56 protein-coding genes (2 of these 56 running past the window's edge) are annotated in these 57149 nt (G+C 42.1%); 32 read left to right on the top strand and 24 right to left on the bottom strand.

What is annotated here, in order from left to right:
- Positions 1-49 carry the end of a hypothetical protein gene (locus tag ACLOAU_RS26040; RefSeq protein ID WP_427864843.1) on the top strand. 119 nt of this gene lie to the left of the window's left edge, so the window shows 49 of its 168 coding nt (coding positions 120-168); its start codon lies beyond the left edge, outside the window; the stop codon is at positions 47-49.
- Between the two features lie 86 nt (positions 50-135).
- Entirely contained in the window at positions 136-939 is an 804-nt protein-coding gene (locus ACLOAU_RS26035; RefSeq protein WP_427864842.1) for a M48 family metallopeptidase, read from the top strand.
- Positions 940-1004: 65 nt separating this feature from the next.
- On the opposite strand, the gene ACLOAU_RS26030 is transcribed toward ACLOAU_RS26035, so the two are convergent.
- On the bottom strand, positions 1005-1352 hold the full coding sequence (locus ACLOAU_RS26030) for a hypothetical protein (protein WP_427864841.1): 348 nt from the start codon (positions 1350-1352) through the stop codon (positions 1005-1007).
- A 188-nt stretch (positions 1353-1540) separates the two neighbouring features.
- Here ACLOAU_RS26030 and ACLOAU_RS26025 point away from each other — a divergent pair, with 188 nt between their 5' ends.
- Entirely contained in the window at positions 1541-2839 is a 1299-nt protein-coding gene (locus ACLOAU_RS26025) for an HAD-IB family phosphatase (RefSeq protein ID WP_427864840.1), read from the top strand.
- Between the two features lie 28 nt (positions 2840-2867).
- Here the strand turns inward: ACLOAU_RS26025 and ACLOAU_RS26020 are convergent, their stop codons facing one another.
- Positions 2868-3524 (bottom strand): metal-dependent transcriptional regulator, encoded by a 657-nt coding sequence (locus tag ACLOAU_RS26020; RefSeq protein ID WP_427864839.1) that lies wholly within the window; start codon positions 3522-3524, stop codon positions 2868-2870.
- Between the two features lie 105 nt (positions 3525-3629).
- Between ACLOAU_RS26020 and ACLOAU_RS26015 the strand changes: the two genes are divergently transcribed.
- Complete coding sequence (locus ACLOAU_RS26015) at positions 3630-5918, top strand: TonB-dependent receptor (RefSeq protein WP_427864838.1); 2289 nt, start codon at positions 3630-3632, stop codon at positions 5916-5918.
- On the top strand, positions 5919-6395 hold the full coding sequence (locus tag ACLOAU_RS26010; RefSeq protein WP_427864837.1) for a thioredoxin family protein: 477 nt from the start codon (positions 5919-5921) through the stop codon (positions 6393-6395).
- A 21-nt stretch (positions 6396-6416) separates the two neighbouring features.
- On the opposite strand, the gene ACLOAU_RS26005 is transcribed toward ACLOAU_RS26010, so the two are convergent.
- The 5 genes from ACLOAU_RS26005 to ACLOAU_RS25985 form a co-directional block, all read right to left on the bottom strand.
- Positions 6417-9071 carry a glycoside hydrolase family 3 N-terminal domain-containing protein gene (locus ACLOAU_RS26005; protein WP_427864836.1) on the bottom strand — a complete coding sequence of 885 codons (2655 nt, stop codon included), beginning with the start codon at positions 9069-9071 and terminating at the stop codon, positions 6417-6419.
- A 108-nt stretch (positions 9072-9179) separates the two neighbouring features.
- Positions 9180-11624, bottom strand: coding sequence for a TonB-dependent siderophore receptor (locus ACLOAU_RS26000; protein WP_427864835.1), 2445 nt, complete (start codon positions 11622-11624; stop codon positions 9180-9182).
- Positions 11625-11797: 173 nt separating this feature from the next.
- Positions 11798-14200: an endopeptidase La gene (gene lon / locus ACLOAU_RS25995; RefSeq protein WP_427864834.1), complete on the bottom strand. Its 2403-nt coding sequence runs from the start codon at positions 14198-14200 to the stop codon at positions 11798-11800.
- A 190-nt stretch (positions 14201-14390) separates the two neighbouring features.
- Positions 14391-14975, bottom strand: coding sequence for a porin family protein (locus ACLOAU_RS25990; protein WP_427864833.1), 585 nt, complete (start codon positions 14973-14975; stop codon positions 14391-14393).
- A 58-nt stretch (positions 14976-15033) separates the two neighbouring features.
- Positions 15034-16290, bottom strand: coding sequence for a metallophosphoesterase (locus ACLOAU_RS25985; protein WP_427864832.1), 1257 nt, complete (start codon positions 16288-16290; stop codon positions 15034-15036).
- 293 nt (positions 16291-16583) lie between these two features.
- Between ACLOAU_RS25985 and ACLOAU_RS25980 the strand changes: the two genes are divergently transcribed.
- The 5 genes from ACLOAU_RS25980 (at position 16584) to ACLOAU_RS25960 (ending at position 20617) form a co-directional block, all read left to right on the top strand.
- Positions 16584-17384: a ParA family protein gene (locus ACLOAU_RS25980; protein WP_114791680.1), complete on the top strand. Its 801-nt coding sequence runs from the start codon at positions 16584-16586 to the stop codon at positions 17382-17384.
- Between the two features lie 78 nt (positions 17385-17462).
- Positions 17463-18380 (top strand): ParB/RepB/Spo0J family partition protein, encoded by a 918-nt coding sequence (locus tag ACLOAU_RS25975; protein ID WP_427864831.1) that lies wholly within the window; start codon positions 17463-17465, stop codon positions 18378-18380.
- Positions 18381-18421: 41 nt separating this feature from the next.
- Positions 18422-19117 (top strand): DUF5683 domain-containing protein, encoded by a 696-nt coding sequence (locus ACLOAU_RS25970; protein ID WP_427864830.1) that lies wholly within the window; start codon positions 18422-18424, stop codon positions 19115-19117.
- Between the two features lie 27 nt (positions 19118-19144).
- Positions 19145-19861, top strand: coding sequence for a 4-hydroxy-tetrahydrodipicolinate reductase (gene dapB, locus ACLOAU_RS25965; protein ID WP_427864829.1), 717 nt, complete (start codon positions 19145-19147; stop codon positions 19859-19861).
- A gap of 168 nt (positions 19862-20029) precedes the next feature.
- Positions 20030-20617: a DUF5683 domain-containing protein gene (locus tag ACLOAU_RS25960; RefSeq protein ID WP_427864828.1), complete on the top strand. Its 588-nt coding sequence runs from the start codon at positions 20030-20032 to the stop codon at positions 20615-20617.
- A 50-nt stretch (positions 20618-20667) separates the two neighbouring features.
- Here ACLOAU_RS25960 and ACLOAU_RS25955 read toward each other — a convergent pair whose 3' ends face one another.
- The 3 genes from ACLOAU_RS25955 to ACLOAU_RS25945 all read right to left on the bottom strand — a co-directional run bounded on the left by ACLOAU_RS25955 (position 20668) and on the right by ACLOAU_RS25945 (position 22342).
- The gene (locus tag ACLOAU_RS25955; protein WP_427864827.1) at positions 20668-20964 is read right to left on the bottom strand and encodes a type II toxin-antitoxin system RelE/ParE family toxin; all 297 of its coding nucleotides are present in this window, start codon (positions 20962-20964) and stop codon (positions 20668-20670) included.
- Positions 20954-21190 (bottom strand): hypothetical protein, encoded by a 237-nt coding sequence (locus ACLOAU_RS25950; RefSeq protein WP_427864826.1) that lies wholly within the window; start codon positions 21188-21190, stop codon positions 20954-20956. The genes ACLOAU_RS25955 and ACLOAU_RS25950 overlap by 11 nt, the downstream gene beginning before the upstream one ends.
- Before the next feature lie 99 nt (positions 21191-21289).
- Complete coding sequence (locus ACLOAU_RS25945; protein ID WP_427864825.1) at positions 21290-22342, bottom strand: Mrp/NBP35 family ATP-binding protein; 1053 nt, start codon at positions 22340-22342, stop codon at positions 21290-21292.
- Positions 22343-22443: 101 nt separating this feature from the next.
- On the opposite strand from ACLOAU_RS25945, the gene ACLOAU_RS25940 reads away from it, so the two are divergent.
- Positions 22444-23076, top strand: a complete 633-nt coding sequence (locus ACLOAU_RS25940; protein ID WP_427864824.1) for a carboxypeptidase-like regulatory domain-containing protein — start codon at positions 22444-22446, stop codon at positions 23074-23076.
- A gap of 129 nt (positions 23077-23205) precedes the next feature.
- Here the strand turns inward: ACLOAU_RS25940 and ruvA are convergent, their stop codons facing one another.
- Positions 23206-23793, bottom strand: a complete 588-nt coding sequence (ruvA, locus tag ACLOAU_RS25935; protein ID WP_427864823.1) for a Holliday junction branch migration protein RuvA — start codon at positions 23791-23793, stop codon at positions 23206-23208.
- Positions 23794-24013: 220 nt separating this feature from the next.
- On the opposite strand from ruvA, the gene ACLOAU_RS25930 reads away from it, so the two are divergent.
- Together ACLOAU_RS25930 and ACLOAU_RS25925 are read left to right on the top strand one after the other, a co-directional pair.
- Entirely contained in the window at positions 24014-25006 is a 993-nt protein-coding gene (locus ACLOAU_RS25930) for a beta-ketoacyl-ACP synthase III (protein ID WP_427864822.1), read from the top strand.
- Between the two features lie 81 nt (positions 25007-25087).
- A complete protein-coding gene (locus ACLOAU_RS25925; RefSeq protein ID WP_427864821.1) occupies positions 25088-25543 on the top strand; it encodes a GNAT family N-acetyltransferase in 456 nt (151 codons plus the stop codon).
- A gap of 57 nt (positions 25544-25600) precedes the next feature.
- Here the strand turns inward: ACLOAU_RS25925 and ACLOAU_RS25920 are convergent, their stop codons facing one another.
- Positions 25601-26680, bottom strand: a complete 1080-nt coding sequence (locus tag ACLOAU_RS25920; protein WP_427864820.1) for an outer membrane beta-barrel protein — start codon at positions 26678-26680, stop codon at positions 25601-25603.
- 320 nt (positions 26681-27000) lie between these two features.
- On the opposite strand from ACLOAU_RS25920, the gene efp reads away from it, so the two are divergent.
- From efp to accC, 4 genes are all read left to right on the top strand, one after another.
- The gene (gene efp, locus ACLOAU_RS25915) at positions 27001-27567 is read left to right on the top strand and encodes an elongation factor P (protein ID WP_427864819.1); all 567 of its coding nucleotides are present in this window, start codon (positions 27001-27003) and stop codon (positions 27565-27567) included.
- Positions 27568-27755: 188 nt separating this feature from the next.
- Positions 27756-28247 carry an acetyl-CoA carboxylase biotin carboxyl carrier protein gene (gene accB / locus ACLOAU_RS25910; RefSeq protein ID WP_427864818.1) on the top strand — a complete coding sequence of 164 codons (492 nt, stop codon included), beginning with the start codon at positions 27756-27758 and terminating at the stop codon, positions 28245-28247.
- A gap of 50 nt (positions 28248-28297) precedes the next feature.
- Entirely contained in the window at positions 28298-28687 is a 390-nt protein-coding gene (locus ACLOAU_RS25905) for a four helix bundle protein (RefSeq protein ID WP_427864817.1), read from the top strand.
- A gap of 60 nt (positions 28688-28747) precedes the next feature.
- A complete protein-coding gene (gene accC / locus ACLOAU_RS25900) occupies positions 28748-30088 on the top strand; it encodes an acetyl-CoA carboxylase biotin carboxylase subunit (protein WP_427864816.1) in 1341 nt (446 codons plus the stop codon).
- Between the two features lie 89 nt (positions 30089-30177).
- On the opposite strand, the gene ACLOAU_RS25895 is transcribed toward accC, so the two are convergent.
- From ACLOAU_RS25895 to ACLOAU_RS25875, 5 genes are all read right to left on the bottom strand, one after another.
- Positions 30178-31062, bottom strand: a complete 885-nt coding sequence (locus tag ACLOAU_RS25895) for a DUF6263 family protein (protein WP_427864815.1) — start codon at positions 31060-31062, stop codon at positions 30178-30180.
- A 7-nt stretch (positions 31063-31069) separates the two neighbouring features.
- Positions 31070-31900, bottom strand: coding sequence for a DUF2911 domain-containing protein (locus tag ACLOAU_RS25890; RefSeq protein ID WP_427864814.1), 831 nt, complete (start codon positions 31898-31900; stop codon positions 31070-31072).
- A gap of 107 nt (positions 31901-32007) precedes the next feature.
- Positions 32008-32907 (bottom strand): site-specific tyrosine recombinase XerD, encoded by a 900-nt coding sequence (xerD, locus tag ACLOAU_RS25885; protein ID WP_427864813.1) that lies wholly within the window; start codon positions 32905-32907, stop codon positions 32008-32010.
- Positions 32908-33576, bottom strand: a complete 669-nt coding sequence (locus tag ACLOAU_RS25880; RefSeq protein WP_427864812.1) for a hypothetical protein — start codon at positions 33574-33576, stop codon at positions 32908-32910. It abuts the gene before it with no gap.
- A gap of 102 nt (positions 33577-33678) precedes the next feature.
- Positions 33679-34035, bottom strand: coding sequence for a YraN family protein (locus ACLOAU_RS25875; RefSeq protein WP_427864811.1), 357 nt, complete (start codon positions 34033-34035; stop codon positions 33679-33681).
- Between the two features lie 34 nt (positions 34036-34069).
- Between ACLOAU_RS25875 and manA the strand changes: the two genes are divergently transcribed.
- The gene (gene manA, locus ACLOAU_RS25870) at positions 34070-35275 is read left to right on the top strand and encodes a mannose-6-phosphate isomerase, class I (RefSeq protein ID WP_427864810.1); all 1206 of its coding nucleotides are present in this window, start codon (positions 34070-34072) and stop codon (positions 35273-35275) included.
- 1 nt (position 35276) lies between these two features.
- Here the strand turns inward: manA and ACLOAU_RS25865 are convergent, their stop codons facing one another.
- Positions 35277-35612 (bottom strand): hypothetical protein, encoded by a 336-nt coding sequence (locus tag ACLOAU_RS25865; protein WP_427864809.1) that lies wholly within the window; start codon positions 35610-35612, stop codon positions 35277-35279.
- A 107-nt stretch (positions 35613-35719) separates the two neighbouring features.
- Between ACLOAU_RS25865 and nth the strand changes: the two genes are divergently transcribed.
- The 4 genes from nth (at position 35720) to ACLOAU_RS25845 (ending at position 40071) form a co-directional block, all read left to right on the top strand.
- Positions 35720-36373, top strand: a complete 654-nt coding sequence (nth, locus tag ACLOAU_RS25860; RefSeq protein WP_427864808.1) for an endonuclease III — start codon at positions 35720-35722, stop codon at positions 36371-36373.
- 71 nt (positions 36374-36444) lie between these two features.
- The gene (locus ACLOAU_RS25855; protein WP_427864807.1) at positions 36445-37230 is read left to right on the top strand and encodes an N-formylglutamate amidohydrolase; all 786 of its coding nucleotides are present in this window, start codon (positions 36445-36447) and stop codon (positions 37228-37230) included.
- The gene (locus ACLOAU_RS25850; RefSeq protein ID WP_427864806.1) at positions 37227-39074 is read left to right on the top strand and encodes a peptidase MATCAP family protein; all 1848 of its coding nucleotides are present in this window, start codon (positions 37227-37229) and stop codon (positions 39072-39074) included. Before ACLOAU_RS25855 ends, ACLOAU_RS25850 begins: the two co-directional genes overlap by 4 nt.
- A 10-nt stretch (positions 39075-39084) precedes the next feature.
- A complete protein-coding gene (locus tag ACLOAU_RS25845) occupies positions 39085-40071 on the top strand; it encodes an ATP-grasp domain-containing protein (RefSeq protein WP_427864805.1) in 987 nt (328 codons plus the stop codon).
- On the opposite strand, the gene ACLOAU_RS25840 is transcribed toward ACLOAU_RS25845, so the two are convergent.
- The 3 genes from ACLOAU_RS25840 to ACLOAU_RS25830 all read right to left on the bottom strand — a co-directional run bounded on the left by ACLOAU_RS25840 (position 40068) and on the right by ACLOAU_RS25830 (position 42514).
- Positions 40068-40976, bottom strand: a complete 909-nt coding sequence (locus ACLOAU_RS25840; protein WP_427864804.1) for a ferredoxin family protein — start codon at positions 40974-40976, stop codon at positions 40068-40070. The two genes, ACLOAU_RS25845 and ACLOAU_RS25840, sit on opposite strands and share 4 nt — an antisense overlap.
- An 11-nt stretch (positions 40977-40987) precedes the next feature.
- Positions 40988-42172, bottom strand: a complete 1185-nt coding sequence (locus tag ACLOAU_RS25835; protein ID WP_427864803.1) for a cupin domain-containing protein — start codon at positions 42170-42172, stop codon at positions 40988-40990.
- 108 nt (positions 42173-42280) lie between these two features.
- Entirely contained in the window at positions 42281-42514 is a 234-nt protein-coding gene (locus tag ACLOAU_RS25830; RefSeq protein ID WP_427864802.1) for a hypothetical protein, read from the bottom strand.
- A gap of 150 nt (positions 42515-42664) precedes the next feature.
- On the opposite strand from ACLOAU_RS25830, the gene ACLOAU_RS25825 reads away from it, so the two are divergent.
- Positions 42665-45658, top strand: a complete 2994-nt coding sequence (locus tag ACLOAU_RS25825; RefSeq protein WP_427864801.1) for a glycoside hydrolase domain-containing protein — start codon at positions 42665-42667, stop codon at positions 45656-45658.
- A gap of 142 nt (positions 45659-45800) precedes the next feature.
- Positions 45801-46721: a sugar phosphate isomerase/epimerase family protein gene (locus ACLOAU_RS25820; RefSeq protein ID WP_427864800.1), complete on the top strand. Its 921-nt coding sequence runs from the start codon at positions 45801-45803 to the stop codon at positions 46719-46721.
- A gap of 71 nt (positions 46722-46792) precedes the next feature.
- On the opposite strand, the gene ACLOAU_RS25815 is transcribed toward ACLOAU_RS25820, so the two are convergent.
- Together ACLOAU_RS25815 and ACLOAU_RS25810 are read right to left on the bottom strand one after the other, a co-directional pair.
- The gene (locus ACLOAU_RS25815) at positions 46793-47254 is read right to left on the bottom strand and encodes a DUF983 domain-containing protein (RefSeq protein ID WP_427864799.1); all 462 of its coding nucleotides are present in this window, start codon (positions 47252-47254) and stop codon (positions 46793-46795) included.
- 7 nt (positions 47255-47261) lie between these two features.
- Positions 47262-48554, bottom strand: coding sequence for a UDP-N-acetylmuramoyl-tripeptide--D-alanyl-D-alanine ligase (locus ACLOAU_RS25810; protein WP_427864798.1), 1293 nt, complete (start codon positions 48552-48554; stop codon positions 47262-47264).
- 86 nt (positions 48555-48640) lie between these two features.
- On the opposite strand from ACLOAU_RS25810, the gene ispF reads away from it, so the two are divergent.
- The 7 genes from ispF to ACLOAU_RS25775 all read left to right on the top strand — a co-directional run bounded on the left by ispF (position 48641) and on the right by ACLOAU_RS25775 (position 56186).
- Complete coding sequence (gene ispF, locus ACLOAU_RS25805) at positions 48641-49120, top strand: 2-C-methyl-D-erythritol 2,4-cyclodiphosphate synthase (protein ID WP_427864797.1); 480 nt, start codon at positions 48641-48643, stop codon at positions 49118-49120.
- 38 nt (positions 49121-49158) lie between these two features.
- A complete protein-coding gene (locus ACLOAU_RS25800) occupies positions 49159-49596 on the top strand; it encodes a RidA family protein (RefSeq protein ID WP_427864796.1) in 438 nt (145 codons plus the stop codon).
- Between the two features lie 195 nt (positions 49597-49791).
- On the top strand, positions 49792-50235 hold the full coding sequence (gene dut, locus ACLOAU_RS25795) for a dUTP diphosphatase (RefSeq protein WP_427864795.1): 444 nt from the start codon (positions 49792-49794) through the stop codon (positions 50233-50235).
- Positions 50236-50268: 33 nt separating this feature from the next.
- The gene (gene lolB1 / locus ACLOAU_RS25790; RefSeq protein ID WP_427864794.1) at positions 50269-51057 is read left to right on the top strand and encodes a lipoprotein insertase outer membrane protein LolB1; all 789 of its coding nucleotides are present in this window, start codon (positions 50269-50271) and stop codon (positions 51055-51057) included.
- A 68-nt stretch (positions 51058-51125) separates the two neighbouring features.
- Entirely contained in the window at positions 51126-52682 is a 1557-nt protein-coding gene (locus ACLOAU_RS25785; protein ID WP_427864903.1) for a murein hydrolase activator EnvC family protein, read from the top strand.
- Positions 52683-52747: 65 nt separating this feature from the next.
- Positions 52748-53785, top strand: coding sequence for a flavin reductase family protein (locus ACLOAU_RS25780; protein WP_427864793.1), 1038 nt, complete (start codon positions 52748-52750; stop codon positions 53783-53785).
- Between the two features lie 154 nt (positions 53786-53939).
- Positions 53940-56186, top strand: coding sequence for a Tex family protein (locus ACLOAU_RS25775; protein ID WP_427864792.1), 2247 nt, complete (start codon positions 53940-53942; stop codon positions 56184-56186).
- Between the two features lie 45 nt (positions 56187-56231).
- Here the strand turns inward: ACLOAU_RS25775 and ACLOAU_RS25770 are convergent, their stop codons facing one another.
- The gene (locus tag ACLOAU_RS25770) at positions 56232-56795 is read right to left on the bottom strand and encodes a transposase (protein ID WP_427864791.1); all 564 of its coding nucleotides are present in this window, start codon (positions 56793-56795) and stop codon (positions 56232-56234) included.
- Between the two features lie 192 nt (positions 56796-56987).
- Here ACLOAU_RS25770 and ACLOAU_RS25765 point away from each other — a divergent pair, with 192 nt between their 5' ends.
- Positions 56988-57149: the 5' portion of a HesB/IscA family protein gene (locus tag ACLOAU_RS25765; RefSeq protein ID WP_427864790.1), read on the top strand. 186 nt of this gene lie beyond the right edge of the window; 162 of the gene's 348 nt are visible here — the first part of the coding sequence; it begins with the start codon at positions 56988-56990; its stop codon lies off the right edge, out of view.

Here is a 57149-nt window from a genome sequence, read left to right as displayed (position 1 = left end):
GGAAGATTTAAAAAAGCAGGATCCCGCTGATAAATCGCATAAAAAATAATATAAATGTAATTGGGATTGAAGTAGGCAAATCTTTAATTTCGTAGCCAATATTTAAATCTTTAATCCTAAAATGCATTTTTACTTATGAAAAGAATTGGACTTTCTTTAATGGCCATTGCTATGTTGGTGGGAGCCGCTAACGCTCAGCTAAGAGTGAATACAAAAGCTATTGGAGCTGTAGGAAAGGGCGTAAAAGCTGCTACCTATAGTGATGCTGACGCTGCCCGTGATGCGGCTGCCGGAGTGAAATGGATGGACGAGCATAACCCCGTAGCTGAAGCAAATGACCCTTATACGGTTCGCCTGAATAAAATTTTTGGTAAACATAAAACTGAAGATGGGCTGCAACTGAATTATAAGGTTTATAAAGTGGTTGATATTAATGCCTTTGCCTGTGCAGATGGTAGTGTGAGGGTGTTTTCTTCTTTGATGGACATCATGAGCGATGATGAGTTGCTGGCTGTAATCGGTCATGAAATCGGGCACGTTAGAAATCATGACTCTAAAGATGCGATGAAAGCAGCCTTAACAAGATCTGCCGTTGCTGATGCTGCCGGCTCTCAATCGGGTGTAGCATCTGCATTAACAGAAAGCCAGTTGGGCGCTTTAGCTGAAGCTATGATGGATAGCAAACATAGCCGTAAACAGGAAACCGATGCGGATACGTACAGTTACGACTTTATGAAAAAGCATGGTTATAATGTAATGGGCGCTTATAATGCATTTATGACGTTGGCCAGCCTGAGCGATGGCAGTGGAGCGCAGGCTTCTAAATTCCAGAAGATGTTAAGCTCTCACCCAGACAGCAAGCAACGTGCTGAGGAAGTGAAAAAAAGAGCGCAAAAAGACGGCCTTTGGAAAGAGGCGGATATCAAGAAAATAAAATAATCGATATCGTGAGGATATCTAAAAAGCCAACGTTTTAAACCGTTGGCTTTTTAGATTGTGTTTATTTATACAAATAACTCCTGGTCTTTCCTGTCTTCAGTCGGGATCTTTTTGATGAAATCGTCAAATTCCGGGCCCTCATGATCGCTATAAGCACCATAGGCATCCAGTATGTAACTGATCTTACCTTGCGTATCTTCAACTATATAAAGCACTGAATTATCCCCGGGGTCGGAGTCTCCTTCAAACCTGAATGTTTGAAATAAGAGCAAATCCTCCGGCTGGTAGGTCTTGCCTAATTTTTCGGACGCCATTTGTTTATCTGCATTTAATTTGATTTCGCTTTCGACACCCTTTTGTCTTAATTTTTCCAGTACCTGGCTCAATGTGGTCATTTCGGTTGGCTGTTGCATATGGATTAATTTTTAGAGAGTTATAAAGTATTGTGTTGCACATAGTGCATAAATTAAGCCAAACTGGCGGCTTCCTGTCACACCAAAATCCTTGTAGATGAGTTCTTAATTCTGCTTACTTTTGCGCTTCTTTCGAAGAAACCTTAGAATACAGATCATTTCATACAAACTGAACTATAGCGCTCTTTATGAAGCAAAAGAATTATTACATTATAGATTTCGACAGCACATTTACACAGGTAGAAGCATTAGACGAATTAGTAAGAATTTCCCTGAAGGATAATCCTGATAAAGAAAAGATCTTCAAAAAAATAGAAGAGTATACCAACCTGGCCATGGAGGGAAAATTATCCTTTTCGGAAAGTCTTGCAGAAAGGGTAAAATTGCTGGGCGCTAATAAAGAGCATCTTAAAAAACTGGTGACCCATTTGAAAAAGAAAGTGTCTAAATCATTTTCAAGAAATGCACCTTTCTTTAAAAAACATGCAGATGATGTGTTGATCGTTTCCGGCGGGTTTAAAGAGTTCATTACTCCGGTAGTAAAAAAATTCTATATAAAAAAGGAAAATATCTACGCTAATACCTTCTTGTTCGATAACGAGGGTACCATTATTGGCTACGATACGGCGAATCCGCTAAGCCAGGAAGGGGGTAAGGTAAAGCTGATGAAAGAATTAAAGCTGGAAGGCAATCTTTATGGTATCGGCGACGGCTATTCCGACTTTCAGTTGAAAGAAAGCGGGCATGTAAAAAAATTCTTTGCCTATACAGAGAACATTTCCCGTAATAGTGTTACTTCGAAGGCTGATCATATCACACCGAGTTTCGATGAGTTTTTATACCTCAACAAATTACCAGGCTCTATCTCTTATCCTAAAAACAGGATCGTAGCTATCGTTGCCGGCAATGTTCCTGAAGAAAGTATTGAACTATTGAGGCAGGAAGGTTTTACTGTGGTGGCCGAACAGGATGCAGACGAGAAAACAATTCAGAAAGCCGGCATCCTCTTAGTAGCAGACGGAACAGTATTAGAGAGCAAGCGAATCAAAAAAGCTACACGTTTAAAAACAATTGGTTATTGTGGTAATTCGCAAACTGCATTACCGGTAGCGTTTTGTACCGAAAAGGGGATTGTTATTTTTGATGCATCTAAGCCATCCACCAAAGGCGTTATTGCTATCTCGCAACGGATTATAGATTTTATCAACAGGGGATCTGTTCAGCATAGTATTAATTTTCCTTCTCTTCAATTGGCTGCAGTAACAAAAACGCATCGTATTATTCACATTCATAAAAATGTACCGGGTGTTATGGCGCATATCAATACGGTATTGGCCGAGCATGCTATAAATATCGACGCCCAATATTTAATGACCAATCCGACTATCGGGTACGTTATTATTGATATCAATAAAGAATACGATAAGCAACTGCTGAAAGAACTGAAAGCCATTGAGCATACGATCCAGTTCAGGGTATTGTATTAATGTCGCGCAAATCGTTGATGCCGGTAGTTTAGATAACAATGATGTTGTCGGAAAATTTCTGGCTTACAGATTTGATTGCTCCGTTGATTTCGATGGTCATCATGCCGTCGAACTCTTCCCTGGCAATAACTTTGATCTTATTGTTGATGCCCAGGCCCAGGCTTACCACATATTGAAGGAAGGAAGTTGAATTGTCTTTTACCGCAACCATTTTGCACGACGTGCCTGGCTCAGCTTTGGAAAGGGTTTTCTTGGATTGTTTCTGAAAGACACCTTTCTCGTTAGGAATAGGATCTCCATGCGGATCATACTCCGGGTACTGAAGAAACTGGTCCAGCCTGTTGATCAGTTTTTTAGAACGGATATGCTCCAGCTCTTCTGCTACCTCATGTACTTCGTCCCAGCTGAACTCCAGCTTTTCATATAAAAAAGTTTCCCATAACCGGTGCTTCCTGATCACATCAATGGCCAGTTCACGGCCCGCTTTGGTTAGTTGGATCTTCCCGTATTTTTCATAGTTCACCAGCTTTTTGCCCTTCAGCTTTTTCAGCATTTCAGTTACAGACGCGGGTTTTACCGACAGGGCGGCCGCCAGTTCGTTAGTGCCCACTTCTTCTGTGCTGTTGTCTAACCCGATCTTGAAAATTGTCTTTAAATAATTTTCTTCTGTATATGAAAAATCCATCCTGTTATTTTTAGGTACGGCACCAAAGATAAAAGAATATCTTAAAATAAATTTGTTAGGTATGCCTAACTATTATAGTTTTGTGTGGTAAACTTGATCATTGAAATGAAAAAGGGATTTATTTTAATTGCGTTGCTATGCTGCTGGTGTGCGCAGTTGATGGCGCAATCAGCATCCATAAAAGGAAAAGTGCTTAACAATGGTAATGGCGAGTCCTGGGTAAATGTACTCCTGGAGAATACCAATCATGCAACAGCAACAGATAGTTTGGGCAATTTTAAGTTGGATAGTATTAACCCGGGACAATATAAACTGGTTACAAGCCATCTCAATTTTGAGCCCTATACCAAAGAAATTACAGTAGCCGCAGGCCAGTCCCTCACCATCAATATCGATCTCAGCGCAATGGCTAAATCGGGTACTTTAAAAGATGTGGTGATCTCGGGAACGATGAAAGCAGTGAGCCGGCTCGAAAGTCCTGTACCCGTAGAAGTATACACACCGGCTTTTTTTAAAAAGAATCCAACACCCAGCATATTTGATGCGCTGCAAAATGTCAATGGTGTGAGGCCGCAACTCAATTGTAATATTTGCAATACAGGCGATATTCATATCAATGGCTTAGAAGGCCCTTACACGATGGTGTTAATTGATGGCATGCCGATCGTAAGCTCTCTGGGATCAGTATATGGTCTTTCAGGCATTCCCAATTCCCTCGTAGAAAGGATTGAGATTGTTAAAGGCCCGGCTTCGTCTTTATACGGTAGTGAGGCCGTTGGCGGGTTGATCAATATCATCACACAAAAAACCCAAAATGCACCGCGGCTCAGCGCAGACCTGATGTCTACCACCTGGGGAGAGTATAATGCAGACCTTGGATTTTCATTAAAAGCAGGTAAGAGGGCAAATGTGCTTACCGGCATTAATTATTTCAATTTTCAAAACAGGGTAGACCGTAATCACGACTATTTTACCGATGTTACCTTGCAGCACCGCATTTCTGTTTTTCAAAAATGGAATTTTGACAGGAAAGAGAGCCGCCTGTTTAGCCTTGCAGGAAGATATATGTATGAGGATCGTTGGGGTGGCGATATGCGGTGGAGTAAGCGCTACCGGGGAGGGAATGAGATTTATGGAGAAAGTATTTATACCAACCGCGCCGAACTGCTGGGTAATTACCAGCTTCCTGTAAACGAGAAACTATTCTTTTCTTTTTCGATTATTAACCACGACCAGGATAGCCGCTACGGGACCACCTCTTATATCGCCAATCAAAAAATTGCTTTTGGTCAGTTGGTGTGGGATAAACAAATGGGGGTACACGACTGGCTGGCGGGTACGGCCCTCCGGTATACCTATTACGATGATAATACACCTGGTACGGCCAATGCAAATGATATGAACCAGCCGGAAAAGACCTGGCTACCGGGCATTTTTTTACAGGATGAAATAACGCTGGCTTCAAAACATAAGCTGCTCCTTGGTTTTCGTTATGATCATAATAATATTCATGGAAGTATTTACACACCAAGGATAGCTTATAAATGGTCTGTTAACGATAATAATATAATTAGGCTGAATGCCGGAACGGGCTTTAGGGTAGTGAATTTATTTACCGAAGATCATGCAGCGCTTACCGGCGCAAGGGACGTGATCGTGGAAGATGATTTAAAGCCTGAAAGGTCCTATAACGCCAATCTTAATTTTATAAAGAAGATGCATTTCAATTCGGGTACTTTCATAGGGTTGGATGCAACCGCTTTTTATACCTGGTTTACCAATCGGATTGTACCGGATTATGAGTCTAATGTTGAGCAGATTATTTATAGCAATCTGAATGGTCATGCAGTTAGCAAGGGAATCAGCCTGAATACAGATATCAATTTTATGAATGGGCTGAAGTTTATTGTAGGTGGAACTTTGATGGAAAATACGCTGACAGAGAACGGTAAAACAGTACAGCAGATACTTACTGAAAAGTTCACAGGCACCTGGGCTGTTTCTTATAAGATACGTCCTTTACATCTAGCTATTGATTACACGGGAAATTTATATAGTCCCATGCGCTTGCCCCTGTTGGGGGATTTAGATCCCAGAAATCCCCGGTCTCCCTGGTGGAGCATTCAGAATATTCAATTCACGTATGATGGGTTTAAGAAGCTGGAATTGTATGCGGGTGTAAAGAACCTGCTGAATTGGACGCCGGCTAAAAGCACCCCCTTTTTAATAGCCAGGTCGAACGACCCTTTTGATAAGAACGTGATGTTTAATGATAAGGGGCAGGTGGTGGCTACGCCCGATAACCCTTATGCTTTAACTTTTGATCCTTCTTATGTGTATGCGCCTAACCAGGGGATCAGGGGCTTTTTAGGAATAAGGTTTAAATTGAATTAAATGAAATGGCTAAAACAAATATTCATTACCCTTTCCGCTTTGCTGCTGTTGTCATACATCGGTGCAGCGCAGTTAAAAGCTTGCTCATTTGAACAGGCCGATGCGCTTCAAAAAAAACAAAAGCGGAATATTGCAGTGTTCATTTACACGGACTGGTGCCAATACTGCCAGGTAATGAAAAGAGTTACTTTTAGCCATGACCAGGTTGTAAGAAAACTAAATGAGCAGTTCTACTTTGTTGCATTGAATGGCGAAGAAAAAAGGGATATCCGATTCAATAGCAACCTGTTTAAGTATAAGCCCAATGGAACGAATACAGGTGCTCATGAATTAGCTGAAGTGCTGGGCACTATCGATGGGAAATTAGCCTATCCCGGATTGATAATATTAAACAGCAGGTACGAAATTATTTTCCAGTATAGCGGCTTTTTAAATGCAAAGGCATTACACGCTGTACTGGACAATACGCCGGGATAATTACGACTATTACAAAATCGACTACCTTACTTCGAATACTCCTCTTAGCCTGATATCTTTCGAGGAGGCGCCGATCATAATTCTGAACAAACCCGGCTCAACAACGGGTTTTAAATCCTTATCAAGCATGGATAGTTGTTCAGGCCCCATCACAAATGATAGCTGTTGACTTTGGCCGGCTTTTAAATGTACCCGCTGAAATCCTTTTAGTTCCATAACCGGTCGGGCCACGGAAGCTAATTCATCACGCAGGTATAGTTGCACCACTTCATCGCCATCGCGCGCACCGGTATTTTTAACAGTGAGTTGGATATGGACACTGTCAGAAGACCTGATCTGCTTTTGATCCAATACAAGATTGCTGTATTCAAATTGAGTATAGCTTAGTCCAAACCCAAAAGGGAACAACGGCTGTCCCGAAAGATTATTGTAATCGTCGCCCCGGCCTGTTGGCTTGTGGTTATATACCAACGGTAATTGCGCCTCATGCACGGGGAAGGTAATAGGTAGTCGTCCGGCCGGATTATAATCTCCAAAGAGCACATCGGCTACGCCTCTTCCTCCTTCTTCACCGGCATACCAGGTATGGCCAATGGCCTTTACTTTATCTGCCCAGTTTTGCATGGTAATAGCGCTGCCGCCTACCAATAGCACTACAACCGGTTTACCTGTGGCTGCCACCGCCTGTATCAATGCTTCCTGTTTGCCCGGCAAGCTAAGCATCGCCCTGTCCAGGAACTCGCCTTCAGTAATACCTGCTGCAATAATGGCTACATCTGCCTTTCGGGCCGCCGCTACCGCGTCTTTTATTTTTTGTGCGGTATTATCTGGTTTTCCTTCGTTCCACACCAACCTGATTGTTCCATTGCCATTGGTTTCATAAAATTCCACTTTGATGCGATATTTTTTCCCGGCTTCAAAGCTGTAGTTTTTTAAGGTAGTATGGTAAGACAATTTTTGCCACTGATCTACGATTAATTGATCATTAATATAAAGCCTGTAGCCGTCATTGCCTTCAATGCCTATTTTATAATTGCCGGTTTGGGGAGCTGTTAACGTACCGGTCCATCGTGCAGCGTAAAAGTCGCTACTTAATTGAGCATCAGGTGCATAAAGCGTCCATAAAAAATCAATAGTAGCATCGGTTCTTACCAGGTCTGGTTTTCCCGACATATCTCTCCCCGAAAAATATGCGGCTTCCAGGCCTGGTTTACCATTATTTGACAGGAAACGCCCGGATATAATTTTGTAACTACTGTCCTGTCGGCCCACGCCTTCAGTGTAATACACCTGCGTCTTACTACCCAGTTTTTCTCTAATGGCATCCAGCATATTAATTTTTTGATATCCTTCTCCGGCATAGCCACCCAGCCGGGCTTCAGCTGCATCCGGCCCTATAACAGCCAGTGATTTTATGCTTTTAGATAGCGGCAGTATGCGCTGCTCATTCTTAAGTAATACAAAAGACTTGCGGGCAGCTTCCAGTGCAGTTGCCTTCCCTTGTTTAAGGAGCTGTACATTATTGAATGTTTCCGGTATATAGGGATCTTCAAAAAGTCCCAGTTCAAACTTGGCGCGTAATACCCGTGATACCGCATCGTCTATCCTGGCCTGGTTAATCTTGCCATTTAAAAAAGCAGGCATAAATAATTTATGATGCTCATAATCGGTTTGAAAGATCACATCCAGTCCTCCGTTAATAGCATGTGCGCCACTTTCTTCATAGTCTTTAGCCGTATAATGTAATACTGCTTCACCGCCTACCGCGTTGGCATCTGAAATGACAAATCCTTTAAAACCCCATTCCTTTTTCAGCTTATCGATCAATAGCCAGTGATTAGATGAAGCTGCAGTGCCATCAAGGGAGTTGTAGGCTGTCATTATGGAGCGGGCACCCGCCTTTTTTATAGCGTCAATAAAAGGAGGGAAGTGAATTTCGCTTAGCAAACGCTCATTGAAATGGATGGGATAGCTGTCCCTGCCTCCATCGCCCACATTCGCCACAAAATGTTTGGGAGTGGTAATAATACCTCTCCGCTCAAAAGCGCTCATAAAAGCTACGCCCATCGCGCTGGTGAGAAAAGGGTCTTCACCGCAGGTTTCTTCTGTGCGTCCCCAGCGAACATCGGAGGCTATGTTTACTACAGGAGACAATATTTGCCTGATGCCTCTTTCTTTTACCTGGCTGGCAATATCAGATGCCACACGGTGTACCATTGCTGTATCCCAGGTTGCTGCAAGCCCTATTGCCTGGGGAAAGGCTGTGGACTGACTTCTTACCAAACCATGCAGCGCTTCATCAAACGCAATAATGGGAATGCCCAGCCGGGTTTGCTCAACGAAATATTTTTGAATACTATTGATTTTCCGGATCACCTTAGTGGCATCTTCCTGTGTATTATAACTAAGCAACTGGCCTGCTGCATCGCCTTTGGCTTTCGCGCTTACCTGGAACCCGAACAGGCCATTTTTGTATTGATCCGGTCCGGCATCGTCAAGATCTCCGGGAATCATAAACAATTGCCAGAATTTTTCTTCCGGCGTCATGCGTTTCAAAAGGTCGGCCACCCTTTTTTCAACAGGCTGAGAAGCATCCTTGTATAATGGTGGTTGGGCATAAGCACCCAAATGCATGATAATAATGGGGAGTAAAAGAAAATGTTTAAACGAAGACATATTGCAATGTATAAACTATCTTTTAAACCGGGTCTTTTGCCGTCATCATTTAAAAAGTTTATAAAAAAAGCCGCCCCTGGGGACGGCTTCATCAATAGCTTATGTATTCTAAAATTTATAGCCTGCAGTAACCACAAAGTTACGTGGAGGGATGGGGTTGATACTGTAGTTTTCGTGGATATAATAATTAAAGGTATTGCCAATATTTGCCAGCTTTGCTATTAGCGAAAGCTTTTTGTAAGTATAACCGGCAGAAATGTCAACTGTAGTAAATCCTTTTACCTTGAACAGGCGATCGTTAAGATACTGTTCTTTGGTTTGATTATCTAATGCATATTGGGTATTCCATCCTGCGTTACGTTCGCCTACGTAGTATACGCCGGCACCCAGTTTCAAACCTTTAATGATGCCCTTTTCGAAGGTGTAAAAAGTAGTTGCATTAGCGGTGTGCGCCGGATTGTTGACCAGGCGTTCACCTTCAAGAAAACTGCCGGTATTGCCTGCTGTTTTAGTGTAGCGCATATAGTTGTAGCTATACCCGGCCAGTATATCCCAGCCTTTTAACGGATGACTTTTGAAGTCCAGCTCAACGCCATCGCTGGTGGTTTGCCCCGTAAGCTCCCTGTAATTAGTATTGCTGTTAACATTGCCGTTCCTGTCAAGCAGTGCCATTTGCGAGAGATTGTTATTAATGATACGGTAAATGGTAAGATTGGCACTTAACAGCCCTTCAAAAAAGTCGTTTTTAACACCCACCTCATATTGATCGATAATCGACGGCTTTAAAGGATTTTCATAGATATCACGTCCCGAATTGGGGGAGAAGGAATTGGAGTAACTTGCAAACACTGTAGTACGGCTGGTAGGCTGGTATACCAGGCCGACTCTTGGAGAAAATGCTTTATCAATTTGAATAGTTCCATACCCGAGTGAGTCATTCTTTTGAAGGTATATGGTTTGTACCGGATTTGCTTGTTGAAATGACCAGCGCACACCAGCCAGTAATTTTATCTGATCGGTGATGCTGATCAGGTCCTGAATATAGGAGCCCAGGCGGGTAACAGGGCTTTTCGCTGAAGTATTCCATTTCCAGTTGGAGGGAATGTCTGTGCGCGCGGTATATGCTGATGGATCCAGCAGGTTGATCGTGTCGTAAGTAATGTTTGGAGAAAAGCTTGCAGCCAGGTTGACTGTTTTGTCATTTTCGTAATCTATTCCAACCAATAGTTTATGACTAATGGCACCGGTATTAAAATTACCATTTAAAAATAGTTGGCCTGTAAAATAATCCTGTTTGTTATTGGTTTTCCCTAAGGGTCTTGCGAATTTGCCTTTGATGTTGCCCTGTATACGCTCTGTAGAAAAATAATCTCTTTCATAATCCTGGTAGCCTCCCAGTGCATTGATCTGCCAGTTATCATTAAACTGGTGGTTCAGTTCAAAGGAAGCCGTAGCCTGTTTTGTTTTGGCGTATTGCCAGGGCGCGCCAAAAAAAGTGTTTCTCGATACCGGCGTTACCCTTTTGCCACCAACTGTGCTGGCTGGTAACGATGTGTCTGCATTCATGGTGCCAATACCAAAGTCGGGTGTAAATTCATGTTGCAGGTAGTCGCCCTGTACTGTTAATTTTGTTTTTTCACGTATTTTAAAAAGTATCGAAGGGTTTACATAGAAACGTTCTGAGTGTACATGATCGCGAAAACTGTTTGCTTTTTCATAAGTACCATTCACGCGGTAAGCGATCGATTTATTGATAGGGCCATAAATATCAATAGCCGGTTTGTACAAATCAAAGCTCCCTATACGCATATTCACTTCTCCACCGAAAACAAATTTTGGTTTTTTGGTAACCATATTGATAATTCCACCTGGCGTCACATTACCATACAGTAAAGCTGCTCCACCTTTCAATACCTCCACGCTTTCAATAGCGCTCATCTCGGGCATAGCGCCACTATTTGCCCTGAAGCCATTTTTAAAAGTGTTGGTATTGCCGAGACTGTAGCCCCGGGCATAGAAGGTTTCCTGTGTGCTGGCGCGGGCGCCTCCAAGATATACGCCGTTTACATTTTTAACTACATCGCTTAAACGCTGGGCCTGCTGATTCTCTATGGTAGACTGACCTATAATGGTAACTGCCTGGGGTAGGTCCATTATGGGAATGCCAGACTTGCCGATAGAGGCGGTTCCCTGGTTGATGCTACCTCCGATACGAACAATAACCTCTTTTAATTCCCTGCCGTTGAGTGCCAGATTATAGCTGGCAGCATCATTTTTTTCAGGAGGTACAGTAACCGGTATTTCCTGGCTTACCTCGTTTTCAAATGAGTATACCAATATGTATTTTCCAAAGGGAATGTCTGTAAAGGCAAACTTTCCTTTTTCGTCGGTTATAACATGTTTTTTGAGCCCTTTTATACTAACATTCACATTGGCTACGGCTTTCCCGTCAGGGGTTGTAATAAAGCCTTCAATTGATCCTGTGCCTGTTGATTGCGCTATTACAGTTAAGGCTGTAAAGAGCGTTGCTAAAATCATCACTATCCGTTTCATGCTTATCCTGGTTTATAAATTCGGCGCGAAGGAACGTAGATATAAGAAAGTTCATTTACGAGATGCGGAAAAAATATATCGCAATCCGGAATTTTTTACGGGCTGAAATAGAAAATAAAAAAAGCCGGACTGTTAAAAGCCCGGCTTGCCGTCAATGCATTTATAATTTAAATTTATTTGGTAAGTGCAATGGCCAGCACTTCCTCCATCTTATCTACATAATGAAATTTAAGTCCTTTAATGAAGGATGATTCCACCTCAGCTACATCTTTTTCGTTCTGGGCGCAAAGAATAATTTCTTTGAGTCCGGCGCGTTTAGCTGCCAGGATTTTTTCCTTAATACCACCCACCGGCAATACCTGTCCGCGTAAGGTTATTTCTCCGGTCATCGCCAGGAAGGGCTTTACTTTTTTGCCTGTCAGTGCCGATGCAATAGCGGTCATCATTGTAATACCCGCGCTGGGGCCGTCTTTAGGAGTAGCTCCTTCGGGAACATGTATATGTATACTTTTTTTACCGAAAATAGCAGGGTCAATATTGTATTGAGCGGCATGCGACTTCAGGTAACTTAAGGCAGTAGTGGCGCTTTCTTTCATCACATTGCCGAGGTTGCCCGTTAAGCTAAGGTCTCCCTTGCCATCGCTAAGGCTGGCCTCAATAAACAGGATATCACCACCTACATAGGTCCATGCCAGTCCCACGGCTACGCCGGCTGAGTTCACAGCTTTGTACAGGTCGCTGCTATATTTCGGCTTGCCGAGTATTTGCTGCAATTCTTCAACTGACAGGGATGTGCTGAGCACCTCGTCCATCGCTATTTTCCTGGCACGGTTACGCATGATACTTGCAATCACCCTGTCCAATTCACGTACACCACTTTCCCGTGTATAGTCAGCAATCAGGCGTTCTAACACCTTATCGCCAATTTTAAAGCTGCTTTTGGGTATACCATGCATTTCTTTTTGCTTGGGAACCAGGTGACGCTTGGCGATTTCTATTTTTTCTTCGATAGCATAGCCGCTCAGGTTGATGATCTCTAACCTGTCTCTTAAAGCCGGCTGTATATTTTGCAGGTTATTAGCGGTGGCAATAAACAGCACTTTGCTTAGGTCATATTCCAGTTCCAGGTAATTATCATAAAAAGTATTATTCTGTTCAGGATCTAAAACCTCCAGTAATGCGCTGCTGGGGTCGCCTCTGAAATCGTTACCCACTTTGTCAATTTCATCCAATACGATTACCGGGTTACTGCTTTTCGCCTTACGCAAAGATTGCAAAATACGGCCCGGCATGGCGCCGATATAGGTTTTGCGGTGCCCGCGTATTTCGCTTTCATCATGCAACCCACCCAGGCTTAAACGGATGTATTTACGGCCCAATGCACTGGCGATACTCTTGCCCAACGATGTTTTACCAATGCCGGGAGGACCAAAAAAGCAAAGTATGGGGCTCTTCATGTCTCCTTTTAATTTCAACACAGCGAGGTATTCCAATATCCGCTCTTTGATCTTAGCCATACCATAATGATCATTGTCCAGCGTCTTCTGGGCATTTTTCAGATCATACTGGTCATCGGTATATTCATTCCAGGGCAGGTCCAGCATCAGGTCTAAGTGATTGTACACCACCGAATAGTCTGGTGTGCTGGGATGCATTCTTTCCAGTTTCTCAATGCCTTTTTTAAAAGCTTCTTTTGCAGTGGCAGGCCAGCTCTTCAATTCAGCCTTTTTCTGCATCTCTTTTATTTCCTGTGAATTTGAATCGCCGCCTAATTCTTCTTTGATGCTTTTTAATTGCTGCTGAAGAAAATATTCGCGCTGTTGCTTATCAAGCTCTGTTCGGGTTTTGTTGGTTACCTTATTCTTCAGTTCTACAAACTGCAATTCTTTTTGTAACAGCTCCATCAGGTTTACAGCACGCTGCTTGATATCTGTTAATTCCAGTAGCTTTTGCTTCTCCTGAATGGATGTATTGAGGTTGCTGCTTACGAAGTGAATGAGGAAAACAGGACTTTCAATATTTTTAAGGATCAGGGTTGCCTCAGATGGTAAATTGGGCGACTGCTGAATAATGTTGGTAGCTATATCTTTTATATTAGATATGTAAGCTTCAAAATCACCATCTGTAGGAACTTCATTTTCTGCCAATCTGCTGGTTCTTGCTTTGAAGTAGGGATCTTCGGTAGTAATCTCGTCGATTGAGAACTTACTGCGGCCCTGGATAATAACGGTAGTACCGCCATCGGGCATTTTGATCAATTTAATAATCTTGGCTATAGAGCCAATCTTTTCCAGGTCGTCAATCCCCGGCTCCTCAACATTCGAATCTTTCTGGGCCACCACACCTACCAGCTTATCGCCTTTATAGGCATCATTTACTGCCTGGATGCTTTTGTCGCGCCCTACAGTAATGGGTAACACTACTCCCGGAAATAAAACAGTATTTCTAAGGGGAAGTATGGCTATTTCATCAGGAATAACATCCTGGCTATCGTCAGTTTCATTTTCATTAAGCGGAAGTATCGGCATAAAATCCATATCATCTTCAGGCTTCAAAAACACTTTGCTAAAATCCATAATATTTATTTTTGAGACAAACTGTCATATAACAGCTTTATAACCATACCGGTTAAGCTAATATATGAGAGGGTATATTAAGCGGCAATATTAATGCCATGCCGCTTAATACCGAAAACTTGTCGCAGAAAATAATATATGGGCAAAATCATCTCACCTGCCTTGCCAAAAGATAATAGATCGAGGGGCCTTAAAAAGCTACTCCCACGCTAAGCTGCAGGGCCTGGTTTTTCCATTGATCTTGTTCAACTACCTGGCTTACGTCATTCAGGCCAATTACGTAGCGGGCTGTCACTCTAAAAGCGCTCACATGAAGACTGGCGCCACCAACCATTGAAAAGTCTCCTTTTTTAAAAGCTTCCTTGCCGTTGTCAAGCAGCTTCTTGTCCTTGTTCATTAATATACCGAACTGGGGACCCGCTTCAATGTGCAGGGGGCCAAACAGGCGCATGTTCACCAAAATAGGAATAGACAGGTAATTTAGCTTGGCTTTTAACTGGTCATTTTTAAAGTTAGGAAGTGTGTTCGTAAATGATGTGTCAGTAGTGGCCGTTGTTTGCGAAAACAGCACCTCAGGATTAATACTGAATTTATCGCCCAGGCCAATTTCTGCAAAGCCGCCAAGAAGATAACTATAGTTAAACTCTTCTTTAAAGCTTTTACCGGTAATTTTTCCTGCATTAACACCGGCTTTTACACCAATATGAAACTGTGCATTAACAGATAGGGTAGAAAACAAAGCTATTGCAGCAATGATAAAAATGCGGTTAATCATTCTTTTTAGTTTAGAGGATGAAGGTTTAAAAAACAAATGTAGGTTTTTTAATGCTTGTCTACGCCAGTTCTATCAGGGTAATTTCAGGCAGAATACCCACCCTGCCAGGGTATCCTATGAATCCGAATCCGCGGTTTACATAGAGTTTTTGGTGCTGTTGCTCATATAAGCCCGCCCAATGCTTATATACATATTGTACCGGGCTCCACTTGAAACCTGGTATTTCCACGCCAAACTGCATGCCGTGGGTATGGCCACTTAAGGTGAGATCGACATCTGTGAATTTGGTACTTACTTCTGTATCCCAATGCGACGGATCGTGGCTCATCAATATTTTAAACGGATAATTGGCAGCTCCCTGCATAGCTTTAGCAAGGCTGCCATAGCTATGAAAGCTACCTCTGCCACTGATATTTTGTACGCCAACCAGGCCAATGGTGGCATTGTCCTTTTCCAGGGGCAGGTGTTCATCCAGCAACAGCCGCCAACCCATATCCGCATGTATCTTTTTCAGGGCGTCCAGGTTTTGGGCTTTCTCAGCCGGTGTTTTCCATTGTACATAGTCGCCATAATCATGATTACCCAATACCGAGTAAACGCCCATTGGCGCTTTAAGACGACTGAATATTTTTTGGTATTCGCCTACTTCATTGCTTTTGTTATTCACCAGGTCTCCTGTAAAAAGTATGAGATCGGGGTTCTGACTCAGAATAAGATCGATGCCTTTGTTTACGGCCTTGTAATTGGTGAAGCTGCCTGTATGAATGTCGGAAATGTGCACAATCTTTAAACCCTTAAAAGCTGCTGGCAGGTTGGCAAATGGGATTTTTACATTCTTTACCTGGTAATTATACTTATTGCTCAACCCATAAATGAAGGATGAAAACATAGTGCCGCCGGAAATGATACCCAGCCAGGTCAGGAATGATGACCTGGATATACGGTCACCTGTAGTGCCGGCAATCTCACTGATCTCATTGTTAGGGGAGAAGATTTTACCGGCAATCCATTGTACGGCGCGACGCAGATCGTCAACAAAGAAAAACAATGCACCTATTAATTTACCCAGGAATAAAGCAAATACCAGCACAAAAAGGATACTTCTCAATGCCTTATGCTGCTCGCTGGCCTGGAAATAAGGTAAAACGAATATCAATAAAACCAGCGCAATTGCTGAAAAAGCCCAATAAGCTATGGTGAAAATGGCTCTGCCTTTGGTGCCTGAAACAAAAAGTGACCGAACGGAGAAAAATACGTACAGGTCGATCAATATCATTGCTACGATAAGTATCCACCAGAAAGGCCCACTGCGCATATTATATTATTTTGTTATCAAACGTACATCAAATTTTTTATTCAGGAATTACACAAAAAAGTGAACAAAAAACAGACGGCAGTTCCCTCCTGGGCAATAAGCTTTCAGGAGAAAACCGGGGAATTATATATGGGTAGACGTTTTAAGACAGAATTCCCTTTAAATATTAACGAAGAAGTACAACCGGGAGGATACAATCTAATTAACAGTTGACCCAAAAAGTTTACATTTGCGTTTCGCCGCGATCGATGAGTTTTTTCATCTTATTAATCTTTATTCGTGGGTAAAAAATTATGGCAAAAATAATTGGAGTTGCAAACCAAAAAGGTGGTGTAGGTAAAACCACAACGGCTATAAACCTGGCTGCCAGTTTTGCAGTGCTGGAATATAGAACGTTGCTGGTAGATGCTGATCCACAGGCAAATAGCACCACGGGGGTAGGCTTTGATCTGCAAAATATAACGCAGAGCCTGTACGACTGTATGGCCAATCAAACCCCTGCTCAAAATGTTATCCTGAAAAGCGATATTCCCAACCTGGATCTGATCCCTTCGCATATAGACCTGGTGGGTGCTGAAATAGAAATGATTAATTATCCCAACAGGGAAACGGTGCTGAAAGAAATACTGGCAGCAGTACAGGATAATTATGATTTTATCGTGATCGATTGCTCTCCCTCCCTTGGTTTAATAACCGTAAATGCATTGACTGCCGCCCAATCGGTAGTAGTGCCTGTGCAGTGCGAGTTTTTTGCGTTAGAAGGGTTAGGGAAGTTGTTGAATACTATTAAGATTGTACAAAGTCGCCTCAATATGGATCTGAAAATCGAAGGGATCCTGATGACCATGTATGATGCCCGCCTGCGCTTGTGCAACCAGGTGGTTAATGAAGTACGCAGGCATTTTGATGAGTTGGTATTCAGCACGATCATCCATCGTAATTCCAAGCTGAGCGAAGCCCCCAGTTTTGGTAAGCCGGTAATACTGTACGATGGTAATAGTAAGGGGTCTGTTAATTACCTGAACCTGGCCAAAGAAATATTACAAAAGAATAACCTGACAAAAATTCCAAACGAGGAGAAAATATTGGAATAAGTTAACAAGTTAGAAGGTTGATAAGTTGAAAAGGATGAACCCTGTCAACTTTTAAACCTGTCAACATACCAACTAAAAATGGCTACACAAAAATCAAATAAAGACGCATTAGGAAAAGGTATTCGTTCGCTGCTGGGTAGTATTGATGCCGAGTTGAAAAGTGGCACCGGTGACTTAAAGAAAACGGTAGTAGAAGCGGCAACTAATATTTCGAAGATCCCTGTTGCGGAAATCGAAACCAATCCTAAACAGCCCCGTACCGATTTTGACGAACAGGCTTTGCAGGAACTGGCTCAGTCGATCAAGATCCATGACATTATTCAGCCACTTACCGTTTCTAAAATGGCAAACGGTAAATACAGGCTGATTGCGGGGGAACGCCGTTTACGCGCTTCCAGGATAGCAGGACTGAAGGAAGTGCCGGCTTATATAAGGCAGGCTAATGATGCCGAATTGCTGGAGCTGGCTTTACTGGAGAATTTACAGCGGGAAGACCTGAATGCGGTTGAAGTTGCTTTAAGCTATAAACGTATGATGGACGAGCTGGAGTATACACAGGACCAGGTGGCTGAAAGAATGGGTAAGGACCGGAGCACCGTGGCCAACTTTATCAGGTTGCTGAAACTACCGCCGGATATTCAGCTGGCTGTGAGAAGCAGCGTCATTTCTATGGGACATGCCCGCGCTTTAATCAATGTAGATACAGTAGACAGGCAGTTATTTATATTTAAAGAAATAAAAGAGAAAGGTTTGTCTGTAAGGCAAACGGAAGAATTGGTAAGAAATTTATACAAAGAAAACGGGGTTGCTAAGAGAACGGCCAAAAGCAGTTTGTCTTCACCATTTCAACGCATTGAAGATAAATTGGCCACCCAGTTTGATACCCGTGTAAAGCTGAAACATAGTTCTAAAGGCAACGGACAGATTACTTTTGATTATTATTCGGTAGAAGAACTCAATAAGCTGTTGCAAAACTTTAACGTGTCTATCGACTAACTTTAACGTGGCAATAGATTAATCTGTATTTTATTTGCACCATGCATGTAGTTACAAAACTTTTTCTTTCTGCTTTATTATGCACACTGTTGCTTGTGGGGGCTGTCCATGCGCAAACTGTTGATACGACAGTTGCACGCCAGATCATGGCAGCAAAGGACTCCGTCGTAAAACCCACTATTAAAAATCCCGCTTTCAGGGAAACAGATAGTGCTAAATTAAGAGATCCCAATGCCCGTATCCCAAGAGTAGCGGCAATCAGGTCTGCAATTCTGCCAGGTTGGGGACAGATCTATAATAAAAAGCTCTGGTATGTAAAAGTACCCGTTATATATGCTGCGCTGGGTATAACGGGTGGCATATTCGTTAATAACATTACCTGGTACAACCGTACAAAATATGCATATCGGGTGGCTATTAATATACAGCAGGGCAATGATACGTTGGGAAGTGCTGCATATGGCAAAGTGTATGAAAGCCTGAAGCGTGTTTTTTTTGAGGGAAGCCAGGGAATTCAGCCGGAATACTTACGTACTAACCGGGACTATTTCAGGAAAAATGTGGATTATGCAGCCATCTATTTTATTATTGCATGGGGCTTGAATGTGGTGGAAGCAGCAGTGGGCGCTCATTTGAGCAGCTTTGATGTATCTCCCGATCTGACATTTAAGATACACCCCGGCTACAGTGAAATGGCACAAACTGCGGGCGTTAGTTTGATATTAAGGGTTAAATAAAACCGGCTATAAAATATTATTGAAATTATGAAGATTGCATTGATCGGCTATGGTAAAATGGGAAAAGCTATTGAAGCCATTGCACTGGAAAGGGGACATGAAGTTGTTTTAAAGATAGATGAGTCTAACACTGCAGATTTTAACCAGGAAAACATAGCGAAGGCGGATGTGGCGATTGAGTTTACCGGACCGCATACGGCTTATGAAAATATCCGGAAGGCAATTGAATTGGGGGTACCTCTTGTCAGCGGGTCTACCGGTTGGCTGGATAAAATGTCGGAGGTAGAACAGTTGTGTGCGGATAAAAACGGGGCATTTATATATGCGAGTAATTTCAGTGTAGGCGTGAACCTGTTTTTTGAGCTCAATAAAAAGCTGGCAGCATTAATGCATCCTCACAAAGAATACAATGTATCATTAGAGGAAATACACCACACCCAGAAAAAGGATGCTCCCAGTGGAACGGCCATTACATTGGCCGAGGGGGTAATGGAGACCTACCAGGCCATGACGAAATGGGTAAATGATACAGCGCCTCAGCCCGATGAGTTGCTGATCGTTAGTAAAAGAATTGATCCTGATCCGGGAACCCATACCATCCGTTATACATCAGAAATAGATGATATCACTATTACACATTCAGCACATAGCCGCAAGGGATTTGCCCTGGGTGCGGTAGTAGCTGCAGAATTCCTGAAAGATAAAAAAGGGATTTTTACGATGAAAGAGGTATTGGGGTTATAGAAAGTATTATATCGATATTATTGAAGACGCTCTACTTGGTAGGGCGTTTTTGTTTTCTGTTACTGAAACGTTGTGATGTCGTTAATCATAAAACTATATTTTGTTAAATAGAATAGCGGAGCGGTAACTTTAACTTGGTGTAAAGTAATTGTATGTTTTATTTGTTCAATGTACGCAAAACTAACTATTACCGTTGCAGCATTGCTACTTCTACCGCATTTGCTAATGGCCCAACACAAAGACGGCCAGTTTAGAACCAAAAAAGAACACATGCCTCAAAAGGCCGCCATTCGATCAGCAGTATTACCCGGCTGGGGACAGGTATATAATAGAAAGGCATGGAAAGTGCCGGTTGTGTATAGTGCATTGGGTTTAACCGGCGGTTTGTTTGTCTCGAATCTTAACTGGTACAAAAAATTTCAGGCAGGTGTTCGGGTTGGTGATTATTTAGTGAGTGACGGTAACTATCCCAAAGATTCAACCGGTTACTTTGCATTGAACCGGGTTGTGAAATTGTATCTGGGTGATGGGCGGGGACTTGAAATGTTGAGAAGTATCAGGGATGATTCGAGAAAGAACATGGTCTATTCGGGCTTATACTTTCTAGTGGCCTGGGGGTTAAATGTTATAGACGCCACGGTGGATGCACATTTGAGTGATTTTGACGTGTCAGGCGATCTTTCACTGGGTGTAAGGCCTGCTATCGATATAGCTTCATGTACAGCTGGTTTGAGTCTGGTGTTGAAAACAAAGTAATTGTCTGTGATTGTTTAAACTTTCTGGTTGGCCGCGTTTTTAATTGGTCGTTATAAATCCGGTCTTAAATCAGGGTTTCGTCTATTATGAAAACAGGCCAGTACTTTTATGATTTTCTTATTTTCATCGATAAGAAAGTAAAGTATATATGGGAACCTTTTTAGTTTTAAGCCATTTATATTTTTGTAATATAAGCGGGTAGGAGGAGTATGAGTTAGCAGTTCATAAGCAGTTTCCAGCTCCTGAACAAAAATTGATGGAGCTTGACTGCTATGTTTTACATAATAATCAATCGCAATTTCTATTTCTTTTACAGCCCTTTTAGAGATAACAATACTATAGGCCATATTTTTGGGTTAAATGAGTCAGCGACTGTTTCGCAGATATAAACTCATCGTCATTGTCTTTCATTCGGTTCTCTAAAACATTTATTAAGCTCTCTTCAAGCTCGTCATTTGTGTCATCTTCAGTTATAATAATTTTGATAGGCTTCGACTTAAATGCTGCTTTTATAGAATTGATAATATCAACATTCATGTCCTGTGCCGAATCTAAATGATAGGTTGTATACATAACGAAAAACGTTTAATGTAAATTTAATACTTTTAATATTATGGGTTAAGACATTCCCGTCCATACATCTACGTATAACTAATCATGGCTATGAGCGTATTATATAGCATTGCTAACCTCTCTTGCCAAATCCCTGAAAGCTTTTTTACTTACTTCGTCATCGCTTACCATTACCGGTATGCCTATATCACCACCTTCGCGAATACTTTGCACCAGTGGTATTTCTCCCAGGAAGGGTAATTCGTATTGTTCCGCTAACTTCTGAGCGCCCTGTTTTCCAAAAATATAGTACTTATTGTCCGGTAATTCTGCCGGTGTGAAGTAACTCATATTTTCTACCAATCCCAGTATTCTCGCGTTTAATTGCGCCTGCCCGAACATGGCAATCCCTTTTTTCGCATCTGCCAGGGCTACATCCTGCGGTGTACTCACAATCACAACGCCCGAAACTTTGATCATTTGCAACAAGGTAAGGTGTATGTCACCCGTGCCCGGGGGCATGTCTACAATAAGATAGTCCAGCTCTCCCCAATCCACATCGGTAACAAACTGTCTTATGGCGCTGCTGGCCATAGGGCCGCGCCAAACTACGGCTTTGCTTTCATCTACTAATAACCCTATGCTCAGGAGCCGGATACCAAATCGTTCCAGCGGAACAATCACTCCCTTGCCATTTACATCTTTCATTAAAGGCCGTTCTCCCCTCACTCCAAACATTATAGGCACGCTAGGGCCATAAATATCCGCATCCATGAGGCCTACTTTGGCGCCTGATTCTGCCAGGGCCAGGGCCAGGTTGGCTGATACGGTACTTTTACCTACACCGCCTTTGCCGCTTATAACTGCAATTACTTTTTTCACACCCGAAAGCGGTGCGTTTTGTTCTTGCTCATAAGCAGTTTCTGCTACCGGCTTATTTTGAAATGCTACTTTTATGATCGCATCCTTATTGACCTGTTCTTTAATGGCTTTAATAGCTTCGCTTTTAAGCTTTAACCTCATGTCGGCATCGTTAGTGTCTACGATAAGGCTGAACGAAATATAATATTTTTCAATATTCAGATCCTGTACAATACCCGCGCTTACAATATCTTTTTCATTGCCAGTATGATATACTGTTTTTAACGCATCCAATACTTTTTCCTTCGTCATTATTAAAGCTTATGTTAAATTCAAATATAAATGCCAAAGTTAAACACCAATGCAGCCAAATTGTTGTCTTAATTAAAAATCATGTACTTAATTTTGGCGCAGTGAAGAAGATATTGTTTTTAGTTAGCTTTTTAATGGGGGTAACCGCGGTAAACGCGCAATTTGAAAAAGCCCGTGATTCTGTTGTTCAGCTTTTCGGGGTAATCATGACTGCTGATAGCCTGGAGGCCATTCCGGCAGTGAGCGTAACTGTAAAAGGTACCAAAAGAGGAACCATCACTAATAATGAGGGGGTCTTTTCAATTGCTGTATTAAAGGGTGATGTGATCGAATTTTCGCACGTTAGCTTTTTGCCTGGTTCCGTTCATGTTCCGGATACATTAAAAGGCAGCCAGTACAGTATTGTGAAAACCTTGGTGCAGGATACTGCATTCCTGCCTGTGGCGATTATCAGGCCCCGGCCTACCCCCGAGCAGTTCGCGAGAGACTTTGTGAACGTACCTATTGCAGAAGATGAACTGGAAATATTGCGCAAGGCTAATACCCCGGAAGCCAGGAGGGCATATTTGGCCAAATTGCCACAGGATGGAAGAGAAATGACCAATCGCCAGCTGAATAACGTATTTCAGCGCGCCCGTTACCAGGGGCAAATACCACCGATGAATATATTTAGCCCTGCCGCCTGGGCAGAATTTATTAATGCCTGGAAACGTGGTGATTTTAAGCGGAAGTGATGAGAATAGTCAATAGGGAATGGTGAATAGGGAATGATGAGTGGTGAGTATTGAATATTGAGTGATTGTAGAGTAACCCATATCCAGTATCCAACATTCCAGTATCTACCATCCAGCATCCGCATCCCGCTACAGCCCCTTCAATACTTTCTTGATCAGGTCTTCCAGTGCAAGTTCCGGTTCTGCCTGCAGCAGTTTCGATAGGTTTTGTTCGGCCTGCTGACGATTAATGCCCAATGCTAACAATGCTTCAAGCGCATCTTGTTTTACTGAAGATACCGTTGATTTTCCCAGGGTTACAATAATATCCGTATGCTGTTTACCGATCTTGTCCTTTAGTTCTAAAACCGCTCTTTCCGCTGTTTTCTTGCCTATTCCCTTTATTCTTTCCAGCGCTTTACTGTCTTCCTGTAAAATAGCCGAACTTACTTCTTCGGGCTTCATATAAGAAAGAATCAGTCTTGCCGTGTTCGCGCCGATACCGGACACACTTATTAATAATAGGAATATGTCTTTTTCCTGCGTATCACTAAATCCGTAAAGCAGGTGGGCATCTTCCTTTATAATAACATGTGTATATAACAGGCCTTTTTCAAGGTCCTGGATTTTTGAATAGGTATTCAGACTGATGTTAACCTCATATCCGATGCCCCCTATATCTACTATAGCCGTTGACGGTGTAATATGGGCAAATGTTCCTTTTAAATAGCTGATCATTTGCCAAATATCAAATATCGAACGCTAAATCACAAATTCTCAATAATAAAACTCCGGGGCGCGATCATTTAAAATGCTTTAGGTACCTGCCTTTTCTTCCGGCAATTGTTGTTTGAACAATCTTCAATCAGAAATCCTAAATCTCAAATCACAAAATCATAAATTCTGTTACCTTTGGCATCCCCGAAGGGGTACTTCGGCAAAATATTTTAAGAAAGCAATGGCGAACAAAATTACAGCGGCAATCACAGCAGTTAATGGCTATGTTCCAGAGGATAAACTAACGAATTTCGATCTTGAAAAAATAGTGGAAACCAGCGACGAATGGATACGTACCCGAACAGGTATTGAGGAAAGAAGGATTTTGAAGGGAGAAGGAAAAGGGGTGAGTGAAATGATTGTGCCGGCTCTAAAGGGTTTGCTTGAAAAGCGTGGTATTGATGCTACAGAAGTAGATTGTATTATTGTTGCAACTGTGACGCCGGATATGGTGTTCCCCGCCACTGCAAATATCGTAGCACATAAAATAGGCGCAGTAAATGCTTTTGGCTATGATGTGTCTGCAGCCTGCTCAGGCTTTCTGTACGCCCTCACGCAGGGCGCCGCCTTTATTGAAAGCGGTCGCTATAAAAAAGTAATAGTAGTAGGCGCTGATAAAATGAGCGCTATTGTTGATTATACAGACAGGACTACCTGCATTATTTTTGGTGACGGCGCCGGTGCCGTTTTACTGGAGCCTAACCAGGATGGGGTGGGAATAAAAGACAGTCTTCTTAAAAGTGATGGGAGCGGAGCTCAGTATTTAAGAATGAAGGCCGGCGGTAGTGCTTATCCGGCCAGTGCTGAAACAGTGGCCAATCGCGAACACTACGCTTACCAGGAAGGGCAGACTGTATTTAAATTTGCTGTGAAAGGAATGGCTGATGTAAGTGCAGAGCTTTTGGAAAGAAACGGCTTAACGGGTGATGATATTGCATGGCTCGTACCGCATCAGGCCAACCTGCGTATTATTGATGCAACAGCCAATCGCATTGGCTTGCCTAAAGAAAAGGTGATGATCAATATTCAAAAATACGGCAATACAACAGCGGCCACTATTCCTTTATGTTTGTGGGAGTGGGAGAGCAGGCTAAAAAAAGGCGATAAGCTGGTACTTGCTGCCTTCGGCGGCGGATTCACCTGGGGCGCCACACTTATTGACTGGGCATATTAAGGTTCAGGGTTTGCAGTTTAAGGTTCCGGGGTTAGTTACTCATCACTTATTATTCATCGTTCATTACTTATTACTCACTAATTGACATCCAACATACAAATACGCCGTGCCGAGGCACCTGATTGCCCACGCATTTTAGAGCTGGTGCAGGAGCTGGCCGATTATGAAAAGGCTTCGTCAGAGGTTACCGTAAGCCGGGAGCATTTTTTAGAAAGCGGCTTTGGCGCTAATCCTGTGTGGTGGGGTTTTGTGGCAGAATACCAGGGAAAGATAGTGGCCTTTGCTTTGTATTATATCAGGTTCTCTACCTGGAAGGGACAGGCTATGTATCTGGAAGATATATTAGTTACAGAAGAGATGAGGGGAAAGGGAGTGGGGAAATTATTATTCGAGGCCTTAATTGCTGAGGCCCGGGACAAGGGACTGAACCGGATGTGCTGGCAGGTATTGGACTGGAATGAGCCTGCTATTAATTTTTATAAAAAATATAATGCGTCATTTGACGGTGAATGGGTCAACTGCGCTATTAATATCTAAAAAGTAAAACCTCCCGCAAGCAGGAGGTTTTTTCTATAAGCAGTGTAAAACAAAGTACTAGAATGAATATACTGCAGCCACCAGGAAAGATGCAGCACTTTTGGTATCGCTACCATCATTTTTCTTAAATATAGGGTCTTTGGCGCTGTCGATCCTGAACTCAGGAATAATGGCCAGACCGCTAACCGGTTTGATGTTAAACGACAAGGTAGCCTGTGTTATTGAAGTTCCTGTGGGGTTTGCATCTCCATAGGTTCCAAAAACAAGACCTTTATCTTTATCGTCAAAATATTCACCTCTCAGGGTAATACCAAATTTTTCGGTTGGGTCAAGATTTAAGTATAAGGCTGATCCCCACCATTTGCCCGAACCACCGCCTACAGGGTCAATCATTTTAACGGTTCCATCATAACCCAGTGAAAACATATCGCTGATCTTAGCCGTTGCTGTAAGACCTATCTGGTTGATGTTGTTGCCTGCCGTGTCTTTACCGCCCACATAGTTTAAAAATGCATTCACATGCTCCGATGTTTTGCTAAACTGTGCTATGGCATTCTTTTTTGCGAACGAAGCCGAGAGGAAGTCGGTTGGATTGGCGACACCCGCCATTAATCCGAAACCGTTTCCTAACGTAAAATCTGCTTTCAATCCTGTATGTGAAAACGGTCCATAGGAAAACATATAACTCATACTGTAGTTACGGTTGAGTTGCGGGTCTAATACTTCATAGCCCAGGTGGGTTCCCCATTTACCTGCTGATATCCTGATATTATCTGTTGGATTATAAGTTACATAAGCTTGCTTGATAGCTTGTAAAATACCCGACTCTACATATGAGAATTCGGTAGCCCTCGTACCGAACCCAAGGTCTACTACTACGCCAGCCTTTCCCTTGGTGTAGCTGGCTTTCAATGAAGCCATTCCCAGTTCGATAGAGTTTTGCGAGTTAGTAAAGCTGGTCTTATTGTTAAACGCGCCTGTTGATTTGGCGTTGGCGAAATTATAGCGATAGTAAGCATCTACCGACCCGTTAATTTGTAATTCGCCTTTGGGTTCTTCAGTTTCCGGTTCTGTTTGTGCAAAAATTGCAGTTGAGATGAAAAGAGCTTTGGTTGCTAAAAGAAGTTTTCCTTTCATTTACTTTAGTTTAAAGTTTTAAAAAAATGTTTAAAAAACGAGATTTATATAGTAATTGCACATAATGTGATGTTATTTAGTATGACTTACTTTGTTTTTGGTTTATTTTATACTAGTTTATCATATTAAATAAATACTAATTAATTGTAAACATAACAATAATTCTACTAAAATTCAAAAAACTGTAGAAAATATATAAATATAGATTTATTTAATACGATATCCAAGCTTGTTTTTTTTCTCCTCTTCTTTACATAGGCTGCGATTATTTACAGACGGCTATTGAAAAATGCTATATTTGCGCCCTAAAAAAAATTATAATGGCAAATACTGCAGATATCAGCCGTGGCATGATCATCAAACTGGACGGTAGCCTTTACTCGGTAGTTGAGTTTGGCGAAAACAAAACAGCTCGTGCAGCTGCAAAAGTTTGGGCGAAACTGAAAGGTGTAGACAATAGCAGAACGATCGAGAAAACCTGGAACTCGGGAGACAATATTTTCCCTGTTAGAGTTGAGAAAAGAGAGTATCAATACCTTTACCAGGACGAAACCGGCTACAACTTTATGGATAACAGTACGTTTGAGCAAATGAGCGTAGCTGAGGGCCTGATTGATGCGCCACAGTTTCTGAAAGAAGGCCAGGAGGTTTCCATTGCCATTAATACGGAAACAGAGCAGCCTGTAAGTGTAGAGTTGCCTGATAAAATTGTGATGCTGGTAACTTACACAGAGCCCGGCTTGAAGGGTGACACCGCTACGCGTACTTTAAAGCCCGCTACCGTTGAAACGGGAGCTACAGTTAGTGTGCCTTTATTCGTAAACGAAGGTGAATTAATAAGGGTAAACACGAAGACAGGCGAGTACGTAGAACGTGTAAAAGATTAATCATAAGTATATTTAAAAATGGCTCTGATCAGCACAGGTTGAGGGCCATTTTTATTTATGGGGCCGCTGTGCCAAAAATTAGCAGAAATCTGCAGTTAATCTTATTGATTTACTTACCTTAGTTGTTCGCTTCGAACGCTGTTACAGAAAAAATTGTATTAACCCCCAAAGCTGTCAAATTGAAAAGTATGGACTTTAGGCAAATTCAGGAATTGATCAAGATGATCAATAAATCTAATATCGGAGAATTAAATATAGAGCAGAAGGATTTTAAATTAACGATCAAGCAAAAAGAGGAAGCGATTACACAAGTTGTATCAGCACCTCCTTTTCCTGTTCAGAGTTTACCGGTTCAGGTAGCGCCTGCACAAATAACAGCGCCGCAAACTCCGGCAGCAGCGGCTTCTGCTGAGAAAGCAAAAGCTGAGCCTTCCAGCAATAATACCATTGTTAAAAGCCCGATGATAGGAACTTTCTATCGCAGACCATCACCTGATAAATCAAATTTTGTAGAAGAAGGAGATATCATTACTCCCGGCAAAGTACTGTGCGTGATAGAAGCAATGAAGTTATTTAACGAAATCGAAAGTGAAATAAGCGGAAGGATCGTTAAAATATTAGTGGATGATGCTTCCCCGGTTGAGTTTGATCAGCCTTTGTTTGAAGTGGAGACTGCATAATAATGAGATAATGAGCTGATTTGCTAATATGCTAATCATAAAATTGGTTTATGCAAAAAGACCTTATAGAGAAAAATCCGATCTTAAAGCTGAGTTTCGAGTTTTCTTTGTTAATTATTGATTACTGTGGCAGGTTGGATGAGAGCAAAAAGTTTGCAATAAGTAAGCAGCTATTCAGGTCGGGCACGTCTATTGGAGCCAATGCATTTGAAGCTCAAAATTGTGAAAGTAAAGCAGACTTTATACACAAGATAAAGATATCGGCGAAAGAAGCCGATGAAGCTCAGTATTGGCTCACATTATGTGAATACTCCAAAGAATATCCTTCAGCATTTGACTTACTTATCAAATTAGAAGAGATCAGCAAAATTCTGAATAAGATTTTGTCGACCTCCAGAAGGAAAAATCCTTTTAGTTATATTCTTAGTTTTTTTATATAAACAGATGTGCGATGTCAATTATCGTATTAGCACATTATCATATTAGCACATTTAAAAATTATGTTTAAAAAGATATTAATAGCCAACAGGGGTGAGATTGCTTTACGCATTATTAGAACCTGTCGGGAGATGGGTATTAAAACGGTTGCTGTGTATTCTACGGCCGATAGCGAAAGCTTACACGTAAAATTTGCAGATGAAGCGGTTTGCATTGGTCGCCCGGCCAGTTCAGAGTCTTACTTGAATATCCCTAATATTATGGCTGCCATCGAAATTACCAATGCCGATGCGGTGCATCCGGGCTATGGTTTCCTGGCTGAAAATGCGAAATTTGCTGACATCTGCAATAAAAGCAATATAAAATTTATTGGCCCTACAGCAGATATGATCAATAAAATGGGGGATAAGATTACGGCAAAAGAAACCATGATCAAAGCAGGTGTGCCTGTTGTGCCCGGCGGAGAAGGTTTACTGGAGAGTATCGAAGAAGCGAAAGAGTTGGCTAAAGTAGTAGGATACCCGGTTATACTAAAAGCTACTGCAGGTGGCGGTGGTAAAGGAATGCGCATTGTTTGGAACGAGAGCGAAATGGAGAAAGCGTATGATACTGCTAAAATGGAAGCTGCAGCATCTTTTAAGAATGATGGTATCTATATGGAGAAGTTTGTTGAAGAACCCCGCCATATAGAAATACAGGTTGCCGGCGATCAGTTTGGTAACGTATGTCATATGAGTGAACGCGACTGTTCTATTCAAAGACGTCACCAGAAACTGGTGGAAGAATCTCCTTCTCCTTTTATGACCGATGAACTGCGCGCTGCCATGGGTGAAGCGGCTAAAAAAGCTGCTGCTGCTATCGGCTACGAAAGTGTAGGTACCATCGAGTTCCTGGTAGATAAACACCGCAATTTCTACTTTATGGAAATGAATACCCGCATACAGGTAGAGCATTGCGTAACAGAAGAAGTGATCAATTTTGACCTTATCAAAGAACAGATTAAAATTGCGATGGGTGAAAAAATATCCGGTAACGATTACTTCCCTCATATGCATAGCATTGAATGCCGTATTAATGCAGAAGATCCGTTCAACGACTTCCGTCCGTCTCCGGGCAAAATCACCAACCTGCATGTACCAGGCGGTCATGGCGTAAGAGTAGATAGCCATGTTTATGCGGGGTATACCATATCTCCTTACTACGATTCAATGATTGGCAAACTGATCACCGTAGCCCGTACCCGGAAAGAAGCTATTGATACCATGTACAGGGCTTTGAGCGAATACGTTATTGAAGGGGTGAAAACTACTATTCCTTTTCATCTTCAATTGATGAAAAATGAAGATTTTATTAATGGAAACTTTAATACTAAATTCTTAGAGACCTTTCAATTAAAGAAATAAGCAGTTAGAGGAGTATTGTATATTCCCTTACACATAATAAAAAATGGGCTTCGAAAACCGAAGCCCATTTTTTATGCCTGCAATAATGACTATGGTTTTCGCACTGTAGTTATTGTTATGTCTGAATTTACCGCCATGGGGATCTTTTGACCGGCCGCTTCTATATTGCCTTTCATCTTTTGTTGTATGAAAGATTTTAGTGGCATGCCTGTGTCTATATCAACCTCCGTACTCCCCGAAAATGCGCCTTCGATGGCAAAGCCAACTTCTATCCCGTTAGTGGTTATAGAAGAACTGCTATCGGTTGCCAGTTGGCCTGTAAAGTCTATAAACGCCTTTTTGCCTTCTACTTTAACCAATGTGTAAGTGGCCGAGCCTGCTATTATATAGGGCTGTTTCAGGCTCATGTCTGTTGTCCATGAATCGCCCGTTTTGACGGGGGATTTAGGATAAAAGCCAAAAGACTGCTCAATCATATTCTTTAAGGCTTCTTCACCTACCACACCTTTCATAGCCTCCTTTTGTTGTGCAACTCCTTCAATTTTATCAAGCATTTCCTGAGCACCTTCAATCTTCAATACCTTGCCATACGCATCCATTACAAGAGACAGACTTTGACCTTTCAATGCTCTGAAAGCGGCACTCACCTCATTGGAAGTGTCGGCGTCATCACTGCTCATTTTTACCTGCTGCCCCATAATCTGCATGTCCATATTCAATTGGTCATACACAAGGGTCAGCTTTTTATTATTGCCTTCTGTAGAGATGCGATAGGTGCTGTTAAGGGTGTAATCCATATTCATATCCATATTCATATCCATTATATTTTGGATCATTTTGGTTTGACTAACCAATGCCACTCCATACTGGCTTCCGTTAGGCGGATTAAACTTTAACGTGTATGCTTTTTGCGCCTGCACAATACTAGCCAGGATAAGGCATGCCAACATACACAACAAAAGACGTTTTTTCATGGGCGATCTATTTTAATGAACTGATCAGTTTGTTGTTTAAAGTTACATAATCCTGGTTGTTGGCTGCATTGGCTAATTCCTTCGATTTTAATGCCGCTTCTTTTGCCTGTGCTTTTTTACCAAGCTTGGCTAAAGTACGCGCCTGCTGATAACGGATCCAGAAAGCGTTTGGTTGTGCTTCCACAGCCTTGGCGAACCATGTTTCTGCCTGTTTCAGATCTTTGCCGCTTTCGAGGTAATAAAAAGCAGACTGAAAATAAGCTGGTTTATCTGATTTCATGGACTCTTCAATGGAAGCCATGATTGTTGCATCTACATTGGTTTTGATGGGCAGGCTAATCGTTGATTTGTCCCAGCTGATGACCAGTTCGCAGCTTTCAGGCTGGATATTGTCAAACTGGATTGTGAAATTTTCAACGTTTGTATTTAATGGTTTTACTTTAGCGGTTACTCTTACTACATCCTGGTCTTGTTTATAAGCTGAAGGACTCGTAACGTCAGTTTGCTTTGTTATAATGAGCGTCCAGCTGGTAGCCCCCGGAATGCTTAACAGTCCGTATTTGCCTGCAGGAATTTCTTTGCCCCCGATAATTACATTGTCACCAAAAGTGAGGGTAGTGGCTCCATTGGCGCCGGTACGCCAAACTGCGTTATAAGGAACCAGGTCGCCAAATATCTTCCTGCCTTTTTTTACAGGGCGGCTGTAAGAAAGTTCTACATTGGATAATCCAAACTCCTGTTTAACGGTTTGTGCCGGACTGGGCGCGGGCATTTTTATCTGTGCATTGGCATACGATAACGCGCATAAGAACGCGACTGACAGTACAATTTTCTTCATGTGTGGTTTGTTTTTTATTTTGACTCGATAAAAGTAGCGAATATCAATGAGCTACATGCTACAGTACAACATACAATGCACTGAAAGGTTAGCATGATCGAAAATAATTAGCGGAAAGAAGGATGGAATTGTTCCAGTGTTTTGCGTAGAAATTCTTTGTCAAGATGTGTGTAGATCTCTGTAGTGGTGATGCTTTCATGCCCCAGCATTTCCTGAACAGCCCGCAGGTTGGCCCCGCCTTCTATTAAATGAGTTGCAAACGAATGACGGAATGTATGCGGGGAAACCGTTTTCTTGATACCTGCTTTTTGAACCAGGTCTTTAATGATCAGGAAGATCATCACACGGGTGAGCTTTTGTCCGCGTTTGTTTAAAAAAAGAATGTCCTCGTTGCCGGCCTTAACCGCGATATGGTTGCGGATGTTTTGCCGGTAAATATTAATATACTTAGTGGCAGCGTCACCAATCGGTACCAATCGCTCCTTATCACCTTTGCCGGTTACACGAATATAGCCTACATCCAGGTATAGCTGCGATATGCGCAGGTTAACCACTTCGCTTACGCGCAGACCACAACTGTAAAGAGTTTCCAGTATGGCTTTATTGCGGCCACCTTCGGGTTTACTCAGGTCTATTTGTGCAATAATACCCTCGATCTCGGAGAAGCTTAGCACATCGGGCAAGGTCCGCCGGGTTTTAGGCGCTTCCAATAAAAGGGTAGGGTCTTCGGTTACTATATCTTCTACAATACAATACTTGTAAAAAGCACGGATGCCTGAAATAATACGTGCCTGGGAAGTGGCTGTCATTTCCAGTTCGCCAATCCACTGTATAAAAAACTGCAAATCCTGCAGCGTGATAGCTGCAGGATTTTTTTGTATATTTTTTATTTCGAGAAATTGTATCAGTTTCTCCAGGTCCCGCAAATATGCTTCCGTAGAATTATCCGAAAGCGATTTTTCTAACTGCAGATAAACTTTAAATCCTCTTTTATAGGAGTTCCACATTTACTTAAAAGTAAGTGGATTGTTATGGATCACTTCTTTCTTATCAACGTTGAGTTTAGCATAAATATTGGCTTTAGTAATATTTACCGAATCAATCAGGCCATGTATATTGTTGTAATCAATATCTGTTACACCCTGGTCAGTTAACAACTGTTTTGCAGTTTGACCGGTATTGATGTCTACAACATAAATAAACGTATTGTCGTAATAAGCCACCAGGCCATTTTCTATTTTAAACTTCGGATCAAAATTGTTGATCGCGCTGGTATACTTGTCGGTACTACCTCCTGCTTTTTCAAAAGGAAGCTTGATCAAAAATCCACGTCCGGTAGCACAATCGTTAAATTTAAGCCAGGCATATTTCCCTTCAACAATATCGCAGCTAATGAACTGTTTAGACGGTTTAACGGCGTTCGGTATAAATTCGCTGAAAATAATGTCTTTAATCAAACCCATGCCGCCTTTTTCCCAATGGATGGAATCAATCTGGCAATCTTTAAAGTTTATGCGTACAAAAGGCTTACCGGCAACTGCTGATTCAAATTTCAAAGGCTCGGTAAGGCAGGTAGTATCAGAGCAGAAAGGTGTTGAAGCTACTTCTTTTCCACCATCTTTACAGCTGATCAGGGCCATGGTGGCGGCAATGCAGGCAATGCTTAAAAATTTCATGTTTTTTCGTTTATTATTTGAGTGGGTTTCAAAGGAAACAAACCTACACAAAATTTCATTCAAACACAACACAATAGATCGTTTTCTCAATACTCATAAGATTTAAAGAAACACATCCTCCAACAGGAAATACGCCGGAGGAGCGTCTTTTTGAAAGGTGATAGATAAGATATCGTATTGGATCCATCGATGACCCGGGTTTAAAAATAGATATTCGTCCGCTGCATTTTTAAGAAACCTGAATTTCTTTTTGGTTACACTGTCTTCGGGGTGGCCGTAAAGTGCAGAGCTGCGCGTTTTTACCTCTATGAAATGCAGCTTTTTACCTTTGTTGGCAATGATATCAATTTCATAATGAGAATGACGCCAGTTTTTACAAACAATCGTGTAACCTTTGCTTTCAAGAAAAGCAGCAGCGAGGAATTCTCCGTTTTTGCCGATGTCGTTATGAATAGCCATGCTTATCTTTACCTGAATTTACTACAATATTTCTATGCAACAATTAGCGTCTTTAACCGGAAGTATTAAACATTACGATTGGGGTGGCACTTCTTACATTCCATCCTTATTGCAGATTGAAAATCCAAACCTGGAACCATTTGCTGAGTATTGGCTGGGCGTGCATCCGCAGGCAGATTGTAAAATAACCCTTGCGAATGGAACGCAGGTACTGTTAAGAGATTATATTGAAAAAGATCTGGCCGCTGCATTAGGTTCAACAGTATTAAAGCGTTTTGGGAATCTGCCCTATCTTTTAAAAGTATTGGACGTAAAAGACATGTTGTCGATACAGGTACATCCCTCCAAAGAACAGGCCGCCATTGATTTTGAAAAAGAAAATGAAGCAGGAGTGCCGTTAACGGCGCCTGACAGAAATTATAAGGACGCGAATCATAAGCCGGAGTTAATGGTGGCTATGAGTGAGTTTTACCTGTTGCACGGATTTAAGCCGGAGGAGGAACTTTTGGCTGTATTGGACAAAGTAAAAGAATTGAAAAAGTTCAAAGCTGTGTTTAAAAAGAAAGGTTACGCCGGGTTGTATAAATTGTCGATGGAAATGCCGCAGGACGAAGTGAATGCTTTGTTGCAACCATTGTTGGCGCGCATCATCCCATTATATCAAAGCGGCCGGCTTGAAAAAACAAATGAGGACTTTTGGGCTGCAAGGGCTGCTTTAACATTCGGGAGACCCGGCGTTATTGATCGCGGCATTTTCTCGGTATACTTTTTCAATTTAGTACACTTAACAACCGGCCAGGCTATATTCCAGGATGCAGGCGTGCCGCATGCTTATCTTGAAGGGCAGAATGTGGAAATTATGGCCAGCAGCGATAATGTATTGCGCGGCGGGCTTACTACAAAACATATCGATACCGTGGAGTTGTTAAAACACACCCGTTGTGAAGCAACCCATCCTAAAATATTAAAACCGGCTAAAGGCAAATTGGTTCAATCTTACAAAGCGCCTGTTAAAGATTTTACCCTGAGTTCTTACCAGCTGAAGAAAGGTGAAACCATTGCAATTGATATTGCTACTGCCGAGATATTTTTGTTAATGCAGGGAAAAGTTGCCCTGCAATCAAAGAAAATTAAAGTGGCATTAGCGCAACCCAATATAACAGCAGCTGCTTTTGCCGGAGCAACGGTAACTGTTAAGGCCCTGGAAGACTCCTGGTTGTTTAAGGCAGCAGCTCGTTAAGTTATTCTTTTTTTACGGTTATGGTTTTTACAGATTTATCCACCTGAGGTTCGTTTCGCATGGAAACAAGTTCTCCGTTTTTGAAATCCAGGATATAGTCATAATAAGATGTAGTACCCTTCGGTTCAAAGTGTACATAATACAATGTTTCATATAAAACATTATTTTCTGTTTTATTAAAACTCTCCCGGTCTGGTTTCCCAAATTTTGATATTACCTGCGCTTTGGTCATTCCGGGTTGAATGTTGTCTGAAGTAAAACTGATGCTCCTTAGACCCGCACAGGATGTGAAGACGAACATCGCAAGAATAAAGTATAAATACAAAGGTTTTAGCATAAACTGTTTTTAAGTAGCGTTCTGTTGTTAGAAGTTAGAAAGAAAGATGCTGGACATCTCTCATTGGTTGCTTAAGCATAGTTTTGCTTTTTAATAATTGAATCTCTATGACAAAAAAAGAACGTTACCAGTTTGTGGTTGATTACTTTTCGGTTCATATGCCAGAGCCGGAAACCGAATTAGTTTATGACAATCCTTACCAGTTGCTGGTAGCAGTTATTTTATCAGCGCAATGCACTGACAAGCGAGTAAATCTTACTACTCCTTTTATATTTGAAAAATATCCTGACATTCATAGTTTGAGCAAGGCTACTGCCGAAGACGTATTCCCGTTGATAAGAAGTATTTCTTATCCTAACAATAAGAGTAAGCATTTGGTAGGAATGGCGCAAAAAGTGGAAAGTGATTTTAATGGTGCAATACCCATGACCGTTGATGAACTTGTTACATTGCCGGGAGTAGGACGTAAGACAGCCAATGTGATTACCTCAGTTGTAGAGAAACAGCCTAATATGGCAGTTGATACCCACGTATTCCGCGTAAGTAAGAGAATTGGCCTGGTATCGCAAAAAGCTTCAACACCGCTGGCCGTAGAAAAAGAGCTGGTTAAAAACATAGATGCCTCACTGATTCATAAAGCCCACCATTGGTTGATCCTGCATGGACGGTATACCTGTATCGCCAGAAATCCAAAATGCCGGGAATGTGGTTTGCAGCAAGCTTGTTTATGGTTTCAGAAAAACCAGTTTGCATTGAATTAACACTATAACTTCAGTTTTTCGATCGGTGCATTGATTCCTTTTATGGCTTACTTTTTGTTTTTAAGTTAGTTATGAAAGATTTTACTATCGTAAACAGGAGCACTCCATTACTGGCTTTTGCCTTGCACGATGGACATTGGATAGATGAGTCCCTGCGTGGTTATCTTTTGTTAGATGAGCAGGAGCGTGCGCGTGAAGAAGATCCCTATACAGGGTATATGATTGCTGATCTTCCTGTAACTACGGTGGTGGTTCATGCATCGCGCTTCCAGCTTGACCTGAACAGGATAAAGGAAAAATCGGTTTACGCAAAGCCGGAAGATGCCTGGGGCCTGAAGGTCTGGGATGGACTTCCACACACAGCTATTAAAGCATTGCATACACGTTATGATGAATTCTATGCCAATGTCCGGCTTTTAGTGGAAGAGACCATAAAGGAGCATGGCTACTTTTGTATACTAGATGTTCATTCCTATAATCATCGTCGGGAAAGTCCTTTTAAAGAAGCCGATAAAGAAACCCACCCGGAAATCAACCTGGGGACCTTTTATAATAAAGCGAGATGGTTGGGCCTATGCGATAGCTATAATAGTTTTTTATCTGAAACTTCCGTTTTAGGCCATCAGCCAGATGTTCGCCAGAATATTATTTTTAAAGGAGGGGCTTTTGCTCAATGGGTAACAGGAAATTTTGGGGAAGATGGTGCCGTGCTGTCAATCGAATTTAAAAAAACTTTTATGGACGAATGGACCGGCATAGCTGATGTACCAAATGTGAATAATTTAAGGCAACTGTTACAGTCATCGGTAAGCTTTTTGCAAAAGGAAACAGAAAAAAGAACCAGGAGTCAACAATGACGGAAGCTAATCAAAAAATACTGAACCGCCTTCAGGATAAGCTCAAAAAATCGGAGCCTATCCATATTAGTTTGCCTGGTAATGGCCTTCTCAAAATTGAAAAACCTGTCCCCTTTCTTCTTGTGTACCGGTTAGGAGAGGGGAAAGATTATTTTCCCAATCGATTGGGTAAAGCGGAGTCTGCCTATTTAATTGCAGAAGACAGGGCCGATGGTCTCATGCGAAAAATTATTGAGACAGTCAGCACTTTACTGGCCGATAAGTTTAACGGCTTTTTAATTTTGGAGACCTGGCTTTCACCCAAAGTATATCAATCTCCTTTCACTATTCACATCAGTCAGAAAAGAGCGATAGACACGGCCCGCAAACTAGATACTGAGCTCAATAAAATACCTATACCTTCCTGGGGTAAAACCTCTGTTATAAAAAAACAACAGGAGCCTGCTACTCCGGAGGCAATGCAACCCTTGTTGAAAAAAGAATACATTGAGAAGCATGGAATTACTTTTATCGGGCTGGAAATAGCACCGGTTTATGTAAATGAAGCAACCGGCAAGCCATACCCTTTGTTTTTACGCGAATTGAGAGCTAATTACAGCAAGGCACTACGCAAGAGCTTTTTTGAGTTTATACGTTTGCAGACCTCGTTTATTGCCTCTCATTTTCAAATGTTGGGTACTACCATCATCGATGATAAAGCCCGTGAAATAGACCGGGAGCTCGCAGCCTATACTAAGCTGTTCGATTTCCTGATGTTGGTGACGCCTATTAATGCAGATGCGGCCTGGACCGATTTTGAGAAATCTAATTATGCCAAGGACCCCGTATTTCATTACCGGCCGATGCCCGTAGATCCGGAGCTGATCAAAAGAAAAATATACAATCTGCCAATTGAGGAAATAACCGATCCTACCATCGCTTTTTTATTTAGGGATAAAAGGAAAGAAATAGACCGCATGCTGAATATGATGCAGGAAAGAGAGAAACACGATTTTCTGTTGAGCAGCTTACAGCTATTCGGTCCGGTTAGTGAGCAACTGCTGGATGTGGCTAAAGCATTGCTGGTAGCTGTAGATGCAGGAAATGAAGCGGCCAGTGATGCTAAGAGACTAACCGCAGCGGAGTTTGCTTTGATGGCCCAAAAAGAATTGAAATGGCTTAGGGCCCAGGATAGCAGCATATCCTCCAATGTTCGTATTGCCGATGATATAGAAGGAATATTAGTTTCGAAAGGTGTATTGAATATTAATTCAGGGTTTGGCGTTTCGAAAAAAAGAGCACAACCGCTTCTGCAACACGAAATTGGCACACATGTGGTAACGTATTATAACGGTAAGGCGCAGCCACTGGAGCTGTTTTCAATCGGGGTGCCGGGATATGAAGAATTGCAGGAGGGGTTAGCAGTATTGGCAGAATACATGACGGGAGGATTAACGGCAAGTCGCATGCGTACCCTGGCGGCGCGGGTAGTGGCTGTACAGGAAATGATCAGTGGTAAGTCCTTTGTAGAAACTTTTAATTTGCTGTCTGATAAGTATGCATTTACTCCACATTCCGCATTTAATATTTGTATGCGGGTGTATCGTGGGGGCGGACTTACGAAAGACGCCGTTTACTTAAAAGGATTTCTGAATATAATAGACTATATCAGGAAAGGAAAGGACCTGAAGCACTTACTGATTGGAAAGATACGCGAGGATTATTTGCCCGTGGTACAGGAGTTGATTCACCGGAATATTCTTTTGGAAGCGCCTATAACACCCCGGTTCCTGCAGGGAGATTTTTTGGTAAAACTTGAAGCAATCAAGAAGGACGGGAATATTTTCAAAATGATTCAACAATAAAAAACGATATATGCGTATAGGTTTTGTTATTAATGATTACGACCGTGAAGAACCCTATTTTACAACCACCCGTCTGGCGCTGCAGGCGTTGCAAATGGGCCACGACGTTTATTATATAGCGGTTCAGGATTTTAGCTACACAGCATCCGGACAAATGGGGGCGCATGCTAAAAAAGCGCCGGCCAAAAAGTTTCGCAGCCCGCAGATTTTCATGGAAGCCGTTTTTGAGGTTGATAAAAAACTGATCGAATCGAAAGACCTGGATGTGTTCATGCTACGCAATGATCCTTCTGCCGACCTGGATGACAGGCCCTGGGCGCAGTATTCAGGAATTGTATTTGGGCAGCTGGCGAAGAAAAACGGTGTATTGGTTTTAAATAACCCGGACACGCTGGCCAAGGCTACCAATAAAATGTATTTTCAATACTTCCCGGAGATCATACGACCGGAAACTATTATTACCCGGAGTATTGCAGAAATAAAAAGCTTTTACGCAGCCCATAAAAAGAATATTGTATTGAAGCCTTTGCAGGGGTCTGGGGGTAAGAATGTATTCCTGGTGAATGAACAAAATCAGAATTTAAACCAGATTGTGGACGCCATAGGTCGTGATGGTTATATTGTTGCCCAGGAGTATTTGCCGAAGGCCAGTAAAGGCGATATCAGGTTGTTCCTTTTAAACGGAAAGCCGATAGTAATTGACGGGAAAGTAGCTGCCATCCATCGCACCCAGGCTGGTGGAGATATTCGCAGTAATATACACCAGGGGGGCTCGGTATCTCAGGCTAAAATAACCCGTAAGATCTTTGATATTGTGGACGCGGTAACCCATAAGTTAGTAAAAGACGGGATGTTTCTTGTGGGCCTTGATATTGTGGGCGATAAAGTTATGGAGGTAAATGTGTTTAGTCCCGGAGGTATGGGGCATGCCTGTCGCCTGAACGATGTTAACTATTTTGAGGAAGTTATTAAAGCTATTGAACAGGAGCTGGATTAAGATACATCTGGTACCACTTCGAGTTTTGCCAGTTTAAATTTAGAGATGTTTTCCTGCTTTTTAGCCTTACAGGTAAGGAGGTGGGGGTAGTCGATCTTAACTCTTTCCAGGTCCATAACATAATGACCATTATTACTGGTAGTTACATCTACTTCGTAATGATCTCCTTCATGCTTCAATAAATGCGTATGAATTTCAAAGTCTATATCATAGTTCTGCAGGTGTTCGCGTAAATGACACTCAATAGCCTGCTCATAAAACGACCTGCGCGATGAGCCCCTGAATTTATTTTTGTAGATTTTCCGTAAAAGGGTTCTCACCATAATATGGCCTACGTCTTCTACAGCCACATGTCCATAATAAATACCAAAAGGCATTGCGATAACATTGGCAGCAAAACGATCGCCACCTACGTGGGTGCATTCCCAAACGTTTACGTCGGCATTAAAAGATTCAAAAAACTTAAATACAGGGAAACCAAATTTAGCACAGCATTTATCTTTTTTGCCATTGGTGCAGATCACGAAAAAAGGATCAGTTTGCCATTGGGTATCGACCGATGTAATATGATCTGATAATTTGATAGAGCTGATCTTATCAACAGTTGTTTGGATGGTAAAATACCGTCCGGCCTTACAGTCAACAAACGATACTTTGCAATCTTTAAAATTGCTCTTTTTATTACGGATCAGCAGTACTTTCCCTTTTAAATTTTTGGCCAGTTGTTGAATGTCCCGCAACCAATCTTTGTCAAAGTGGGCCTCGATTATCTTTTCGGGAAACGGATTCGCATGCTCAATTAATATGAATGCTCCGGCATTGGCCGCAGTGCCGGCCAGTTGTTCTTTAAAATACCTCGACGCGGCACTGCAGAAAAACACCTCTTTTTTAATTTCGTTGTCCAAATAATAATGCTTTACAATTCGTCAATATAAACAACACCCTCCCTGATTAGTTGAGTGGCCAGGGCTCTTACAGTTTCTGTATCGCCAGGCAGGTCCTTCAAAGTAAATTTCTTTTGATTGAAAATATAATCCACTGCGGGTTTCATCACTTCAGGGAATTGGATGGCTTTACCCAGCAAATGTAGCTCATACCCAGATTCTTTTTTCACCAGCTGGTAAATTACACCCTCATTCAATGCTAATGTAGTATCAGCCGATAGCTTACTGATATTCCTGATACTTTCAAAATAGTTATGAACGGGCTGTGGTTGTGCCGATTGATAACTCTTATTAAGGCGCTCAATGCCTTTATCAAAATTAAGCGCCGATAATTTCTGACGCAGGTTTTCTGTTTTTTCCTTTATGAGCTCGGTCAGGTCACCTTTCCAGAAAGGAACAGCTTCCCTGAACTCTTTAAACTCTTCCAATTGCGGGAATATTTCGTTAAAATACCTCGCCCAGGTAAATGAAAGAACGCCAATGGTAATGTGAGACGAAATGCCGTCATCTGCCATAGCATCATGTACATAGCCCCGGGGCACATATAAAAAATCACCCGGTCTGAGCTGTATCGTTTGGATCGGTTCCTTCTTATAATCTTTACTTACAAAAGACTGGTTCTTGGTAGGGAGCTCTTTTTCAAATCCGTATAAATGCCAGGTTTTTGTACCCGATATCTGCAATACAAAAACGTCATGCGTGTCCCAGTGGGGGTTAAAGCCCTGCGATTTATTGGGCGTAATATATAAATTAGCCTGTACAGGAGAATTGAATTTCTGTGAAAGTTCCAGGCTGCAGTGTGACAGATTGTTGAAATAACGTTGTCCGGCCTGTATAACAAACGTTGCGCCATTATTGAAAAGAGAAAATGCTTTGTCCGTATTGATAATACCATCTTTACGATGATGACCGATTGGCGTACTTTTTAATGTATACTCATTATTGGGAATTTCTTTTCCATTTTTTACTATACGAACCGATGGATAGAAAATGTCCTGACGCTCCAGGTAATCTGATATTTCCCGGGGCGTTAAAATGTCCTGGTAATATTGCTCGTCGTTTCTTTGAATATGTAAGATGTCTTTTTCATGATAGGTATCGAAGAAATCATCTACGCTATAAGGGGCTAAAATCTTATCGAAAAAATAGTTCATCATATTTAATTAGGGATACGCCCTATGAAATAGTACAATCGGGCAAAAAAAGCCGCAGAAAATATACATTCACTGCGGCTTGAAAAATGTTTGCTTTTTAAAGCTGGAAAATTAGGCTTCAGTTGTTCCTTCAGCAGCACCACCATCTCCGTCAGCTCCGCCATCACCGTCAGCTCCGCCGTCTCCGTCAGCACCACCATCTCCATCGGCACCATCGCCACCGTCAGCACCCCCATCTCCGTCGCCGTCTCCATCGCCATCATAAGCGCCTTCGGTGCCGGTTGTTTCATCTAATCTTGTTACCAATAAATCTTCCTGATTCAGTTCAATATTTGTTGTTTCCATAAAACGATTTTGAGGTTTGATAAATAATGTTTGCTAAACTAAAGTAGCGAATCTTTTTGATTATCTGAACAATCGTATGCGCAATTTTTTCTTTATAAAATGATTAACAGATTTTGATAAACAATTACCTTTCTGCTCAAAATTTTCAAGATGCGCTATTTATTTGCAGCCCTGTTATTTATTTGCCATACGGCCATCGGGCAAAGCCTGAAATATATAAACGGTAATAATACATGGAATGCTGATTCTTTAGGAAATCACCGGTTTATTGTAAAATTATCACGGGAACAATTCCTGAAAAACGGGCGGGTAGCGCATGTGACTATTCCCTGGCGAAGGCATGACGATGATGTTGCTCAAAAGCGGGTTATTATGGTATCCGAGAATGGCACTCAGCCTATTGATAATATAAAAATAGTTATAGCAGATAATGAACGGGCCAGCATACTATTTGAACCTGTAACAGGCGCGGGGAATTACTTTGTTTACTACATGCCCTACAGGAATGAGGGACGTTCTAATTACCCCAAAGGGGTTTATTTAAAACAGGCGGAGACCACAAGTGCTGATTGGTTGAAGCAAACGCTTTTAAAAAAAGCGTTCGGAGAAGCGGCAGCTACAGCTTATGAATCTGTTAATGCTTTCAATACGTTTTACCCAATGGGTATGATAGCTACCGGCAAGGAAACAAAACAATTGATAAATGCATCGGCCAATAAAAAATTTATTGTGTTTCCTGAGGACAGAATGCACCCTGTTCAAATGAGGGACTATCTCCCTTATCGCTGGGTGCAGAAGGGAATACGTTCGGACTTTAAAGATACAGCGGCCCGGGGCGAATATTTTACTTACCAGTTAGGCGTTCATGCACTAAACGATCTGGAGAATGTTCATGTTGAATTTTCTGATCTTACATCAAAAAATAAACAGGTTATCCCTTCTAAATACATTTCCTGTATCAATACCAACGGTACCGATTATAAAGGCAATGTATTGCTGAAACAGGTAGATGTTCCGGCGGGTACTATACAGTCTATGTGGTGTGCTATTGATGTGCCATTGCAGACAGTGCCTGGTGTGTATACCGGTAAGGCAACAGTAAAAACTAATCAAAGCGGGAGCCAGGTTATTCAATTAACCCTTGTCGTTAGTAATAAAGTGGTAAAAGACGCTGCAGCCGATCCTGAAAAGCAAACAAGGCTTAAATGGTTGAATTCAACCCTGGCACAGGAAAATACGGTAATAGCTCCCTACACACCGTTGCAGGTTACCGATACCACCATATCTTTTTTGGGTAGAAAGGTACAGGTTAATAAAGATGGCTTTCCTGCACAAATACAAACTTTTTTTAAGCCGGAAATGACTTCCATCGGAACTGTAGCTAATAATATCCTGGCGGAGCCCATCCATTTTCATCATATTGAAAGTAACGGGAAAGCCATACAGTGGAAAAATGAAGGGGTGCGGTTTTTACAAAAGGATGCAGGTACTGTAAAATGGGAGGCTGTGAATACCTCGCAAAAATTACGTATGCAGGTGAATGCTGCCCTTGAGTTTGATGGCTTCCTGCCTTATACCGTTCAATTGGTAGCACTCGAAGATCTTTCTTTTAAAGATATTACCTTTCACATTCCTGTTAACCCAGCCATGGCCGACTACTTTATGGGTTTGGGTAACAAGGGTGGGCAAAGACCTGATTCTATTTTATGGAAATGGGATGTAGCGCATAAAAACCAGGATGGTGGCTGGATTGGTAATGTTAATGCCGGCCTGCAATTTTCGCTAAGAGACGAGCATTATGTACGCCCTCTGAATACCAATTTCTATTTACAAAAGCCACTGTTACTGCCACAGTCCTGGGGAAATGCTACCCATGGCGGAATCGATGTTTTTAGAAAGGGAAGCTCAGTGCTGGTTAATGCCTATAACGGCGCCCGTAGTATGAAAGCCGGCGATACGCTTTACTATAATTTTAATTTGCTGATCACTCCTTTTCATGCGATTAATACCGATTTTCAGTGGAAGAACCGTTTTTATCATAAGTATGAAGAACTGAATAGCATCAAAAGTAAAGGCGCATCCCTGGTAAATATTCATCATGCCAACGCCATTAATCCTTACATCAATTATCCATTTATAGAATGGAAAAAGATGAAAGCTTATATAGACAGTGCTCATGCGCTTGGTTTAAAAGTAAAAATATATAATACGGTACGCGAGCTTTCTAATAAGGCTTATGAAACCTTTGCCTTGCGTAGCCTGGGACATGAAATCTATTCTCCGGGGCCGGGCGGCGGATTTAGCTGGTTGCAGGAGCAGGTGGGCAAGGATTACATTGCCGCCTGGTTTGTGCCTGAAATCAAGGATGCTGCCATCGTAAACAGTGGTATGAGTCGCTGGCACAACTATTATGTGGAAGGAATGAACTGGCTGGTGAAGAATGTTGGAATAGATGGTATTTACCTGGATGATGTGGCATTTGACCGCATTACTATGAAGCGTATTAAAAGAATATTAACGCAGCATGGAGCGCCGGGTATTATTGATCTGCATTCAGCTAATCAGTTCAATAAAAGTGATGGGTTTAATAATAGTGCCAACTTGTATATGGAGCATTTTCCCTATCTCAACAGGCTCTGGTTTGGAGAATATTTTGATTATGAAAAAAATGACCCTGCATTTTTCCTGACTGAAGTAAGCGGAATTCCCTTTGGCCTGATGGGCGAGATGCTGCAGGACGGCGGCAACGCCTGGAGGGGCATGGTATATGGTATGACCAATCGTATCCCCTGGAGCGATAATGCCGATCCACGGCCTATCTGGAAAATTTGGGATGATTTTGGAATGGAAGGCACCGAAATGATCGGCTACTGGGTGGCAGGCTGTCCTGTAAAAACCAACCATCAGCAGGTATTAGCCACTGTATACAAAAAGAACGGCGCGGCACTGGTATCCCTGGCAAGCTGGGCAAACAGTGATGAGAAAGTTAAGTTAGAAATTGACTGGAGAAAGCTGGGCATCGATCCTGCTAAAGCGACCATCACTGCCCCTGCAATCAATAATTTTCAGGAGGCTAAAACTTTCAGACCGGATGATTTAATACCGGTTGAAAAGAATAAAGGATGGATACTTATTATCAAATAAATCAAATAGTTTATCTTTCGGGATCTCTTGATGCTTTGCGTAGGCTAAAATAAATCTTGTAGTAAGCTATATGAATCGGGGAAGGCAGGCTCAGGGTAGGCTCATTCTAAAACCGAATATTTTTTAAGTATAAAATATCCATATGAATAGAAAAGTTTTTCTAAGAAACGCTTCGGCAATAGTTGCCGGTAGCGCTGTACTGCCTGCATGGGGCAAAGAGCTCATCTCCGCGAAAAAGTCTTTTTTTGAAATATCCCTCGCTCAATGGTCTTTGCATAAAAAGCTTTTTGCGAAGGAAATAGACAATCTGGATTTCCCCGCGATTACAAAAAAGGAATTTGGAATAAATGTGGTTGAATACGTAAATGTCTTTTTTAAAGACAAGGCAGAAAATACAGAATACCTGAATGAATTGCTGAAACGTTGTAAAGATAACGGGGTGAAAAATCACTTGATTATGTGCGATGGAGAAGGAGACCTGGGAAATGCTGATGCTAACGCAAGAGCAAAAGCAGTAGAGAATCATTATAAATGGGTGAATGCTGCAAAGTACCTGGGATGCGCTACAATAAGAGTTAACGCCGCCGGCAGAGGTACGGCTGCAGAAGTGTCGGATGCAGCCGCAGAAGGATTAGCGAAGCTGGGTGATTACGCTGCTAAAGAAAAAATAAATGTGATAGTGGAAAATCATGGCGGATATTCGTCTGACGGAAGCTGGTTAAGCGGTGTTATGAAAAAAGTAAACAAGTCTAATGTAGGCACTTTGCCCGATTTTGGCAATTTCTGTATCAGGCGCGATGGAAATAAGTGTGCGGAAGAATATGACCGGTATAAGGGCACAAAAGAGCTGATGCCTTTTGCCAAAGGTGTTAGCGCTAAGAGCTATAATTTTGATGAAAAGGGCAACTGCATAGAAACCGACTACAATAAGATCCTTAAGATCGTGAAAGACTCGGGTTTTAAAGGCTATGTAGGGATAGAATATGAAGGGAGTGCTTTGTCGGAGAGCGAAGGTATACTTAAAACAAAAGCCTTATTAGAGCGCGTACAAAAAGCTTTGTAAATCAGAATGCGAATACTAAACCGGTCGTGTATATAGTATTCGCATTTTTTTATATTTTTTTGAAAGAACTACTACCAGTTATTACCCTGATCTTCATTAATCCTTTCAGAAACATCTATGGGGCCACGGGTTCGCCAATTGGGGTCATATTTCACAAACCAGGAAAGCCACAGACTGCGTGAAAAGCGCATGAGCCAGGGTTGCAAAACCACCAGGAGTATAGCGTTAAAAATGATCCAGTAGACAAAGCGGTTGTCTTGTAACGAAAATCCAATCAATACCCACCACGCAACCGCACTGGCAACGCTAAGGGCAACAGCAAGCATATAACTAACATAGCTGGTGCCGTAAAAAAAGCCTACTTCAATTTCTGTTGGCTGTCCGCAAACAGGGCAGTTCTTATTCATCTTCATAAAACCGCTCAGTTTTAAGGTGAGTGGTTTTTCAAATAATTTCCCCTCGCGGCAGCGGGGGCAGTAACACCCCAGCACAGTGCCTAAGTAACCTCTGCTGGCTTTCTTATTATTTTCCATAACGAGTTTATTGAGTTATTGCCGCTAGTATTTTTTCCATCTGGGAGCTCCTGCTTCCTTTTATCAGTATATAGGCATTTTCAAAATGCTGCTGTTGGGCCCACCTGGCGGCATCGGCAGAATTGTCAAAGTAAACAAAGTCTTCGCTGTACGGAAGGAAAGGTTTGCCCACCAGCACTACCTGGTACCAGATGTTTTTTTTAACCTGGTTAATAAGCGTTTCGTGTTCAATGGCAGTTTCGTTACCCATTTCTGCCATAGCGCCGATCATTAATACTTTTTTATCGGCCTGAATACCGGCCAGGTTTTCAACGGCCAGCTTCATGCTGCTGGGGTTGGCATTATAAGCATCTAATATGATTTTATTACTACCAGCTTCAACCAGCTGCGACCGGCTATTAGAGGGCTTATAATTTTCTATTGCCGCTTTTATCTGATCAGCCGGAACATCAAATTGGTGACCAAGAGCAACAGCGGCCAATACATTAGGTAAATTATAATCACCCACGAGCTGTGTTGCTATATGAGTTGTTGTTCCATCAATTGAAACTTCAACGGCCAGTAATTCACCCTTGCTTTCAGCCTTTCCGGTAATTATGGCATCATGCGTGCCATAGGTTATAATATGAGCAATACCCTTGCTCATATCCTGCAGGTAGTCATAATCCTTCATGATAAAGGCAGTGGCATCCTCCAGGGTGCGGAGATAATCAAATAACTCACCCTTTCCTTTTCTAACACCTTCCAAACTACCAAAACCTTCAAGATGCGCTTTGCCGCAATTGGTGATCAGTCCGTGCGTGGGTTCTGCTACCCGGCAATAGCCTTCGATTTCACGCAGGTGGTTGGCTCCCATTTCTATTACTGCTATTTCAGCATCGTTCTTTACTTTAAGCAAGGTAAGCGGAATACCTATATGGTTATTGAGATTGCCTTCAGTAGTATATACTTTATATTTTGCACTAAGTACTGCATGTATCAGCTCTTTGGTAGTGGTTTTACCATTGCTGCCTGTAATGGCAATAAACGGAATGTTGAATTGGGCACGGTGGTAATTGGCCAATTGTTGCAGAGCCGTCAATACATCCTCCACCAAAATAGTCTTTCCCGGAATTTCAAATTCCTGCTCATCAATAACCGCGTAAGCTGCTCCGGCATTCAGTGCCTGTTGTGCAAACAGGTTACCATTGAAATTAGGGCCTTTTAAAGCAAAGAACATATCGCCTGTCTGCAGTTTCCTGGTGTCTGTTTGTACATTTGGATATTGTAAATAAATCTCGTAAAGTTCCTTTATGTTCATGGTTGCAAAAATAGACAAATGAAGGGAGTTAGTTATATTCGCACGAATAGATACAGATATTATTACTTATAAGTAAATAAATAATTATGAGCTTTAGAATAGGCAGCGGCATCGATTTTCATCAGATGGTAGAAGGACGTGATCTTTGGATCGGCGGTATTTTAATTCCCCATACAAAAGGGGCATTGGGACATAGTGATGCCGATGTGTTGCTACACGCGATCTGTGATGCGCTATTGGGCGCCTTAAGCCTGGGTGATATTGGTGTTCATTTTCCAAATAATGATGAGAGGTACCGCGATATTGACAGCAAGATATTGCTGAAGCACTGTATAAAGCTGATACAGGAAAAGGGATATAAAGTAGTTAATATTGATTCAACGCTGACCTTGCAGGAGCCTAAAATAAAACCTTTTGTTCCTCAGATGCAGGAAACCATTGCCGGTATTTGCGAGGTGTTAACCGAAGATGTATCGGTAAAAGCTACCACTACCGAGCATATGGGCTTTGTGGGCAGGGAAGAAGGACTGGTGGCTTACGCAACTGTATTGCTTCAGAGGATATAAGCTGAGGCTTTAAAGTATAACGTATAAATCGAATGCTTATGAAGTATATTATCATATTCCCGCTGCTTTTTACTTTTTTCAACGTTTTTTCTCAGGAAAAGGAAATTAAAAAAGAAAAGTGGCATTGGAATAATAAGAAGGCCAAACAAGATACTGTTGCAGGCTATACACAAGTTTTGAAAGTTGATAATGTTCTTTATATTTCAGGTGCTGTAACAACAGATTTAACTCCCGAAGGAGTTCAATCTGTTTATAATGATTTAAAAGCTTCACTACAAAGTTTTGGTGCTACATTTCAAAATGTGGTTAAAGAAAATCTATATACAACAGATATTGCCGAAATGAAAAAGCTTAATTACGTTCGTAAAAAATTCTACAAAAACGACTTTCCTGCTGCAACCTGGGTGCAAATACAGAGATTATATATGGCTGAAGCGAAATTGGAAGTTGAGTTAATTGCACATTTGCCAAAGTAATGGTTAGGGCAAAATCTTTCTGAATGCATTGCTGAGCATTTAAGAATATATTTTTGAAGATTCCCCTGAAATGCTCATAATCTTCTTCAAGAAATTTAGTAAAAGGTGGACGGCCTCAAACGAAACATTTTGTTAAAAATTCCCCTTATTCAAAACAGCTTTTCGCTTTAGCGGCAACAGGCTATCTTTGTCGCTATGACCCAGTTACAAGTTAAAATTGTCAATAAATCGCAGCATGCAGTACCTGCCTATGCTACTTCCGGTGCATCCGGTATGGACTTAAAAGCGTCTATAAATGAAGATATAGTGTTACAACCCCTGGAAAGGACTTTGGTGCCAACCGGTTTATTTATTGAATTACCCGAGGGTTTTGAAGCCCAGATAAGGCCGCGTAGCGGTTTGGCCATTAAGCAGGGATTAACCTGTCTCAATACGCCTGGCACAATTGATGCAGATTACAGGGGAGAAATAAAAGTGATTTTAATTAACCTGTCTAATGAAGCTCAAACCGTCCACAATGGCGATCGTGTGGCCCAGATGGTGATACAAAAAGTAGAGATCATTAGCTGGGTACCCGTTGAAGAACTGGGAGAAACTGTAAGGGCAGCGGGAGGCTTTGGACATACAGGAAAACAGTAATGGATACTATGTCCATTACATAAAAACAAAAACATGAAACAATTAGTATTAGTTATAGCTGTAGCTACACTGGCATCATGCGGTGCAAGTAAAAAAGCCGCAAAAACACCTTCGGTGGATACAACCCAGCCACCACCGGTAGCTACGGTGGAAAATGAAGGTCCGTCTGTTGTACTTTCCAAGCTCAATAAAATTGATTTTAAAACTTTTTCGGGCAAGGTTGATGTGGATTTTGATGATGGAAAAGGCAATGGTAAAAGCGTAAGTGCCAAGCTGGTGATTAAAAAAGATGAAGCGATCTGGATGTCGGCGGGTTTGTTAGGCTTCGAAGGAGTAAGGGCCTTGATCACCAAAGATTCGGTGAAGATTCTTAATAAATTACAGAAAGAGTATATAGCTTCCAGCCTTTCTTATATCCAGGAAAAAATAGGATTGCCCGTTGACTTTACAACCTTGCAGGATCTATTGATGGGTAATGCCATTTTTGTAAACCAGGACAACGCATCACTTACCAAAGAAGGGAATGGTTATGTGATAACCACACAGGATGCAAACTTTAAAAACCTGCTCTCCGTATTACTGCCGGGCTACCTGCCTGCTGCTAGCAAATTGAGCGATGTAGATGCGTCGAAAAACCGGAGTGCTGAATTAGCCTACAACAACTACAAACAGGTGGCTGGAAGGAATTTTTCGACCTCAAGGGATATTCGCGTTAATTATAAGAGCAATATCACTATCAAATTAAACTTCCAGTCTTACGATTTCGATGGAGAAGTGGCAGTGCCTTTCTCGGTACCATCAGGTTATAAAACAAAGCAATAATCCGGTAAACATTTATGCTTCAGGCCCCAATACTACTGTATCTATTTTCACAAAAACGCTTTCAGTTGGTGAACCAACTGGCAAAAGGATGTAAAAATCTGCTGGTCTTATTAACTGTTGCCGGCAGTGCTTTAGTCTCCAGCCAGGCTGTGGCTCAAAAAACAAGCGATAAAACGGCGATGGAGGATGAGCGCAGGAAATTGCAGCAGGAGCTGAGACAGATTCAGCAGGCTTACGATGCTGTTAAAGGCGAGAGTAAGAATAACCTCCACCAGTTAGCTGCGTTGAATAAGAAGATTGAACTGCAAAATCAGTATATCAATAATATCGGCAAGGAAATACGACTTATCGATGACGATATTTATTATAGTGCTATTGAAATCAAGAGGCTTAAAAAGCAGATGGATACGTTAAAAGCACACTACGCGAGAACCGTAGTGTACGCGTATAAAAACAGGAGTAATTACGACTACCTGAATTTTATTTTTTCCGCCAACAGTTTTAACGATGCGATCAAACGGATAGCTTATTTGAAAAGCTATCGTAATTACCGGGAGAAACAAATGGAGGATATCGTTAAAACCAATAATCTTATAGATAAGCGTTATGCCCACCAGGTTGCCAGCAAAAAGCAAAAGGAAGGGGCTTTAGTTACCCGTACTAATGAGTATTCTGTTTTGGATGAACAGCGGACAGAAAAAGATTCGGTTGCTAAATTACTACAATCTCAGGCAGGTGCATTGCAGAAGCAAATAGCCAAAAAGCAGCAGGAAGATAAACAGTTGAAATCTGACATTGCGTCAGTAGTAAGGAAGGAAATAGCGGAAGCCAAGAAAATTGCGCAGGAAGAGGCTAAGCAAAGAGCGGCGGCAGAGGCTAAAGAACGGCAGGAAGCATGGGCCCGCGAACGCTTACTGGAAACGGAGAAGGCGTTGGCAGGTGCGAAACCGACAACCGTATCGCCTGGTGCCGCACCGGCAGCTCCACCGCCGGCGCAGGAAGTAGCTTCTGCTCCGTCCCGGGAGTTAAAATTTGATCCTGTTGGCGCCGGTAAAACTACCACGGTAAGGGCCGTACCTAAATCGGACAATTCCATTGTGGCTACTGCTGGTCCTGCTACCGTGAAAAAAAATACGCCGCCGCCACCGGCTCCGGTAGTAGAGAACAAAGCTCCTGCAGGGGGATATCTGAATTATAAAGCTGACGATATTGCACTGAATAGCGATTTTTCGCAGAACCGGGGTAAATTACCTTCACCAGTTGATGGTGTTATAACCCTTGGTTTTGGGCGTTATAAAATTGAGGGAGTAGGTCCCGATATCGTTGGAGATAATCCTGGTGTAACCTACACGGCGCAGGTAGGAGCACCGGTGCGGTCAGTTTTTGGCGGAGAAGTGGTAAGCATTTCTAAAGTGGGCGGTACCTCATTTGTGGTGCTACGACATGGAAAATATTTTACAGCTTATAGCAACCTGGCTTCGGTAACGGTAAGCAAAGGCGCTTCTGTAGCGCGGGGTCAGGCTATCGGTACCGTAGGTGCCGATGAAGAAACCGGTGGCGGAAAGCTTGATTTTATCCTGATGATCGAAGAGAAAAATGTAGATCCCCGCGTCTGGTTAAGATAATTGTTGGAATACCTTGTTGAAGGTCCTGTTAATGAATACCGCCGGTATGATTAATTTTAATCGATATGGATAGCGGAATAATCAAAAAGCTTGAAATTGTTTCGGTACAAGTTAATACTCCCGACTCGCGGACACTGGTATTAAAGCCACTGGGCTGGCAACCCCGGTATAAAGCCGGCCAGTTTTTAACATTGGTCTTTCATACCCGATCGGGAGAACAGCGCCGTTCCTATTCTATATCTTCTTCGCCCGATGCCGGCGAGCCACTATCTGTAACCGTAAAGAAACTGGACAATGGCGAATTTTCGAGGAAGCTGGTTTACAGATCTAAGCCCGGGGACATACTATTGACATCAGGGATTGGCGGTTTTTTTGTATTACCTCAGAAAACGGAGTCGCTCACATTTTGTTTCCTCGCCGCCGGTAGTGGCATTACACCCTGCTTTTCACTGATCAAAACCTTACTGCTCACCACACAACAGAAAGTATTTCTTTTTTATAGTAACAGGAATGAGCAGCACGCTATATTTTATGAAGAACTAAAGTCTTTGCAGGAACAATATAAAGCTCGCTTCTATATTCATTTTATGTTTAGCAACCGGCTCGATGTTTACTATAGCCGCCTGAGCCATTGGTTGCTGAGCCGGTTGCTTGATGAACATTTCACGGCTATTAATAAAAAAGATATCTTGTTTTATGTCTGCGGTCCTTTCGATTATATGTTAATGTCGGCAATTTCGCTACGCAATAACGGGATCACCAATGCGCAGATCATTAAGGAAGATTTCAATCCGTTGCCTCCGGCCAAACTTCCCCGGCCGCCGGATACAGCTATGCACCAGGTTACGATATACCTGGCACAAAAAGTTTATGTGCTTGATGTTCAATATCCTCAAACCATCGTCGCCGCCGCAAAACAGGCAGGAATTTCGGTTCCTTATAGTTGCGAAGCCGGCCGTTGCGGCAGCTGTGTGGCCACCTGCACCTTCGGTAAAATATGGATGGCTTATAACGAGGTTTTATTAGATGAAGAAATTGCTAAAGGAAGAGTACTCACCTGCCAGGGTTACCCGGTTGATGGCGATGCCACCATTGTGTATTGATTAAACGATTTTTTAGGTTGGTATTTTTTGATGTAAACCAGGCGATTAATGAGAGCTGCTTTTTTAAAGGCCCACTGTTTATAAAAAATATTTTTTTCTTTTTTTACCCCACCTACATTTGCATCCCCAATAATAGGCAAGAACAAAAATTACTATGGATTTAAAGTATATACAACAAATAGCGATAGAACTTTCGCTGCCTGTAAAAAACATTACCAATGTGCAGCAAATGCATACCGAAGGTGCTACCATCCCGTTTATCAGCCGTTACCGTAAAGAGGCTACAGGCAATATGGATGAAGTGCAGGTAGGAAATGTAATTGATAAAATCAAATATTACGATGAGTTGGAAAAACGAAAAGAAACCGTTTTGAAAACTATAGAAGCTGCCGGGAAATTAACGCCCGAATTGAAATTACGTATAGAGAACTGTTTAAGCGCAACAGAACTCGAAGATATTTACCTGCCTTACAAGCCTAAACGTAAAACTAAGGCAACGGTGGCTATAGAGAAAGGATTGGAGCCTTTGGCGCAATTGTTATTTGATCAAAGCCAGCCGGTTTCCGATGAGCAGATTGCTGCTTATATTAACGAGCAGGTAAAAGATAATGCTGATGCTTTGCAGGGCGCGAGAGATATTATTGCTGAATGGATATCAGAGAGTGAACAGGCCAGAACTACCGTTCGCTCTATGTTCCAGGAAACATCGGCTATCTCAGCAAGGGTACTTACCACAAAAAAAGAGTCTGAAGAAGCCCAGAAGTATAGGGATTATTTTGAGTTTAAAGAACCTTTGGCCGATTGCCCTTCGCACCGGCTACTGGCTATCCGTCGCGGGGAAAAGGAAGGGTTCCTGATCATGGATATTGGTATAGAAAAAGAATCAGCAATTGGTGAGTTGAAGAGCGTGTTTGTAAAAACTTCTAATAATGCAGGAGAGCAGGTGGCGTTAGCGACCGAAGATGCATATAGTCGCCTGTTAAAGCCGGCTATCGAAACTGAGTTTCGCATGAGCAGTAAAACAGCGGCTGATGAAGAAGCGATCCGGGTATTTGCCGAAAACCTCCGTCAGTTATTATTGGCATCACCTCTTGGCAGCAAGCGCGTATTGGCAATAGATCCGGGTTTTAGAACAGGCTGTAAAGTGGTTTGCCTTGATGAGAGCGGCACCTTCCTGAAGTATACAACCATTTTTCCTCACCCCCCGCAAAACGACTGGAGCGGGGCTGCAGCAACATTGAAAGAGCTGGTGAGCAAATATGAAATTGAGGCCATCGGTTATGGCAACGGCACGGCCAGTAAAGAAACGGAAAAACTGGTGCGTGGAATAGATTTTGGCAAGCCGGTGTCTATCTTTATGGTGAATGAAAGCGGCGCTTCGATCTATTCTGCGAGCGAGGTAGCCCGTGAGGAGTTCCCCGATGAAGATGTAACGGTTCGTGGTGCCATTAGCATTGGTCGCCGCCTGCTGGACCCCCTGAGTGAGCTGGTTAAAATTGATGCCAAAAGCATAGGTGTAGGACAGTATCAGCACGATGTGAATCAAAATCGTTTAAAAGACAGCCTGGATAATGTAGTACAAAGTTGTGTAAACTATGTAGGGGTAGATGTGAATACAGCGAGTAAGCACCTGCTCACCTACGTTTCAGGTCTTACAGCTACTACCGCTAAAAATATTGTAGAGTACCGTAGTAAGAATGGAGCCTTTAAATCCCGCAGCGAGCTCTTGAAAGTATCGATGCTGGGGCCCAAAGCTTATGAACAGTGTGCGGGCTTTTTAAGAATCCCCGGCGCTGAAAATCCCCTGGATAATTCAGCAGTGCATCCGGAGAGTTACGGAATAGTGGAAGAAATGGCTCAGAAGATGAGTTGCACGGTAGGCGATATCATCGCCAAGCCGGATATAAGAAAACAAATTAATGCCAAAGATTTTATTAGCGAAACCGCCGGAACCTATACCATTGATGATATTTTAAAGGAGCTGGAAAAGCCAGGCCGTGATCCAAGGGATGTGATTGAAGAATTCAGGTTTGCGGAAGGAATAGCTACGATGAGCGATTTAAAGCCAGGTATGAAGCTGCCAGGCATCGTTACCAACATCACCAACTTTGGGGCTTTCGTAGATGTAGGTGTAAAGCAGGACGGACTTGTGCACGTTTCCCACCTGGCCAATAAATTTGTAAGCGATCCAAATGAAGTGGTGAAGCTCAATCAAAAAGTAATGGTTACGGTGGTTGAGGTAGATGCTTCCCGTAAACGCATCGCTTTGAGTATGAAGGATGAGCATAAAACGGAGCAATCACGTCCCCGTACCAATACGCCGAAAGGAACGCCGGTAAGTAATAAACCGAAAAATAGTTTTCAGTCAAGCCTCGATGCTTTGAGAAAGAAGTTTGATTAACTGATGTTTTAGACAAAATGGTCTGACCGTCGCGGTCTGACCATTTTATCTGAAATCCAACTCACTAAATCCACAGACTTGTGCAGCGAGCACCTGGTTGCATAGACTTCCGTTCCGCGCTTTTGCATAATCAGGATAAGATGAATACTCCCATTGGGCCGGGTGAGTTACCAGGCCGGCTTCCACAGGGTTGCAATGAATATAGTTAAAGCAAGCATATACATAATCACCGGGACCGTATTTTGACATACTTAAATCAGGTTCCGTCAATATTTTGCATTTTGTTTTCTGTCTGAATAAAGAACCAGTTCTATCATATTTGCTATTATAAATTCTTGCATAGCCACTCAGCAGTTTCCTTATCCCGTTTGTAAGTACTTCAATATTTAAACCACCCTGTTTTATTGTTTCGCAGCTTTTGTCGGTAGTGTGAATCATCAAATGGAAATGGTTAGGCATCAGGCACCATGCTAAAATTTCGCAATATGGGAATATGTTGCGGCGAACCAGTGTCAGGAATATAAAATAATCGGTTTCTTCACGGAAAGTGGTTCCCTGGTTATTGCCCTGGTTAAAAACATGGTATGTGTGACCTGGCAAGAATTTCATAGATAGTATTTACATTAAATATAAAATAATTTTGGGATACAAAATTGGTCCCTGGTCAGACCGGGACGGTCAGACCAGGTATGCATTACGGTATGATCTGATCGTCCCGATCTGACCATGCCACTCCTGCACTGCCCTGAGTTTAATCGGGTAATGACCTATTGTTAATTAGCTTTTGTTTAATTTTGCAATATGGAAACAATTATAGCATCCAGCCCGGTTACTTTAACAGCCGGTGCGGTGAAAGAAATAAAAAGACTGATCAGTGAACCCGGATTTGATGCCACGCAATTATTACGTATTGGCGTGAAAGGTGGTGGATGTAGCGGAATGAGCTATGTGTTGGGCTTTGAT

The sequence above is a fragment of the Paraniabella aurantiaca genome (assembly GCF_050309965.1).
Classification (GTDB): Bacteria; Bacteroidota; Bacteroidia; order Chitinophagales; family Chitinophagaceae; genus Niabella.
The sequence above is the reverse complement of the archived record's forward strand: the minus strand, read 5'-3'. Positions and strand labels throughout refer to the sequence as shown.

Excerpts from the sequence above, each read along its gene's own strand:
- ACLOAU_RS26035 (WP_427864842.1), top strand. The coding sequence starts at position 136 with ATGAAAAGAATTGGACTTTCTTTAATGGCCATTGCTATGTTGGTGGGA.
- ACLOAU_RS26030 (WP_427864841.1), bottom strand. The coding sequence starts at position 1,352 with ATGCAACAGCCAACCGAAATGACCACATTGAGCCAGGTACTGGAAAAA.
- ACLOAU_RS26025 (WP_427864840.1), top strand. The coding sequence starts at position 1,541 with ATGAAGCAAAAGAATTATTACATTATAGATTTCGACAGCACATTTACA.
- ACLOAU_RS26020 (WP_427864839.1), bottom strand. The coding sequence starts at position 3,524 with ATGGATTTTTCATATACAGAAGAAAATTATTTAAAGACAATTTTCAAG.
- ACLOAU_RS26015 (WP_427864838.1), top strand. The coding sequence starts at position 3,630 with ATGAAAAAGGGATTTATTTTAATTGCGTTGCTATGCTGCTGGTGTGCG.
- ACLOAU_RS26010 (WP_427864837.1), top strand. The coding sequence starts at position 5,919 with ATGAAATGGCTAAAACAAATATTCATTACCCTTTCCGCTTTGCTGCTG.
- ACLOAU_RS26005 (WP_427864836.1), bottom strand. The coding sequence starts at position 9,071 with ATGTCTTCGTTTAAACATTTTCTTTTACTCCCCATTATTATCATGCAT.
- ACLOAU_RS26000 (WP_427864835.1), bottom strand. The coding sequence starts at position 11,624 with ATGAAACGGATAGTGATGATTTTAGCAACGCTCTTTACAGCCTTAACT.
- lon (WP_427864834.1), bottom strand. The coding sequence starts at position 14,200 with ATGGATTTTAGCAAAGTGTTTTTGAAGCCTGAAGATGATATGGATTTT.
- ACLOAU_RS25990 (WP_427864833.1), bottom strand. The coding sequence starts at position 14,975 with ATGATTAACCGCATTTTTATCATTGCTGCAATAGCTTTGTTTTCTACC.
- ACLOAU_RS25985 (WP_427864832.1), bottom strand. The coding sequence starts at position 16,290 with ATGCGCAGTGGGCCTTTCTGGTGGATACTTATCGTAGCAATGATATTG.
- ACLOAU_RS25980 (WP_114791680.1), top strand. The coding sequence starts at position 16,584 with ATGGCAAAAATAATTGGAGTTGCAAACCAAAAAGGTGGTGTAGGTAAA.
- ACLOAU_RS25975 (WP_427864831.1), top strand. The coding sequence starts at position 17,463 with ATGGCTACACAAAAATCAAATAAAGACGCATTAGGAAAAGGTATTCGT.
- ACLOAU_RS25970 (WP_427864830.1), top strand. The coding sequence starts at position 18,422 with ATGCATGTAGTTACAAAACTTTTTCTTTCTGCTTTATTATGCACACTG.
- dapB (WP_427864829.1), top strand. The coding sequence starts at position 19,145 with ATGAAGATTGCATTGATCGGCTATGGTAAAATGGGAAAAGCTATTGAA.
- ACLOAU_RS25960 (WP_427864828.1), top strand. The coding sequence starts at position 20,030 with ATGTACGCAAAACTAACTATTACCGTTGCAGCATTGCTACTTCTACCG.
- ACLOAU_RS25955 (WP_427864827.1), bottom strand. The coding sequence starts at position 20,964 with ATGGCCTATAGTATTGTTATCTCTAAAAGGGCTGTAAAAGAAATAGAA.
- ACLOAU_RS25950 (WP_427864826.1), bottom strand. The coding sequence starts at position 21,190 with ATGTATACAACCTATCATTTAGATTCGGCACAGGACATGAATGTTGAT.
- ACLOAU_RS25945 (WP_427864825.1), bottom strand. The coding sequence starts at position 22,342 with ATGACGAAGGAAAAAGTATTGGATGCGTTAAAAACAGTATATCATACT.
- ruvA (WP_427864823.1), bottom strand. The coding sequence starts at position 23,793 with ATGATCAGCTATTTAAAAGGAACATTTGCCCATATTACACCGTCAACG.
- ACLOAU_RS25930 (WP_427864822.1), top strand. The coding sequence starts at position 24,014 with ATGGCGAACAAAATTACAGCGGCAATCACAGCAGTTAATGGCTATGTT.
- ACLOAU_RS25920 (WP_427864820.1), bottom strand. The coding sequence starts at position 26,680 with ATGAAAGGAAAACTTCTTTTAGCAACCAAAGCTCTTTTCATCTCAACT.
- efp (WP_427864819.1), top strand. The coding sequence starts at position 27,001 with ATGGCAAATACTGCAGATATCAGCCGTGGCATGATCATCAAACTGGAC.
- accB (WP_427864818.1), top strand. The coding sequence starts at position 27,756 with ATGGACTTTAGGCAAATTCAGGAATTGATCAAGATGATCAATAAATCT.
- ACLOAU_RS25905 (WP_427864817.1), top strand. The coding sequence starts at position 28,298 with ATGCAAAAAGACCTTATAGAGAAAAATCCGATCTTAAAGCTGAGTTTC.
- accC (WP_427864816.1), top strand. The coding sequence starts at position 28,748 with ATGTTTAAAAAGATATTAATAGCCAACAGGGGTGAGATTGCTTTACGC.
- ACLOAU_RS25895 (WP_427864815.1), bottom strand. The coding sequence starts at position 31,062 with ATGAAAAAACGTCTTTTGTTGTGTATGTTGGCATGCCTTATCCTGGCT.
- ACLOAU_RS25890 (WP_427864814.1), bottom strand. The coding sequence starts at position 31,900 with ATGAAGAAAATTGTACTGTCAGTCGCGTTCTTATGCGCGTTATCGTAT.
- xerD (WP_427864813.1), bottom strand. The coding sequence starts at position 32,907 with ATGTGGAACTCCTATAAAAGAGGATTTAAAGTTTATCTGCAGTTAGAA.
- ACLOAU_RS25880 (WP_427864812.1), bottom strand. The coding sequence starts at position 33,576 with ATGAAATTTTTAAGCATTGCCTGCATTGCCGCCACCATGGCCCTGATC.
- ACLOAU_RS25875 (WP_427864811.1), bottom strand. The coding sequence starts at position 34,035 with ATGGCTATTCATAACGACATCGGCAAAAACGGAGAATTCCTCGCTGCT.
- manA (WP_427864810.1), top strand. The coding sequence starts at position 34,070 with ATGCAACAATTAGCGTCTTTAACCGGAAGTATTAAACATTACGATTGG.
- ACLOAU_RS25865 (WP_427864809.1), bottom strand. The coding sequence starts at position 35,612 with ATGCTAAAACCTTTGTATTTATACTTTATTCTTGCGATGTTCGTCTTC.
- nth (WP_427864808.1), top strand. The coding sequence starts at position 35,720 with ATGACAAAAAAAGAACGTTACCAGTTTGTGGTTGATTACTTTTCGGTT.
- ACLOAU_RS25855 (WP_427864807.1), top strand. The coding sequence starts at position 36,445 with ATGAAAGATTTTACTATCGTAAACAGGAGCACTCCATTACTGGCTTTT.
- ACLOAU_RS25850 (WP_427864806.1), top strand. The coding sequence starts at position 37,227 with ATGACGGAAGCTAATCAAAAAATACTGAACCGCCTTCAGGATAAGCTC.
- ACLOAU_RS25845 (WP_427864805.1), top strand. The coding sequence starts at position 39,085 with ATGCGTATAGGTTTTGTTATTAATGATTACGACCGTGAAGAACCCTAT.
- ACLOAU_RS25835 (WP_427864803.1), bottom strand. The coding sequence starts at position 42,172 with ATGATGAACTATTTTTTCGATAAGATTTTAGCCCCTTATAGCGTAGAT.
- ACLOAU_RS25830 (WP_427864802.1), bottom strand. The coding sequence starts at position 42,514 with ATGGAAACAACAAATATTGAACTGAATCAGGAAGATTTATTGGTAACA.
- ACLOAU_RS25825 (WP_427864801.1), top strand. The coding sequence starts at position 42,665 with ATGCGCTATTTATTTGCAGCCCTGTTATTTATTTGCCATACGGCCATC.
- ACLOAU_RS25820 (WP_427864800.1), top strand. The coding sequence starts at position 45,801 with ATGAATAGAAAAGTTTTTCTAAGAAACGCTTCGGCAATAGTTGCCGGT.
- ACLOAU_RS25815 (WP_427864799.1), bottom strand. The coding sequence starts at position 47,254 with ATGGAAAATAATAAGAAAGCCAGCAGAGGTTACTTAGGCACTGTGCTG.
- ACLOAU_RS25810 (WP_427864798.1), bottom strand. The coding sequence starts at position 48,554 with ATGAACATAAAGGAACTTTACGAGATTTATTTACAATATCCAAATGTA.
- ispF (WP_427864797.1), top strand. The coding sequence starts at position 48,641 with ATGAGCTTTAGAATAGGCAGCGGCATCGATTTTCATCAGATGGTAGAA.
- ACLOAU_RS25800 (WP_427864796.1), top strand. The coding sequence starts at position 49,159 with ATGAAGTATATTATCATATTCCCGCTGCTTTTTACTTTTTTCAACGTT.
- dut (WP_427864795.1), top strand. The coding sequence starts at position 49,792 with ATGACCCAGTTACAAGTTAAAATTGTCAATAAATCGCAGCATGCAGTA.
- lolB1 (WP_427864794.1), top strand. The coding sequence starts at position 50,269 with ATGAAACAATTAGTATTAGTTATAGCTGTAGCTACACTGGCATCATGC.
- ACLOAU_RS25780 (WP_427864793.1), top strand. The coding sequence starts at position 52,748 with ATGGATAGCGGAATAATCAAAAAGCTTGAAATTGTTTCGGTACAAGTT.
- ACLOAU_RS25775 (WP_427864792.1), top strand. The coding sequence starts at position 53,940 with ATGGATTTAAAGTATATACAACAAATAGCGATAGAACTTTCGCTGCCT.
- ACLOAU_RS25770 (WP_427864791.1), bottom strand. The coding sequence starts at position 56,795 with ATGAAATTCTTGCCAGGTCACACATACCATGTTTTTAACCAGGGCAAT.